This is a genomic window from Duganella sacchari, assembly GCF_900143065.1.
GTDB classification, from domain to species: domain Bacteria; phylum Pseudomonadota; class Gammaproteobacteria; order Burkholderiales; family Burkholderiaceae_D; genus Rugamonas; species Rugamonas sacchari.
On sequence record NZ_FRCX01000003.1, the window covers coordinates 517,371 to 575,041 of the forward strand.

Sequence of the window (57,671 nt, forward strand, 5' to 3'; positions counted from 1 at the left end):
ACGGTCCAGCTGCTCTGGGTTGTCCAGGTCGCCGGTGGGGATGAGGATGCTGACCAGCGGCAGACTGACGTCCGGCTGGCTGGCCGCCGCATCGCGCTGCAATGTGCCGCGCGCGACTTGCAGGTAGAGCTGTTCCAGGTGGCGCACCAGTGCTGGCGTATCGAACAGCGGCGTACGGTCGCGGTTCTTGGCCAGACGGCGGCGCAGGCGCGCGAGTTCCTGCGGCTTGCCGGCCAGGCGCACCGCCTTGTCTTCGTAGGCGCGGGCGCTGCGCGTGACCAGCTCCGGCAGGCCGATGGCGTGCAGCAGGCTGCCGCCGAGGCGGGCGGCGTAGCTGTGGCCGGCATGGGTCAGCACTGGCACGCCGGCCCACAGCGCATCGGCTGCCGCTTCGCCGCCGCTCAAGGGCAGGGTATCGAGGCACAGGTCGGCCAGTTGCAGGCGCGCGAGGTACGCGCTGTGCGGCGTGCGTGGCGCGAACACCAGCCGCTCGCTGGCGATGCCGTGGCGTAGTGCGGCCACGCGCAGGTTGTCGCGCACCGGTTCGGTATCGGTGCACAGCCACAACACGCTGTCCGGCACGCGCCGCAGAATGCGCATCCAGGCGGCGAACTGCGCTGGCGTCAGCTTGCGTGCGCTGTTAAAGCTGCAAAACACAAACGCCGCATCCGGCAGGCCGCAGCTGGCGCGCGTGGGCGCCGGGCCGACGGCGCGGCGGCGGTCGTGGATCTGCACGCAATCCGGCAAATAAAGCGGCTGCTCGGTCAACGACGGGGTCAGCGCGGGCGGGGCGACAAATGAGTCTGCCAGCAGGTAATCGACGGCGGGCATGGCGCTGGTGCCGGGATGGCCCAGCCAGGCGATCTGCACCGGGGCCGGGCGGTGCGCCAGGATGCCGGGACGGCCATCGGCGCCGAGGCCGTGCAGGTCGACCAGGATGTCGATTTCGTGCGCGCGGATGGTCTGGGCGGCTTGCAGGTCGCTCATCACCGTCAGGCGGATATGGTGATCCAGCTGCAGCGCGATGCGGGCGCGCAGGCCGCTGCGGTCTTCCTCGTTCCAGCTGAAGCCGTAGATCTCAAACTGCGCGCGCTGGTGCAGGCCGTACAGCTCGGCCGTCAGACGGGCGGCGGCGTGGTCGCTGAAATCGGCGGACAGATAGCCGATGCGCAGCTTGCGGTGCAGATAACCTTGCTCATCCGCCAACGGCGCGGGCGGCGCAGCGCGGTTGACGGGATGGCGGGTGGCGGTGGCCAGCTGCCCGGCCGGATCGTCGCTGATGCACAGCATGGAGGCGGCCGAGGCGCTATGGTCCAGGTCCGCCTCGGCCAGCCCCGGCAGCGGCGCGCAGATCGGCCAGGCGCATTGCTGCTGGCGCAGGCTGATCCACTGGGCGACAATTTCAGGCTGCTTGGGATCGAGCAGCAGGCTGCGCGCGCAGGCATCTTCGGCTTCCGGATAGTGCTTGCGCAGCGCCGCCACGCGCGCCACGCTGTTGAGCGCCTGGATCTGTTGCGGCCGGCTGGCGGGATGGTCGGGGTCGATCTGGGCCAGCGCGGCGCGCCAGGTGGCAAGGGCGGCCTCGTGCTGGCGCAGGCGCTCCTGCAGCGTGCCCAGCGTCATGCGGGCGTCGATGAAATCGGGTTTGATGGCCAGCGCGGCGCGCAGCGACTGCTCCGCTTCCTGCTGCTCGTCCGCCTGAATCTGCAGCACGCCCAGGTTGTACCAGGCGGCAAACAGCAGCGGCGATTCGGTACAGTGCAGCCACAGATGATACAGCTCGGCAGCGCGCTGGGTCTGGCCGGCGTGGCCCATGAGTCCGGCCAGTCCGATCAGCTGCATGATGGGCAGGGCGCCGCGCCTGGCCAGCACAAACGCCACCGTGGCCGCCTGCGAGAGTTCGTTGGCGGCGATGGCGCGGTTCAGTTCCTGCAGTTGCGATTCATCGCTGGGGCGGCTGGCAGTCATACTGGTATTGTCGGCTGAATCCGTCTAGGATTCAATCTTCGCATACCAAAGTGAGACAGTATTGATGAGCAGACCGTTTGAAATTCTGGGCTTGCAGCAGATTGCCGTCGGTGCGGCGTCCAAGGAACCGCTGCGCAAGCTGTGGGTGGACATGCTGGGGCTGGCGCCATCCGGCCATTTCGTCAGCGAAAAAGAGAACGTGGACGAGGACATCGTGCTGCTTGGCAGCGGGCCATTCCAGGTCGAGGTCGACCTGATGCAGCCGCTCGACCCGGCGCGTTCGCCGCGCGTGGACCAGCCGGCGCTGAACCATGTCGGCCTGTGGGTGGACAATCTGGCGCTGGCGGTGGAATGGCTGACGGCGCAAGGCGTACGGTTTGCACCGGGTGGCATCCGCAAGGGCGCGTCGGGCCACGACATCGCGTTTTTGCACCCCAAGGCCAATGAGGCATTTCCCATTGCCGGGGCCGGGGTACTGATCGAGCTGGTGCAAGCGCCGCCAGAGGTGATTGCCGCATACCGCCGGGGAGTGTGAGATGAAGATCAAAGACATCATGAGCCGCAACGTAGTCACGGTGGGGCTGGACGATACGCTGGGGCTGGTCAAGGAGATATTCGACCACAGCAAATTCCACCATCTGCTGGCGATGGAAGGTGGCGAGCTGCTGGGTGTGGTATCGGACCGCGACCTGTTCAAGGCGCTGAGCCCGAACATCGGCACCAACGTCGAGACCTATAAAGACGCGGCCACGCTCAACAAGCGCGTGCACCAGATCATGTCGCGCAAGCCGAAAATCCTGCGCGAGGACGCGACCATCGACATGGCCATTGATCTGTTCAATGAGCATGCCATCTCCTGCATTCCCATTTTGAGCCACGACGACCGCCTGGTCGGCATCCTCAGCTGGCGCGACATCCTGCGCAGCCTGCGCGGCCACTCCGACGAGGTGTCATAGCCAGTTCGGGGTCAGTGCCGACATTCAGACATTTCGTGAGCGAAATGTCCGAATGTCGGCACTGACCCCGAACTTGTTTAGTGGCCTTCGGCGGCGTTGAACATGGTTTTGGCGTAGATCAGGCCGAGGCCGTAGCCGCCGCCGTGGGCGATGGAGGTGGCGACGGTTTCGTCGTAGGTTTCGCCGCGCGCCCAGTCGCGTTGCAGTTCCAGCAGGTATTGCAGCGAGGTCATCGGACGGGCGCCAGCCTGGACCATGCGTTCGACGGCGCGCTGGTGGGCTTCGTCGGAGACGTCGCCGCTGGCGTCGGTGATCACATACACTTCAAAGCCCTGGTCCAGCGCTGACAGTGCCGGACCAACGATGCATACCGAAGTCCACAGGCCGGCCAGCACGATTTTGTCTTTGCCGATGGCGTTCACGCGCTCGGCGATGCGTGGGTCTTCCCAGGTGTTCATGGTGGTGCGGTCGATTGCCACTTCGTTCGGGAATACGTCTTTGATCTCGTTGAAGATCGGGCCGGAGAACGATTTTTCTGCCACGGTGGTCAGGATGGTCGGGACCTTGAATTCCTTGGCGGCCTTGGCGACCAGCGCCACGTTGTTGCGCAGCTGGACCGGATCGATCGACTTGGTGGCAAACGCCATTTGCGACTGGTGATCAATCATGATCAGTGCGTGGTTGCTTGGGCTCAGCAGAGTTTGACCTGGTTTTGCGATTGCGGTTGGCATGGTAGTGCTCCTTAGTTTCAATAATTTCGATTTGTATTTCGCGGTGCTCTGCGCTGTTGGAATGAAGTATGCGCGGCGAAAGACAAAACAAAAAGCGGAAAATTTTCCGCTTTATTATCGAAATTTTCGAATATGGAGATTTACTGCTGTGCCAACATCAGCAAGCCGACGAAGTCGAGATGTCGGCCAGCGGCCTGGGGCAGGCCGGGGGCGTAGCAGTCGAAACCGCTCTGGGCGCCGCCAGCGTCTGCCGGCACCGACACGCCCAGCTTGCTGCCGCCGTAGTGCATCAGCAGGCTGTGGCTCCACAGCAGCGGCAGCGGGATGCTGGAGTAGATGAACGGTAGCGTCTCGGTGTCCGCATGGCGCGTGGCGACGCGGGTGTTGATGTTGAGGCCTTCCGGTGTGCTCAGTTCCAGCTGCAAGGCGTCGTGCTGCGGGTCGGATTTGAGGAACAGGGCTAGCGGGAACATGGCGCTGTGCAGGTCGAAGCGGCTGCCCGGCAGCATGCGCAGGTAGTCCAGCTGCATCAGGCGGTTGGCGATGTGGCCCGGTTCTACCGGGCCGCTGACAAACTGCTGCAGGTTCATGGCCGGAATGTACATCACTTCCATCTTCGCAAACGGCGACAGGTTTTGCAGCCGCGCGGCGGTGCTGGCCAGTGGCTCGGCGTTCTGCGCCTTCAGCGTCAGCAGGCGTTGCGCGACCAGGGCGCCGATGATGGAGGTGGCGTGCGGCGTGTCGTAGTGGGCTGGATCGCGGTACATCCATTCCGGCGCGCGGCCGAGGAACAGAGACGACATCCATGCTCGCACGTCGATGTAGGGCAGCGCCAGTTCCTGGTAGGCGCGGATCTGCGCGTCGTAGATCGGATTCTGTACGCTCATGGAGAAGTGCTGCTGCTGCGCCAGCACCAGCGGCACAAACACGGCCGATGGATACAGGCGCGCTGCCACTTTCAGCAGCAGATGGAAGCACATCAGCCACGAATCCGCACCGCCGGGACGCGGCGCGAAGTGGCCGGCGTCGTTGATGCCGTATTCGTACAGGATCACATCGGCAGGCTGGCCGTTGAAGGTTTCGTGCAGGCGGCCGATCGCCGACAGCGAGGTGGTGGCGCCCACGGAGATCTGCACGATCTCCGCTTCGGCATAGCCTTGCAGCGATTGCGCCAGTCCTTGCACATAGCCGCCCTTGAGCAGCGAATTGGACCCGCCGATGATGAGGATACGCATGGTCGTTATGCCAGTACGGCAGTGATGATGTAGCGTTGCGCCAGCGCGTCCTGCACCGACAGTTCGGGATCGCTGCCACTGGCCAGCGCGATCTGGCGCAGCAGCGGCAGGAAGGCGTCGCGGCCAGGTTCATTCAGGATCACGGGCGAGCCGCCGGTCAGGCGGAAGCCGCATTGCTGCACCAGTTCCAGCAGCGTACCGCGCGTGAACTGGCGCAGTTCGTCCTGCTGCATCACGCCATCGGGACGATAGCGGAAGTCGCCCATGTTCAGGCGCACCTGCGCGCCCCAGTGCTGGGCGTTGCGCACCGAGAGCACCAGCGTGCCGTCGGCAGCCATGCTGCTGCGGATATGCGCTAGCAGCGCCCACGGGTCGCGCGAGCGTTCCAGCGCGCCATCCAGTACCCAGCAATTGGCCTGTGCCAGCTGGCGGTCGCGCTGCTCGTCCGGCGTTTCGAAGTCCTGGTTGTAGACGAAGTCGCAGTGCGCGCGTGCCTGCTCGGCGACGATGGCGTCGCGCTCGATGCCGGTGTAATTGCACACGGGGTTTTTCTGTTTGTAGGCTTTGGCAAACGCGCCATCGCCACAGCCCAGTTGCACCACCTTGATCGCGGCCGGCGGCATGAAGGCCATCAGCTCCTGGTTGATCTGCGTGGTGATCGGCTTGTCGTAGTGGTAGCCGCCGGTGCGGCGTACGGTGCCCTGCCAGTCGTGACGGATAAAGATGCGCTGTGCCGGGTTGTCGCTGAAATCGTTGTTGACCCATTCGACGTTGCGCAGCAGGTCGCTCTTGCCGGCACGGGCCAGCGCGATCATCGGCGGCAGCATCGGGGCACCGTGCTTGACCGGCAGCGGCCACTGGCGCACCACCTCGATGTTGGTCAGCATGCAGGCCGGGTGCAGGTAGGGCATGCTGTTCGGCCCATTCGGCTGGCCATGTTCGTCTACCGGCGTGACGTTGCCGACACCGTACATCTGCGGTTGCAGGTGCTCGTCCAGCGATTCCAGGAAACCGCGCTTGAGGATTTCCACGTCGGAGTCGAGGAACAGCACGCGGCCCGACAGTTCGAGGTTTTCAATCGCCCACGCCATGCCCGGGCCGTGGTGGATGTTGTAGCCGAACGGGATGAATTTCACGCCCTGGTATTGCGCGCAGACCGGCGCGATTTGCGCCGCGATCTCCGGCGCCGAGCCGTCGATGATGGTGACCGGGTTGTGCGGGTAGTGCTGGCGGAAGGTGCTCAACAGCGAGGCAATCAGGTCGGGTGCGTTGTACGACACCGCGATCATGGGGATCTGGTCGATGGGATTCATGGTCTGGCTCTTGGAAGTAGGGGCGGCGACGCGCTTCATGGCCGCCTCCAGGTTGCGCACCAGGCGCGGCGTGTCAAACAGGGCACAGCTCATGCGGTTGTCATTGAGCTGCTGCTTCATGGCGGCGATGCGGGCCGGATCGTTGGCCAGTGCGACCGCCTTCTCTTCGTAATCTTCGAAGGTGGTGGTGATCAGTTCGGGCAGGTTCACAGCGTGCAGCAGGCTGCCCGCCATGCGCGAGGCGAAGGTCGGACCGGAGCAGGTCAGCACCGGCAGGCCCGCCCACAGCGCATCGCTCGCGGTGGTGCCGCCGTTGAACGGGTAGGTGTCCAGGAACAGGTCGGCGATGCGGTAGCGTGCCAGATAGTCGGCTGGCAGCGCGCGGGTGGCGAAGATCAGGCGCTCTGGATCGATGCCGGCTGCTTTGGCGTGGTGCTTGAGGTTCTCGCCGACCAGCGGCGTATCGGCCACCAGCCACAGGACGGAATTGGGCACGCGGCGCAGGAGGTTCATCCAGTGCGCAAACAGCTCCGGCTTGTATTTGTAGCTGTTGCTGAAGGAGCAGAAGACAAACGCGTCTTCCGGCAGGTTGACCGAGGCGCGCGTTGGCGTGTTGCCGATCAGGCGCTGGCGGTCGTTGATCTGGAAGGTGTCGGGCAGGTGCAGCGGCTTCTCGGTGAAGTCTTTTTCCATCTCCGGCGTGATCAGGTATTCGTCGGAGATCACGTAGTCCACGCCAGGCAGGCCGGTGGTGCCGGGGAAGCCCAGCCATGTCATCTGCACTGGCGCCGGACGGTAGGCGAGGATCTGCGGACGCGCGCCGGAGGTCAGGCCGTGCAGGTCCACCAGGATGTCGATTTCGTTGGCGCGGATCAGCTGTGCGGCCTGTTCGTCGCTCAGCGTGTGGATCGGGATGTAGTGGTCCATGCCGGCGACCACGCGCGCGCGCAATGGCGAGCCGTCGTCACGGCTCCAGCTGAACGCGTAGACTTCAAACTGGCTGCGGTCATGCATGCCGTACAGCTCCGCCGTCAGGATCGATACGGCGTGCGAGCACAGGTCGGACGACAGATAGCCGATGCGCAGGCGCTGGTGGCCGTAGCTCTGGCCTGGCTGCGTCAGTGGCGCTACGCTGGCATCGAGCTTGTCGCTGACGAAGCGTTTGGCGGCGGCCATTTGCAGGTCCGGGTTGTCGGTGAGGCTCAGCATCGCCAGCGCCGAGGCGCCGTCTTCCATCTGCTGGCGGCTGATGTGCTCCAGGCCCGCCCAGGTCGGCCAGTGACACTGCTTCTGGCGCAGGTGGACCCAGTGCGTCATGACGTTGGTCTGGCTGGCATCCATGCGCAGGCTTTGCGCCAGCATCTCTTCCGCTTCCGGATACTGCTTCTGGATTTCCAGCAGGCGTCCCAGATTGTTCAGGGTCTGGATGTACAGCGCGCGCTGTTTGACCTTGTCGATCTTGACGGCGGGCGTCAGGATGGTGCGCCACATGTCCAGTGCGTCCTGCGGCTTGCCCATGCGTTCCAGCAGCGTGCCCAGATTCAGGCGGCCTTCAATGAAACGTGCCTGCAGCGCGATGCATTTGCGGTAGGCCGCTTCGGCGCCGGCATCGTCGTTGGTAGCGGCCAGCAGCGCGCCGAGGTTGAACCAGGCGGCATATGCCAGCGGCGAGCGGCTGGTGTGTTCTATCCAGGTGCGATACAGGTCGATGGCCAATTGGGGCTGGCCTTGTTGCGTCAGTGTGGCGGCGGCATCGAACAATTCGGGGATCGTCATGTTGCCGCGTGCGGCCAGTTTCAGCCATTGCGCGTGGGAGGATGCAGTCATTGAGGCGTAGTGTATTGATCGGTTGATCGGTAGGGCTGGTCTATCATACCCGCTTCCCCTCAGGGGCGAAAGGCGTCCAGCAGCAGGGTGGCCACCGTGGCGGGACTGGCGTGGCCGTCGGCGACCTGCTGCAAGGCTTGCGGCAGCGCGGCGCGGACGGCGGCGTGGCTGCGGAAGCGTTCCTGCAGACCGGCTTCCACCAGGTGCCACATCCATGCTTCGGCTTGATGCTTGCGGCGCTCGTCGAAGGCGCCGGCTTGCTGCATGGTGTCGCGGTAGCTCTGCAGCATGGCCCAGACTTCCGGGATGCCTTCGCCGGTGCTGGCGCTGGCTTGCAGGACCTGCATCTGCCAGTGCGGCGATGCTGGACGCAGCATGTGCAGTGCGGCTTTCATCTGGCCAGCGGCGACGGCGGTGGCGCGCGGGTCGAGGTCGGCCTTGTTGTAGACGACGATGTCGGCCAGCTCCAGTATGCCCTTCTTGATGCCCTGCAGTTCGTCGCCGGCGTTCGGCAGTTGCAGCAGCAGGAAAACGTCGCACATGCTGGCGACGGCGGTTTCACTCTGGCCGACGCCCACGGTTTCTACGATGATGACATCAAAACCGGCCGCTTCGCAGACCAGCATGGCCTCGCGGCTCTGGTGGCCCACACCGCCCAAGGCGCCGCGCGCGGGAGAGGGACGGATATAGGCGTTCTCCTGCTGCGACAGGCGCTCCATGCGGGTTTTGTCGCCAAGGATGGAGCCGCCGGTCAGTGGCGATGAGGGATCGACTGCGAGGACGGCCACGCGCAGGCCCTGCGCCAGCAGGTACATGCCAAAAGCTTCAATGAAAGTGGACTTGCCGACGCCCGGTACGCCGCTGATGCCGATGCGGAGCGCTTTGCCGGTGTGCGGTAAAAGACGGTCCAGCAAGGATTGCGCACGTAGCCGGTGGTCCGGCCGCGAGGATTCAACCAGGGTGATGGCTTTTGCGAGTGCGCGCCTTTGCCGCGCCAGCAGTGCGGTGGCGAGGACCTCGTCGTCCGGTTCAAGCGCCATCAGACGCGGGCCGCGTTTGAAGTGTTTGCGGCGGAGGCGGTGAAGGCCGCGTGGTTCGCGGCGACGGGAGCAGCCAGCGATTCGCGGATTTGCTCCAGCACTTCGGCGGCGCACAGGGGAATCGGCGTGCCAGGGCCGAAGATGCCTTTGACGCCTGCCTGGTACAGGAAGCCATGGTCCTGGGTCGGCACCACGCCGCCGACGAAGACGATGATGTCTTCCGCACCCTGTTCGCGTAGGGCCTCGATCAATTCCGGCACCAGCGTCTTGTGGCCGGCGGCCAGCGTGGAGACGCCGACCGCATGCACGTCATTTTCAATCGCCTGCCGCGCGGCTTCCTGCGGCGTCTGGAACAGCGGGCCGAGATCAACGTCGAAGCCCAGATCTGCAAATGCGGAGCCCACCACGCGCGCGCCGCGGTCATGGCCGTCCTGTCCGAGCTTGGCGACCATGATGCGGGGACGGCGGCCTTGCTCTACCGAGAACTGCGCCACTTCCGCGCGCAGGCGCGACCAGTTTTCATCATCGGCCAGGCCGGCCGAATACACGCCGGAGACGGTCTGGCTGGCGGCGCGGTGCCGTCCCCATGCCTGTTCCAGCGCGTCGGAAATCTCGCCCACGGTGGCGCGCAGGCGGGTGGCGCGGACTGCCAGTTCCAGCAGGTTGCCGTGGCCTTCGTAGGCCGCCACGCCCAGTTCCGCCAGCGCTGCGCCCACCGCCTCCTGATCGCGTGACGCACGGATCTCGGCCAGCCGCGCAATCTGCTGCTCGCGCACGGCCGTGTTGTCGATCTCGCGCGCTTCAACCTGGTCCTCAATGCCGCTCTGGTATTTGTTGACGCCCACGATGACATCCTTTCCTGCATCGATGCGTGCCTGCTTCACCGCAGCTGCCGCTTCGATCTTCAGTTTGGCCCAGCCGGAACCCACGGCCTGCGTCATGCCGCCCATCTGCTCTACCTCCTCGATGATGGCCCAGGCCTGATCGGCCACGTCCTGCGTCAGTTTTTCCATCATGTAGGAACCGGCCCATGGATCGATGACGCTGGTGATCTGCGTCTCTTCCTGCAAAATCAGCTGCGTGTTGCGGGCGATGCGGGCGGCGAATTCGGACGGCAGCGCGATCGCCTCGTCCAGCGAATTGGTGTGCAGCGACTGGGTGCCGCCAAACACCGCCGCCATGGCTTCCACCGTGGTGCGTACCACGTTGTTATAGGGGTCTTGCACGGTGAGCGACCAGCCGGACGTCTGGCAGTGCGTGCGCAGCATCAGCGACTTTTGCGACCTGGCGCCAAACGCTTTCATGATGCGGCACCACAGCAGGCGCGCGGCGCGCAGCTTGGCTACTTCCATGTAGAAGTTCATGCCGACGCCAAAGAAGAATGACAGGCGTCCTGCAAAATCGTCAACATCCATGCCCTTGTTGATGGCGGTGCGCACGTACTCCATGCCATCGGCCAGCGTCAGGCCCAGTTCCAGCGCGGGCGTGGCGCCGGCTTCCTGCATGTGGTAACCGGAAATCGATACCGAATTGAACTTCGGCATATGCTGCGCCGTGTAGGCAATGATGTCGGCGACCACGCGCATCGACGGTTCGGGCGGATAAATATAGGTATTCCGCACCATGAATTCTTTGAGAATGTCGTTCTGTATGGTACCGGACAGTTGTTCCGGCGCCACACCTGCCTCCTCTGCCGCGACGATATATCCGGCCAAAACCGGCAGCACCGCACCGTTCATGGTCATCGACACGGACACTTTATCGAGCGCGATGCCGTCAAAAAGGATCTTCATGTCCTCCACCGAATCGACCGCCACGCCAGCTTTGCCGACGTCGCCTTTCACGCGCGGATGGTCGGAATCATAACCCCGATGGGTGGCCAGATCGAAGGCCACGGACACGCCCTGGCCACCGCCGGCCAGCGTGCGGCGGTAGAAGGCGTTGGATTCGCTGGCAGTGGAAAAGCCGGCGTACTGGCGGATGGTCCACGGGCGTGCAGCGTACATGGTGGCTTGCGGGCCGCGCACAAAGGGCTCAAAGCCGGGCAGGGTGTCGGTGTGCGGCAGGCCGTCCAGATCCGCTGCCGTGTACAGCGCCTTCATGGTGATGCCATCTGCCTGCTGAGTATTGAGCCGGGCCGCGTCGCCGCCGGGTGCGGAACGTGCCGCCGCCGCATGCCAGTCCGCCAGCGTGGCAGCAGGGGCGGGAGGAACTGGGCGGCGTTCGGTCATATCTGGCTTTCGGCGGGCTGACGGTTGTGTGCCGATTGTACCTTGCAGTGACGGGCTTTCCTACCCATTGCACAGATGCTGAAAAGGGTGGTTTTTCCGTGGCTGTTTGGCATACCCAAAACCGGGATGGGTATGCTAGAGTGCAGCCTTCTGCCGGACGCTCGGCCGGTTTCTGATGTTTTAGCCAAACGCGATATTCATGCCTGAAAACCATCCCTTCCAGCTCGACCGGGTACGTTACCCGGGGCTGACCCGCATGGCCGACATCCTGCGTGCCAAACACCGTTTTGCCGCTGACATCATCGACCGTGGCGCCGCCCTGTTTGGCGCCGAATGGGCCGATGCATTCGAGCCGGTGCTCAACGCGCTGTTCCCGACCGAGGAGGCAGTAACGGCAGCTGCCAAGGGCTATTCGGTTTTCGCCATGCAGTCCATGCGCTTGCAGGCCGTGTTCGAGCGCGAACGCCAGTACAAGGCCAAGACCCACGAGCAGGCCTCCAGCGAGGTGTATTTCAACGAACAGCACATGATGCAGGAATACCTGCCAGGCCTGCTGCTGTCGCACTTCCTGTGGCCACACCATTACCGCCAGATCCAGTTCTTCAACAGCGCCTTTGTGCAGGCGATGCGTGTGGCGGGCGCCACTTCGTTCATGGAAGTCGGTATCGGCACCGGCTTGTATTCAGGCCTGCTGCTGCGCGCCTTGCCGCAGGTGCGTGGCGTGGGGCTGGACATCAGCCCGTCGTCGCAGCGCTTTACTGAAACACAACTGGCGGCGCTGGGCGTGGCGGACCGTTATCGCACCGAGCTGCGCGACGTTACCGCAGAGCCGCTGGAGCCGAAAGCCGACTGGCTGGTGTGCGTGGAAGTGCTGGAGCATCTGGATGATCCCGTTGCATTCCTGCGCGGCCTGCGCCGCAATATGGCGCCGGGCGCCAAGGCCTTCATCACGGCGGCGCTGAATGCGGCGCATGCCGACCATATTTACCTGTACCGCAACGGCGGCGAAGTGCTGGCGCATCTGATCGAAGCTGGCTTCACGCTCGAGCAATCGTTCATTGGCATGGCTTACAAGCCATCCGCACCGGGTGTGCCGGTGCCGGAAGCTGCCGCCTTCATCGTCTACTAGGAAGCCTTATGTCCCAAGCTGCCGTACCGAACACCGAAGTGCTGAGCGGTGAATTCGTCAACCTGCGTCCACTGCGTCCGGAAGACGCCGCGCTGACGCTGGACTGGCGTACCGCCCAGCGTGCGCGCTTCCTCAACGCTGGTGCTGCCAGTGTCGAACAGCAGGCCGCATGGATCGCCAGCCGTCCTGCATCCGAGTACAACTACATCATCGAACTGAAAAACGGCCACCCGGTCGGCATGCTGTCGCTGGTCGGCATCGACCGCGCCAATCGCCACGGCGAACCGGGCCGCTTCCTGATCGGCGACGAAGCCGCGACGCAGGGTGTACCCGCTGCGGTGGAAGCCATGAAGCTGCTGTATGAACTGGCGTTTGACCGCCTGGGCCTGCTGCGCGTGTGCGGCATCATCGCCGCCAACAACACGCTGATGATCAAGTGGCAGAAATACCTGGGTATGAAGGAAGAGGGCCGTCTGCGCAAGCACCTGTGCCAGAAGGATGGCTCGTTTGAAGATGCCGTGTACCTGGGCATGCTGGATGACGAATACCGCAAGAACGCGCTGCCGCGCATGAAGGTGCTGATCGCCGCCGCGCGCCAGGCCGCCAAATAATTCATTACAAGGACTACCCATGCTGAACCAAGACGCTATCCACGCCATCATCCTGCAGGCACTGAACAACATCAACGACGAGCGCGGCCCGGATGAACAGCTGACCGTCGGCCTGGACACCCGCCTGTTCGGCGCCGATGCGGTGCTTGATTCGCTGTCGCTGGTATCGGTGATCGTTGACGTTGAAGGCGCTGTATCCGAACAGGCCGGCCGCGACATCAGCCTGACCGACGACCGCGCCATGAGCCAGGACGTTTCACCGTTCACCGACGTGAACTCGCTGACCGCCTACATCGAGCTGCTGCTGTCGGAAAAGGCATGAACCCAACCGGCGCCACCTATGCTGGCAAGCTGGCGCTGATTACCGGCAGCCGGCGTGGCGTTGGACGCCTGGTCGCTGAGCACATCCTGCGCAACGGCGGCCGCGTGGCCGGCTTTGCGCGCGGCGAGTCAACGATCGACCATCCCGGCTACCATCACTTCCAGGTCGATATCGGTGATCCGGCTTCGGTGCAGCAGGGCTTTGCGGCGCTGAAGAAGGTGAGCGATGCGGTGCATATCGTGATCAACAACGCTGCCGTGCTGACCTCGCAGTACGCGATGATCATGCCGCCCGCGCAGGCACAAGCCATGATTAACACGAACCTGATGGGCGCCTTTATGGTGTCGCGCGAAGCCTCAAAGCTGATGCGCAAGGGGAAGTGGGGCCGCATCATCAATATCGGTTCGATGGCGGTGAGCCTGGAGCCGATTGGCGATTCCGTCTACGCTGCCTGCAAGGCCGGCCTGACGACGCTGGCCAATGTGATGGCCAAGGAACTGGCGCCGCTGAACATCACCTGCAATACGCTGTCCATCACCGCGATCAAGACCGACATGCTGGCGCAGCTGCCGGGCGATAAGATCGATGCCGTGATTGCCGGCTTGCCGATTCCGCGCTATGCGGAGCCGGACGACATCTTCAATATCATCGACTTCCTGGCGTCGGAACGCAGCGCGTACATCACCGCACAGACCATCTACATGGGCGGAGTGAACTGACATGGCGAGCGTGGTTGGCAATTGGGGCGGCGGGAATGTCTGGCGCGTCACCAGCGGCGAGTTTTCGTCGAATGCCTACTTCTGCGAAGCGCAGGTGGAGGGCGGCGGCATCCTGATTGATGCCGGGCTGGATGGCGAGACCATCGATGCTGAACTGAGCGAGCATGGCCTCCGTCCGCACGCGGTCTACTGCACCCACGGCCATTTCGACCACACTGGCAGCGCATCGCATTTCCAGAAAAAATACGGCAGTGCGGTGTTCGTGCCCAAGGCAGACCTGAAGCTGATGAAGGCCTCCAATTTCCTGCTGATGGCCATGAAGCTCAAGCACAAGGTGATGCTGCCTGAGGCGACACTGGTGGAGCCGGGCCATGTGGCCGACATTGCCGGCACGCCGCTGCGCTATCTGCCGGCGCCTGGCCACACGCCGGGTTCCTGCATCATCGAATTCGGCAATGCCTGGTTCACGGGCGACACGCTGTATGCGCGCGGTGTAGGCTTGTCGCATCTGCCGGGCGAGGACCATGCGGTGTTGAAGCAGACCATACTCGGCTACTGGCAGGATCTGACGCCGGAGCGCACCATCTATCCCGGCCACGGCAACGCGGCCGACGGCGAGTCGGTCCGTACCGGCAACGCCGCTTTGTTAAACTTTTTAGGGCTGGCTGCATCGTGAGCATTTCTCCATTCCCAGGTATTACCATCTCCGGCGTCGGCCATCATCTGCCCGAGCACGCGGAGGACAATGCGACCCTGTGCCGCAACCTGGATGTGACGCCAGAGTGGATCGTTGAGAAAACGGGCATCGAACAGCGCTACATTGCGGGGCCGGATGAATCGGCATCGCAGTATGCAGTGCTGGCGGCGCAGCGTGCGATTGAAATGGGGGGCATCAGCGTTGAGGAAGTGGACCTGATCATCGCCTGCACCTTCTCGGGTGATTACATTTATCCGCCGCTGTCGGCCAAGGTGCAGATGGAGCTGAAGGCCAGCAATGCGCAGATCTTCGATTTGCAGGCCAACTGCACCGGCTTTGTGACTGGCCTGACGGTGGCGTCGGACCGTATGCGGGTTGATCCCTCGGTGCGCAATGCTGTGGTGATTGGCGTGGAGTTCCTGTCGCGTTACATCGACCGCTCGGACGTCAACACGGCGATTTACCTGAGCGATGGCGCGGGTGCTGCGGTGCTGAGCCGCAGCGACGATCCGAAGGACGGCATTATTTCATCGGCCTTCCATACCGATAGTTCGAACTATGAGTCGGTGCGTATGCGTGGCGGTGGTTCCAGCCATCCACTGATCGGCCGCGCGTTTGATCCGGCGGTGGATTACATGGAGATGAATGGCATCGCGACGTGGAAGCAGGCGATTACCCATCTGCCGCGTGTGATCCGCAAGGCGTGCGAGAAGAGCGGAGTAGCGCCGGCGGATGTGGACTTCATGCTGTTTCATCAGGCGAACCTGCGCATGATCGAATACATCGTGCGCAAGATGGGCTATAAGCTGGAGCAGACCTACACCAACGTCGCCCGCGTGGGCAATACGGGGGCGGCGTCGCTGGCGATTGCCATGAGCGAGGCGGTGCAGAATAAGCTGGTCAAGGATGGCGATACGGTGGTGCTGGCTGCTGTGGGCGCCGGTTTCAACTTCGGCGCTTCGGTGTGGCGCTGGAAGATGGCCAAGAAGGAAGCGTAAATGTTTAAAGATTTCGATGCGATCCAGGTTGGCGAAACGCAGACGCTGACCAAGCACATTACCGAAGCGGACGTGCGCAAGTTCGTCGAGATGACGGGTGACGATAATCCGCTGCACGTGGACCGCGCGTACGCGGAGACGACGGCGTTCAAGGATATCGTGGTGCACGGCATGCTGGGTGCGTCGTTTATCTCGACGGTGATCGGGACCAAGCTGCCGGGCACCGGTGCGCTGTGGGTGTCGCAGAATATGGAGTTCCTGCTGCCGGTGCGCCTGGGCGATGTGCTGACGATCAGCGCGACGGTGTTGAAGAAGCATGAGCGTGAGCGTTTGCTGGAGCTGGATACGAAGATCGTCAATCAGAACCAGCAGCTGATTTTGACTGGTGTCGGCAAGGTGAAAGTGCTGGTGACGGCGGAGCCGGAGGCCAGGCCGGCTGCGGATGCGCGTCCACGTGTGGCGATTGTGACGGGTGGCGCTGGCGGCATCGGCAAGGCGATTTGCCAGCGTCTGGCGGCGGATGGCTTTGACGTGGTGGTGAACTATCGCGGCCAGGCGGATCGCGCGGCGCAGATTGTGGCGGAGATCAATGCTGCCGCTGGCGACGGTAAAGGTCGTGCGCTGGCAGTGCAGGCCGACATCGCGACCGAAGCAGGCGCGCAGGCCCTGTATCAGGCGGCGGTGAAGGTGTTTGGCGCTGTGAGTGTGCTGGTGAATAACGCTTCGCCGCGCATCAATCCAAAACCGTTCGGCGCGACGGCATGGGACGATGTGCAGCAGCAGATGGATGTGCAGGTCAAAGGCGCATTCCTGATGACCGGTGCGGTGGTGCCGGAGATGGGTGCGCGCAAGTGGGGCCGCATCGTGAATATTACGTCGCAGGTGCTGGATGGTTCGCCATCCGTTACATGGACTGGCTACGCAATGGCCAAGGGCGCGTTGCAGGTGTTCTCCAACTATATGGCCGCTGAACTGGGGCCGCAGGGCATTACGGTGAACTGCGTGTCGCCAGGCATGTGCGAGACCACGCTGATTGGCGATATTCCTGAGAAGGCGCAGCTCATGATCGCGCGTCAGACGCCATTGCGCCGCCTGGCCAAGCCGTCCGACGTGGCGGCGGCAGTGGCTTACCTGGTGTCGGATGACGCTGGCTTTATCACCGGTGACACCGTGGCCGTCAACGGCGGGATGGCGATGCGATGAGAGAGGTTCCTGTCGACCCTCGTGCTGCGGCGCTGGCGGTGCTGGCCAAAGCCGACAGCACCATGATGCAGCTCACGCAAGCCGTGAATACGCTGGAAAAGGAAGCGCAGCCGCGCACGGTGAAGATCGGCGTGTCGTCTTCCGCGACGGTGGACCTGCTGAATGTCTACCTGCGCAAACATGGCCTGCTGCATGGTGCGCGCATCGATCTGGTGGCGGGTAATTATGACGATCCTATCGGCGACATCGATCTGTTCACGCAAGCTGGCGTGGAGCAGATCGTGCTGCTGCCGTTCTTTGACAACCTGCTGCCATCGTTTGAAGCGCAGCTGGGAAATCTCGACCCATCCATCATCGATGCGAAGGAAGCGGAGCTGCGCCAGCGCTACCGCATGGTGTTCGACAAGGCGCGTGCTGTGCCGGCCATCTATCTTGGCACCTTCCACCGCATGGGCAGCCCGGCTGACGCAGCAGGGCAGGATGCGGTGGCGATTGTGCTGGCGCGCTTCAATGCCGCGCTGCGCGATGAAGCCGCCGCCTACGCGAATGTCCGCATCATCGATACGGAAGACATCGTGCGCGCAGTCGGCCAGGGCGCTGCGTTTGATACGCGTTTCTACTTCCGCAGCAAAGCACCCTACACCGGCGTCTACATGAATGAGCTTGCGCGGCGCATTGCCGCCGCTGCACGCGGCTTCGGCGCCCACTTCTACAAAGTACTGGCGGTGGATTGCGACAACACCTTGTGGGCCGGCGTGATTGGCGAAGACCTGCTGAACGGTATCAAGCTTGGTCCTTACGATTATCCGGGCAATATCTTCTGGCGTATGCAGCAGGAATTCGCGGCGCTGGAACGCCAGGGGATTCTGCTTGCACTGGTCACCAAGAACAATCCGGCGGATGTCGATGAAGTGCTGCACAAGCATCCGGACATGGTGCTCAAGGAATCGCAGCTGGTGGCCAAAAAAGTCAACTGGGAAGACAAGCCATCCAACCTGCGCGCGCTGGCCAAGGAGCTCAACGTCGGCCTGGATAGCATCGTCTTCCTGGATGATTCCTCGTTTGAATGCGAGGCCGTGCGCCAGCAGCTGCCGATGGTGAAGACCGTGCAGGTGCCGACTACGTTGTCCGACTATCCGCGCGTGGTGGCGGAAATCAAATCACTGTTCCTGGCTGGCGGCATCGCAGCCGACAGCAAAGACAAAACCGAACAATACCGCCAGCGTGCCGGCGCCGAAGAACTCAAAGCGCAATTCGACACGCAGGAAGACTATCTGGCCTCGCTGGAGCTCAAGGTCGAATTGACCCGCAACGCCCGCGCCAGCGCCGCCCGTATCAGCGAACTGTCGCAGAAGTCCAACCAGTTCAACCTCACCACCAGGCGCTACAGCGTGGCCGAGATTGAGCAGATGATGGAAGGCGCTAGCCATGCCGTCTACTCGCTGGTGGTCAGCGACAAATTCGGGAATGCCGGTCTGACCGGCGTGGCCGTGATGCGCTACGAAGGTCAGGCAGCCATCATTGAAAACTTCTTCATGAGCTGCCGCGTGATTGGCCGTGGCGTTGAAACGGGCATCTGGCCCCGCATCGTCGCCGATGCCATGCAGCGTGGCTGTACTGAACTACGTGCGGAATACGTCCCAAGCGCCAAGAACGCCCAGGTGGCAGACTTCTACAACCGCCTTGGCATGCCCGCACAAGAAGAAACCAGCGAAGGTGTGCGAAGATACACCATCGCCGCAGCGGATTTCGCTGCGCCCCCTAACCCATGGATAGAGATGACTTATGTTGAATGAAGACGCACTGAAACAAGTAATGGCCACCATGCTGAACGTGGATGCTGCCACGATCAACGAAGACTCCAGCATGGACAACGTGCCTAACTGGGACTCGCTGCGCCATATGAATCTGGTGCTGGCGCTGGAAGAGGAATTCAAGGTGAGCATTCCTGACGAAGACGCGGGCAATATCACTTCCTATAAACTGATCAAGCTGGTGCTGAACGATCTGGGAGTGTAAGCATGGAATGGCTGATCGAACGGTTCCAGAGCGCGCCGGAGCGCATCGCTTTCATCCACGAAGACCGTGAGGTCAGCTATGGCGGCGTCGTCTCGTCGATAGATGTTTTCTACCAGCGTGTGCAGGCAGCAGTCATCCAGCGGGGCCAGACCGTGGTGGTGCTGGGCGACTACTCGCCGGAAGTGTTCTGCATGATCATGGCGCTGTGCCGCAACGGCAGCATCGTGATTCCGTTGACCCGCAGCTCGGTGGTGGAAGAGTCGGTGGCGCTGGCCGTTTCGGGCTGTGAATGGTATGTGGAGTTCGACGCGGCTGGCCGCGACGCCACCATTACCCATCGTGGTCTGAAAAGCGATAACGCGCTGCTCAACGAATTCCGCCAGCGCGGCACGCCGGGCATGGTGCTGTTCTCGTCCGGTTCGACCGGCAAGCCAAAAGGCATCCTGCACGACTTTAACCAGGTCACGGAGAAGTTCCGCAAGCAGCGTAACCCGGTTGTGGCCATACCGTTCCTGATGATCGACCACTTCGGCGGCATCAACACCATCCTGGCGATTACGTCCAGCCTGGGCACGGTGGTGACGGTGGCAGACCGCTCGGTGCCGAACATCTGCGCTGCGATCGAGAAGTACAAGGTGGAGCTGCTGCCCGCCACGCCGTCCTTCCTGACGTTGATGATGGCGTCTAATTTGCAGAACCAGTACGACCTGTCATCGTTGAAGCGTATTACCTACGGTACGGAAGTGATGCCGCAATCGACGCTGGACCGCGTACGCGCGCAGTTCCCCGGTGTGGATCTGCTGCAGACCTATGGCCTGTCGGAAGTCGGCGTGCTGCGTTCGCAGTCGCGCGAGGATGGTTCGTTGTGGGTGCGTGTGGGCGGTGAAGGCTTCCAGACCAAGGTGGTGGATGGCGTGCTGTGGATTAAATCGCAGTATGCGATGGTCGGCTACCTGAATGCGCCTTCCGAGTTTGATGCGGATGGCTGGTTCAATACGCAGGATCAGGTGGAGGTGGATGGCGATTACTTCCGCATCCTGGGCCGCGTGACGGACCTGATCAACGTGGCGGGCCAGAAGGTATATCCGTCGGAAGTGGAGAGCGTGATTCTGGAGATGGACAACGTGCAGGACGTGGCGGTGTTCGGCGAGAAGCACGCCATGCTGGGTAACATCGTGGTCGCCAAGGTGGTGGTGGATACGCCGGAAACTGCGGACAGCCTGAAGAAGCGTATCCGCCAGGAGTGCCTGGCACACCTGGCGCCGTTCAAGGTGCCGGCCAAAGTCATTCTGGCAGAAGGTCCGCTGCACAGCACGCGGCAGAAAAAAATCCGCCGCGCCTGAATTAAAACTCGACCGTCGCGCCGTCCGGTAGGTATTTACGATACTGGGCGAGCGCGCCTTTGATGGCGGCATTGCTCATCTCGAAGAAGTAATCATCCTCGCTCTCATCCACCTTCACGGCGCCAAAGCGTTCGTGGAACTGGATGACGGAGGCGTTCCCCTTGCGCACATCGAAGTGCGCGCGCTGGAAGCCGATCTGCAGCGCGAAGTCGTAAATCATCAGTGCCGACTCGACACCAAACCCACTCGGCGCCTGGTCGCTCTTGATCCATGATCCCCAGCAGAATGAATCGCCACGCTGGTCATACAGCCGCACGGTGCCGCACGGCGTGCCATCGAGCTTGCAGATGATGAAGTAGACCTGCGTATCATCTGCGGCATAACGTGTCAGCCAGTCACGCTGCGCTTGCACGTCTGGCGTGGTGGCGGACAGGAATTCACCCTTCTTCTCGTCGGTGCGCAAGGCCAGGATGAATTCTGCATCGGCGACCGTGGCATCACGGAACATCAACTGCCTGCCGCGCACGGAGCGCGGCTTACGAAACTGCGGCGTACTCATCTCAACCTGCAATCTCCGCCAGTGCGGCTTTGACGCCAGCCACCACTTCCGCTGCATCGTCCAGCGTCATGGTCGGCGACACGGGCAGGCTCAGAACTTCGCGGTGGATCACTTCCGCAATCGGGAAGTCGCCTTCCTTGTAGCCCAGGTCTGCGTAGGCCGGCTGCAGATGCGGCGGCACGGGATAGTGCACGATGGTGCCGATCTGTTTTTCCGCCAGTTTCTTGGCCAGACGGTCGCGCTGCGCGTGACGCACCACGTACAGATGCCATACCGGCTCTGCCCATGCTGGAATCTCCGGCAGGATCAGGCCATCGATGCCAGCCAGGTGCTGTTGATAGTAGGCGGCGACGGCGCGGCGTTGCTGGTTGCCCGCATCCAGTGCTGGCAGCTTTACTGCCAGCAGGGCGGCCTGCAATTCGTCCAGCCGCGAGTTGTAGCCGGGGACGTCGTTGTAGTACTTGATCTTGGAGCCGTAATTGCGATAGGTGCGGATGCGTTCCGCCAGTGCGTCGTCGCTGGTGGTGACTGCGCCGCCGTCGCCCAGTGCGCCCAGGTTTTTACCCGGGTAGAAGCTGAAGGCTGCCGCATCGCCCAGCTGGCCCGTGACGCCACCTTGATAGCGCGCACCGTGTGCCTGCGCAGCGTCTTCGATCAGCTTCAGGCCACGGCGTTTGGCGATGTCTTTCAACGGCCCCATATCGGCCGGCTGGCCGTACAGGTGCACGGCGATGATGGCCTTGGTCTTGGCGGTGACGGCCGCTTCGACTTTCGATGGATCGATATTGTAGGTGCCTTCCACCGGCTCCACGGGCACCGGCTTGGCGCCGCAATGGCTCACTGCCAGCCAGGTGGCGATGAAGGTGTTGGATGGGACGATGACTTCGTCGCCAGGGCCGATGCCGTAGCCTTTCAAAATCAGGAAGATGGCATCGAGGCCGTTGGCCACGCCGATACCGTGGGCGCTGTTGCAGTACTCAGCAAAGCTGGCTTCAAAGGCGGCCGTTTCGGAGCCCAGAATGTACCAGCCGGAGTTCAGCACGCGCTTGAACGCAGCTTCCAGCTCGGCGGCTTGCGCCAGGTTGATTGCTTTCAGGTCGAGGAAGGGGACGCTCATGATAATTCCAATCTGTGTTTAAAACACCGTATTCACCAGACGCAGCAGGTCTGGCATGTACAGGTCGGGCACCCGCTTCAAGGTGAAACGGCGGGTGCCGAGGATTTCCAGGAAGCTGGCGCCGTTCAGCCAGTCGGACGAGGCGACCTTGTCCAGCTTGAAGTGGTGATAAGGACGGCCTTCGGTGAACTGGTCAACCACGCGGGCCTGGTAGGTCAGGCAGTCGATTTCGACGCGCACCTTGTCGCCGCGGTAGTCCATGTCCATGCGGACGATGTTGTCGATCGGCGCGCCGCAGTCTTGCAGCCGCGCGTTCAGTTTAGCGAGGAACTGCTGCATGTCGACGGCGGGGCCGTCCACGCTGGCGGTCTTCTGCGGGCGCGAGGCGAGGAATTCCTGCGCGTCGTCACGGTAGCTTTCCGCTTCGTAGGTCTGGGCGATGGTCAGCTCGGGGCCATTCGGGCCGATGCCGTAGTAATCGCCGGCCAGCATGGGCTGGACGCGCCTGGCGGTTTCCGGCCGCACCTTGTGGGCGTAGTCGGTCAGCTCCACCGGCGTCTGCACTGCCATGTTGATGTCCGAGCGCATATTGCCATCGTCGATGAGCAGATTGGCGCCGAATGGAATCGCCACATCCGGATTCAGGATTTCCACATTGTTGAGGAAATCGTCCATGTAGTGGTTGACCAGGCGCGCGCGCTCGCGTTCCTTGTGCGCCTTGCCTTCGATATCGTCGTCGTACTCCATCAGGAATGGGTACCAGTGGATGTAGGCATACGGCACGCAGGCAACGTTGATGTGCGGATTAATCTGCGTGAACTTGCGCATCGACGCCGGCTGCAGGTAGTTGTCGTTGCCGTGGTAGACGCAGAAGCGGTCGTTGTAGACGATGGCCGAGGAGTCGATGCCATTGCTCTCGTGGTTGATCGCGTACAGCTTCACGCCGGGGAAGATCTCGTTGACGGTTTCCGGCGGCACCACGGTGACTTCGCGGCCAACCTTCTCCTTGATGTCGGACTCGAAGCCGGGACGGTCGCCAACGATGATGAGCTTCACTTCCGGCTTCAACTTGCTCAGGAAGGGCACATCGTAGTGGTCCTGGTGGATGTGCGACACCACCACTGCATCCACCTCGTACCAGCGCGGATCAACCACCTGCGGCGGGTAGAACACCCAGGCGTTATCGTAAGGCTGCGACAGCACGATCGGGTCGAACAGAATCTTTTTGCCGCCCAAAACCACCAGCGCCGAGGCGTGGCCTGGGTAGAACAAGCCGTTGCCGGCGCCGAAGCGTTGGTAGAAGCTGGTCAGTTGTGGATTCGTCATGATGCGTTATGTGGGATGATGTTTGTGTGCGGCCTGCACGAATTCGTCGTAGTCGAAATAGTAGTCGGATGGATCGTAGTGGGTCGACGCCAGCACCAGGCAAACGCCGCCCGACGAGAAGTTCTCCACCTCGCGCCACATCATGCCCGGTACATACAGGCCATAGTAGGAGCGGTTCAGGTGCACACGCTTGCGGTTGTAGCCGTCGTCGACAATCACGTCGAAGCTGCCCGACATGGCGATGAAAAACTGCTGCAGTTCCAGGTGGCCGTGGCCGGCGCGCGAAGAGCCGCCTGGCACGTCGTACAGGTAGTACACACGCTTGATATCGAACGGGACGTGCTGTCCGCTTTCGATCACGGACAGGTTGCCGCGCGGGTCGTGGTATTTGGGCAGGTCGATCAGCCGGCTTTTATCAAGGTGTGACATGCATTAGCTCCTTACTGATACAGTTTGGCCAGTTTGGCCAGATAGCGTTCGCGCGCTTCACCGACTTGCGGGAAGATGTTATTCAGACGCAGGAACACGGCGTCCACCTGTGGATTCATGGAGCGGTATTCGTCGCGGTTGATCGTGTCGGCGTCCAACGAGACGCGCAGCAGGTCGATGTAGTCCGAGAAGCAGTTGCCGAAGAACGGATTGGAGGCCGGGTTGGAATTCGACTGCAGGCGCAGGTCCTTGCGGAAGTAGGTCAGCTCTTCGTCGATGTAGAACATGCTGGCGTTTTTGGTCAGATTCAGATACGCGATCAGGTCGGCCAGGCCGGTGAGGAAGTCATGGTCGCCCATCTTGTACAGATTGTGCAGGCCGACGTTCCACATGGTCTGACGGCGGAACATCACGGTGGTGAATTCGCCGATGAAGTTCTCCATGCCCAGCGTAACGCGGCGTTGCACGTCCAGGCCGGACAGGGTGCCGCTGGCCTCATACGGACGGCGGGTTTCAACGCGCTCGTTGTCGGAGTTGATGACCTGCGAGGCCGAGAAAACCAGCTCCACTTCAGGGCGCGGCTGCATCGCCGCCACCATGCGTTCGATGCAGAACGGATGCAGCAGGTCATCGTCAAACAGCGGCTTGACGTATTCGCCCTTGGCGCCGGCCAGTGCCGCGTTGACGTTCTGTTCGCGATACACGCTGGAGCGCTGGTAGATCACGCCATTGTGGGCGTAGCGTGCGCAGATGTCGCGGATCTCTTCGGTCGGGCAGTTGTCGCTGACCAGGATTTCGGTGTTCTGATAGGTCTGGCCGACGGCCGAACGCAAACACATTTCGAAATGCTGCGGCTTGTAAGACGGGATGATGATGCTGACTTTTGGATAGCTCATGTAAGGGTCCGTGTAAGTCGGTAGTTATGCGGTGACCGCGACCATGATGTACTGCCATGGCAGCGCATCTTCCACTGCCATCACCGGATCGACGCCGCTGGCGCCGGCCATCATGCGGATCGCCGGCAGGTATTTCTCGCGCGCCGGTTCATCGGTAATGCGCGCGCTGCCGCCGCTGATCTGGAAGCCGGACTGCTGCAGCATCTCCAGCATGACGCCGCGCGTGAACATGCGCTTGCGCGATTTTTCGATGCCGCCGGCGCCATAGCGCATATCGCCCGCGTTCAGGCGCGCCTGCATGCTCCAGTGCTGGAAATTGCGCAGCGCGATCACGATCTTGCCGCCCGGAGCGATATTGGTGCGGATCTTGTGCAGCAGGCTCCATGGATCGTCCACCTTTTCCAGCGCCTCATCCAGTACCCAGCAATCGGCGCCGCGTACGTGGTCCCACAGCTCCGCGCCGGCATGCTCGATATGATCGTTGAAGACGAAATCGCAATGCGGACGCGCTGCCTGCGCCAGCGCCGGATCGGCTTCGATGCCGGTGTAGTTGGCCAGCGGATTGCGGGCGCGGTAAGCCTTGGCGAAGGAGCCGTCGCGGCAGCCCAGTTCCACCACCTTGCGGGCAGTGACCGGCACAAGGTTCAGCAGGTCCGCATTGATCTCGGCACTGGCGCTCGGCAGGTCGTAGTGGTAGCCGCCGGTGCGGATCACGGTGCCCTGCCAGTCATGCTTGATGTAGTGGCGCTGCGGCTCGCGGCTGAAATCATCGCGCACCCAGTCCACGCCCAGCAGCAGATTGCTGGCGCCGGCCTGGTGCAGCGCGATCATCGCCGGCAGCAGCGGGGCGCCGTGCTTGATCGGCATTGGCCACTGGCGCATCACCTCCACGTTGACCAGCATGCAGGCCGGGTGCAGGTAAGGGATGCCGTCCACATCGCGGCTGTGGCCTGATTCGTTGACCCACTGGACGTTGCCGACGCCGTACATCTGCGGTTTCAGATGGCTGTGCAGCGATTCAAGGAAGCCCGACTTGAGGATCTCCACATCCGAATCGAGGAACAGCACCTCGCCCGACAGGCCCAGATGATTGATGGCCCACGACATGCCGGGACCATGGTGGATGTTGTAGCCGAACGGGATGAACTCGACGTTGTCGTAGCCATCGGTGATGGCGCGGATCTGCTCCGCCACATCCGGATTCGAGCCGTCGATCACGTAGACGCGGTTGGTGTAGTGCTGGCGCAGGGTGCGCAGCAGCGCCTCGATCAGGTCCGGTGCGTTGTAGGACACCGTGACAATCGGGATCTGGTCGATACGCACCGGCGCAGGCGAAGCTTCTTCCGACGGATGCACGGCATGCGCTGGTGCGGCCAGGCGCGGTGCGGCCGGCTTGGCGACCTTGAGCAGCGCCGCTTCCATATTGCGCACGAAGCGCGGGCTGTCGAACAGCGCACAGCTCAGGCGGTTGGCCTGCAGCTGACGCTTCATCGCGGCGATACGCTGCGGGTTGTTGGCCAGTTCCACGGCCTTCTCTTCGTAGTCGGCGAAGTTATGGGTAATCAGCTGCGACAGGTCGACCGCGCGCAGCAGGCTGCCCGCCATGCGCGACGAGAAGGTCTGGCCGGCGCAGGTCAGCAGCGGCAGGCCGGCCCACAGCGCATCGCTGGCGGTGGTGCCGGCGTTGAACGGGAAAGTGTCCAGGAACAGGTCGGCCAACTGGTAGCGCGCCAGGTATTCGGCCGGCACGGCCCGCGTGTTGAATATCAGGCGGTTGCGGTCGATGCCGGCCGCTTCGGCGTTGCGGTACAGGTTCTCGCGCACTTCCGGATAATCGGCCACCAGCCACAGGACCGAATTCGGCACGCGGCGCAGAATGTTCATCCACACCTCGAACAGGTCGGGCGTGAACTTGAAGTTGTTGTTGAACGAGCAGAAGACAAACGCGTCTTCCGGCAGGTTGACCGAGGAGCGCGTCGGCTTTGGTGCGATGGCGCGCTGGCGGTCGTTGATCTGGAAGCAGTCCGGCAGATACAGCGGCTTCTCGGTGAAGTGCGCGGTCATCTCCGGCGTAATCAGGAACTCGTCGGCGATCACGTAATCGATGCCGGGCAGGCCGGTGCTGCCGGGGAAGCCGAGATAGGTCAGCTGCACAGGGGCCGGGCGGTAGGCCAGGATCTGCGGGCGTGCGCCCAGCGTCAGGCCGTGCAGGTCGACCAGGATATCGATTTCGTGGGCGCGGATGGTGCGCGCGGCCTGCTCGTCACTGAGCTTATCGATGCGGATGTAATGGTCCATGGCCTTGACCACGCGGGCGCGGATCGGCGAACCGTCTTCGCGGCTCCAGCTGAAGGCGTAGACCTCGAACTTGTTACGGTCATGCAGCTCATACAGCTCGGCGGTCAGGATGGACACTGCGTGCGAGCAGAAGTCCGACGACAGGTAGCCGATGCGCAGGCGGTTGTGGCCATAGCCATGGGCGCCCGTCAGCGGCGCGACGGCGGCGTTGATCTTCTCGTTGACGAAGCGCTTGGCGGCGGCCAGCTGCATGGCCGGATCGGCGGAGGCGCTGAGCATGGCCAGCGCCGAGGTGCCCTCCATCATGGTGGCCAGCGAGATGTGCTCAAGGCCCGAGTAGACCGGCCATTCGCACTGCTTCTGGCGCAGGTGCACCCAGTGGGTCATCACATTGGCCTGTTGCGGATCGACGCCGAGGCTCACGGCCAGCATGGCTTCCGCTTCCGGATAGCGTTTTTGAATTTCCAGCAGACGGCCCAGATTGTTCAGGGTCTGGATGTACAGCGTGGTGTTGGTCTTGATGTCCGGTTCGATCGGATCGGACAGGATGGACTGCCACATCGCCAGCGCGTCGTTGGGGCGGCCGGTGCGTTCCAGCAGCGTACCGAGATTGAGGCGGGCCTCGACGAAATGCGGATTCAGCGCCATCGCCTTGCGCAGCACCACCTCGGCGCCCGCGTCATCGCCCGAGCTGGACAGCACCACCGCCAGATTGAAGCAGGCAGCGTACGCCAGTGGCGAAGGGGTGTAATCGATCCAGGTACGGTACAGGGCGATAGCGGCTTGCAACTGACCGCTTTCCTGGAGCACCGCCGCCGCACCGAACAGGTCGCCGATGGAGAGGACGCCTTTGACGGCCATACCCATGACAGTGCCCAGCGGGCTGTTATCGACGGGGACAGGTGCAGCAGGTACTTGTACGGTCATAGCTGAGCTTCAAATAGAACCACAAAAGGTAAGCCCTATCATACCTTTTTGTAGCTAGGTAAGGGGCAACTTTTGGCTCTGGAGCAAGACTGTAAAACGCCCGCTGCTCAACCATTCAGCACTCCGGGGTCAGTTCTTGCAATCCAACACGAGCTCAGCCGTAAGATGACTTACGGCTGAGCTCGTGTTGGATTGCAAGAACTGACCCCGGAGTGGCCGCGGGTTTTTAGCGGTTGGGGACGGTGAACCAGCTGGTGGCGTGTTCGGTCGCCGGGGTTTTTCCGGTGACGGCGGCAGTGAAGCCTTGCAGGCCTTGGGCGGCGCGGTATTGCTTGAGGGCGTCGCTCAGGGCCTGGCTGCCGTCGGCCAGGGCGGCTGCCGAGGCTGCCGGTTTGGCGGTCTCCAGCTGTGGCGCGGAGGACGCCGGCGCGGCCGCAGTGCTGGCGTAGCCGGCGATGGCGTTGCTCAGGCCGCTCACTTGCTGTTGCAGGGAGGCAGATGGTGTTGCTGTCTGGTTCTGCGCCAGGAACCAGACGTCCGCGCTCTGGTGCACGCTGCCGTCGTTGCTGGTGTAGCTCGAGGTCAGGCCGACGAGGTTGCCGTTCTGCTGGGTCAGGGTGTGGTTGGCCTTGACGCTGATCGATGCAATCTTGAGCTGGGCCAGGGTCTTCAGTTCATCGGCCTGGCTGATGCCGTCGGAGTTGCCGTCGATCCAGACGCGCAGTTCGCCGTAGGCGCTGTCGGCGCTGGTGATCTGGCCGTCGCCGTTGCTGTCCAGCGCTTGCAGGGCGCTGTAGCCGTCCCTGGCCTTGCTGCCGCCGGCCAGCGTGGTGCCGCTGCCGAACAGTTCGCTGCCGTCGTTGATGATGCCGTCGCCATTGCGGTCCAAGGCCAGCAGGCCGTCGTGGGCGTCGACCCAGCCGGTGCTGACTTTCTGGCCGGCGCCGCGGATGTCGAACTGGACGCCGGCGGCAATGCTCTGCGTTTGTACGCCGTTGCCGTCAAGGTCGAGGATCAGCGGCGTTGCGTAATTCACCGAGGAGGCGTTCAGCGACATGGTCTGGGTGACGGACATCGCTGCCACCTGGCTGCCGGTGAAGGCGTTGGCCTGGGACAGGCTCAGCGCGGCCAGTCCGGCGGTCGCCAGCGATGGCATCTGGCCGGCGGTGAAGGCTTGCAGCTGGGTGTTGCTGAAGACGATGAGCTGGCTGGTTTTCAGGCCGGCGACCTGGGCGTTGGTCAGGCCGGCGATCTGGTCGGTGGACAGGTAGCCGATCTGGCTGGCGGTCAGCGCGCCCAGCTGGACCGTGGTCCAGGCCGCCAGCTGGGTGGTGGTGAAGCCGGAGATCTGGTCCACGCTCAATGCGGCGATCTGGGCGTTTTTGAGCGCGGCCATCTGGGTGGTGGTCAGCGCACCTGCCTGGGTGCCGGTCAGGGCGTTGAGCTGGGTGCTGCTCAAGGCCTGGATCTGCGCGGTGGTCATGGCGCGCAGCTGGTCGGAGCCGAGTGCGCCCACCTGGTCGACGGTCAGCGCCGGGATCTGGCTCAGCTTGATCGCGGCAACCTGGTCGGTGGTCAGCGACTGGACTTGCGGATCGGACAGCGCGGCCAGCTGCGCGGTGGTCAGGTAGCCGATCTGGGCGGTGCGCAGCGCGGTAATCTGCGTGGTGCTCAGGGCGTACATCTGGTCGGCGGTCATGGCGCCCAGCTGGACACTGGTGAGCGCCTGGATCTGGCTGGTGTTGAGGCCGACCAGTTTGCTCGTGTCCAGGCTGGACAGTTGCGAGGTGCCGATGGCGGCCACGTCCTGCGTGGTCAGCGCGCCCAGTTGGTCGGTGGACAGGCCGGTGAAGGCGTCGACGCTCAGCGCGGCTGCTTGTTGCGTGCTCAGCGCTTGCAGCTGGTCGGTGCTGAAGGCGGCGATCTGGCTGGCGTCCACGGCGTTGACCTGGGCGGTTTTCAGGCCGCGTACCTGGCTGGTGGTCAGCGCGGACGTTTGCGCGGTGCTGAGGCCGGCGAACTGGCCGGCGCTCAATGCTGCCACGTCCTGGGTGTCGAGCGCGGCCACTTGCGCCGTGCTCAGCGCAGCCAGCTGGTCGGCTGTCAGCGTTGGCATCTGGGCGGTGGACAGGCCGGTCATCTGGTCGCTGCGCAGTGCGGCGATCTGGGCCGTGCTGAGGCTGCTGATCTGCGCGGTGGTCATGGTGGCGATCTGCACCGTGCGCAGCGACTGGATCTGGTCGCTGCCGAGCGCGGCCAGGCTGTCGACGGTAAAGCCGTACGCCAGCTGGGCGGTGGTCAGCGCCGTGATGTGGTCGGTGTCGAGCGCTGCGGCCTGGGCCGTGGTGAGGCCATTGCTGAGCTGGCTCGTGCCAAGTGCTGCCAGTTGCGCAGTGCTCAGGGCGTTGAGCTGGAGCGCAGCCATGGCGCCCAGTTGCTGGGCGTTCAGGGCGGCGATCTGGCGCGTGGTCAGGACGCCGACGTCCGCCGTTTCCAGCGCGGCCACCTGGTCGCTGCCCAGGGCGGCGATTTGCTGGGTGGTCAGTGTGGTGGTCTGGGCGGTGGTCAGGGCGACGATCTGTTCGGTGGTCAGCAGGCTGATCTGGGCCGTGCTCAGCGTCGCGGTTTGCGCGGTGCGCAGTGCGGCCAGCTGGTCGGTGGTCAGCGCGGCAATCGCGGCCGCGCCCACGCCCCAGGTCAGCTGGCTGGTGCTCAGCGCGCTGATGTGGTTGGTGTCCAGTGCGGCCAGCTGCGCTGTGCTGAGACCGGCACTGATCTGGGCCGTGGTCAGCGCGGCCAGCTCGGTGCTGGTCAGGCTGTTGAGCTGGTCGGTGCTCAGCGTGTTCAGCTGGTCGCTGGTCAGGGCCTGCATCTGGCGCGTGCTGAACGAGGACAGGTCGGCGGTTTCCAGGGCGGCGATCTGGTCGGTGGTCAGGGCGGCCACCTGCCTGGTGGCCAGCGCGGCGGCTTGCGCGGTGGTCAGCGCGACGATTTGCGCGGTGGTCAGGCCGCTGCTGACCTGGTCGGTGCTCAAGGTGCTGATCTGCGCGGTCGACAGCGAGGCCAGCTGGTCGGTCAGCAGCGCTTGCAGCTGATCGGTGTTCAGCAGGCCCAGCTGTGCCGTGCCCAGTGCGGCCAGGTCGACGGTTTCCAGTGCGGCCACCTGGGCGCTGGTCAGGGCGCCCAGCTGCATGCTGTTGAGCGCGCGCACTTGCTGCGTGGTCAGCGCGACGATCTGGTCGGTGGTCAGCGCGCCAAACTGGCCCGATTGCAGGTTGCGGATGGCGGCGGTGCTGATGACGGCGAACTGGTCGGTGCTCAAGGTGCTGAGCTGTCCGGTACTCAGTGCACCGGCCTGGGTCGAGGTCAGGGCGCCGATCTGGGCCGTGGTCAGCTGGCTGAACTGGCTGGTGGTCAGCGATTCCAGCATGGCCGTGGTCAGCGCGGTGAAGGCGCTGGTGGACAGGGCGTTGAGCTGGTCGCTGGTCAGCGCGGCAAATTGCGTGGTGCTCAGTGCGGCCAGCTGGTTGCTGCGCAGCGCAACAAAGTCGGCCGTGCTCAGCGCACCGATCTGGCTGGTGCTGAAGGCGGCAATCTGGGCCGAGTTGAGCGCGGTGGCTTGCGTGCTGTTCAGCGCGGCAACCTGGTCGGTGTTGAGGGCCTTGATCTGATCGCTGCTGATGCCGGTCATTTGCGCGGTGGTCAGCACGCTGACCAGGTCGGTGGTCAGCGCGGCGATGTTGGCGGTGGTGATGGCGGCAATCTGCGTGCTCTTGAGCGCGATGAAGTCGGCGCTTTCCAGCGCGTCAAGCTGGTCGCTGCTGAGTGCGGCGACCTGGGCGGTGCCCAGCGAGGCGGCCTGCATGCTGCTCAGTGCCACCATCTGGTCGGTGGTGATGGCGCCGAACTGGGCGGCGTTGAGCGCGGCGATCTGGCTGCTGGACAGGGTGGCGAAGTTGTCGGTGCTGAGGGCGGCGATCTGGCTGCTGCTCAGTGCGTTCAACTGGCGCGTGCCCAGGTTGTCCACCTGCAGTGTGGTCAGCGCGGCGACCTGGTCGGTAGTCAGCGCGCGTGCCTGCGACGAGGTCAGTGCGTCGATCTGGTCGGTGGTCAGGTGCTGCAACTGGTCGATGGTCAGCGAGATCAGCTGGTTGGTGCTGAGGCCGGCAACTTGCGCGGTTTTCAGCGCCGACACGGCGTCCGTGCCCAGGGCCTGGAACTGGTCGGTGCTCAGCGCGCCAAGCTGGGCACCGCTGAGGCCGGCGGCCTGCTGGGTGCTGAAGCCGGCAATGTGGGCCAGGTCCAGCTGGCTCATCTGCAAGGTGCTCAGCGCGGCGATCTGGTTGCTGCTCAGGACGGCCAGGTCTTCCAGCTCCAGCGCGGCCAGCTGGGACGAGTTCAGCGAGGCGATCTGCGCGGTCGCCAGCATGCCGGCCTGGTCGGTGGTCAGCAGGATGATCTGGTCGCTGCTCAGTGCGCGGAATTGCGTGGTGGTCAGCGCGTTGAGCTGGGCGGTGCCGAGGTTTTGCCACTGGACGCCGTACAGGCTGTTGAGCTGGTCGCTGCTCAGCGCCTGCAACTGCGCGGCCTTGAGGACGGCCAGGTCTTCAGTTTCGACGGCCTGGATCTGGCTTGTGGTCAGTGCGGCCACCTGCGCCGTGCCCAGCGCCTGCACCTGCTGGGTGGTCAGGGCAATGATGCGGTCGTTGGTCAGCGCTTGCAGCTGGGTGCTGCTGAGGGCCTGGATCTGGCTGGTCTTGAGCGCGGCCAGGTCTTCCAGCTCGATCGCGCCGAGCTGGGCGGTGGTCAGCAGCGCCACTTGCGCCGTGCTCAGGAAGCCGAATTGCTGGGTGGTCAGGCCGACGATCTGGTCACTGCTGAGTGCCTGCAGCTGCGCGCTGCTGAGCGCGGTCAGCTGGACCAGGCCCAGGCTTTGCAGCTGGCCCGGTTGCAGCGTGTTCAGCTGGTCGCTCGACAGCGCCTGGATCTGCGCGGATTTCAGCGCGAACAGGTCGTCGGTGCTCAGGGCTTGTACTTGCGCCGAGGTCAGCGCGCGCAACTGGCCGCTGCTCAGCGCCTGGGCCTGGGAGGTGGTCAGGGCGCCGACCTGGTCGGAGGTCAGCAGCTGCACCTGGTCGCTGCTCAGCGCCAGGATCTGCGCGGTTTTCATGGCGGCCAGGTCGACCAGTTCCACGGCACGCAGCTGGTCGCTGCTCAGCGAGGCGACACCGGCGGTGCTCAGTGCGCCGATCTGGCGCGTGGTCAGGGCCACGATCTGGGCGGTGTTGAAGCCCGCGATCTGGGCCGTGGTGAGGCCGGCGATCTGGTTGGTGGTCAGGCCCTGGATCTGGTCAGTGCTGAGGTTGTTCAAGCCGCCCAGCGCTGCCAGCTGGGCGGCGCTCAAGGCGGCGAAGTCGTCGGTGCTCAGCGCGCCGATCTGGTCGGAGTTCAGCGCCGTCAGCTGGGTGGTCGACATGGCGGCCACCTGGTTGCTCTTGAGCGCGACAATCTGGTCGGTGCTCAACAGCGCCACTTGCGCGGTGCGCAGGGCGCCGATCTGGGCCGATTTGAGCGCGCCGATGTCATCCGTGTTCAGCGCGGCCAGCTGGTTGTTGCCCAGCGCGGCGATCTGGGCCGTGATGAGGGCGCCGATCTGCTGGGTGCTGAGGGCGGCAATCTGCGAGGTCAGCAGCGATTGCAGCTGCGCCGTGCTCAGCGCGGCCAGCTGGGCCAGCGTGACGGCTTGCAGCTGGTCGGTGCTGATGGCGTCCAGCTGGTCGCTGGACAGGGCCAGCACTTGCTGGGTCTTGAGCGCGGCCAGGTCTTGCGATTCCAGCGCCACGATCTGGTCGGTGTTCAGCGCGGACAGTTGCGCGGTGCTCAGGTTGGCCACTTGCAGCGTGCTGAGGCCGGCGATCTGACTGCTGTTCAGCAGCACCAGTTGCGCCGTTTTCAGCGCGTTGATCTGGGCCGTTTTCATGGCGGCCAGGTCCTGGGTTTCCAGCGCGGCCAGCTGGCTGGCGCTCAGCGACTGGATCTGGGTGCTGTTCAGGCTGGACGCTTGCAGCGTGCTCAGCGCCACGATCTGGTCGGTGCTCAGCGACTGGAACTGGGCGGTGGTCAGTGCGGCGATCTGGGCGGTGTTGAGGACGCGGAACTGGTCGCTCAGCAGTGCGCTGAGCTGGTCCGTGCTCAGCACCGCCATTTGCGCGGTGCGCAGCGCGGCAATCGCGGCGGTGGACAGGCCTTGCAGCTGGCTGGCGTCAAGCGCATTGAGCTGGGCCGAGGTTAGGCCGGTGATTTGCTGGGTGGTCAGCGCGCCGGTCTGGCGACTGCTCAGGCCGGCCACCTGGGCGGTGCCCAGGGCGGCGATCTGCTGGGTGCGCAGCGATGCGAGGTCTTGCGTTTCCATCGCATTCAGCTGGTCGCTGCCCAGCGCGGCCACTTGCTGGCTGCTCAGGTTGCTGACTTGCTGGGTGGTCAGTGCAATGATCTGGTCGCTATTGAGCGTGGCCACCTGGGCCGTGCGCAGCGCGGTGATCTGCTGGGTCTTGAGGCGCGACAGGCCATCCGTGCCCAAGGCCACCAGCTGGTCGCTGCTCAGCAGGCTGATGTGCGTGCTGGTCAGGCCGGCAACCTGGCCGGTAGTCAGTTCGGCGACTTGCGTGGTGTTCAGTGCTTGCAGCTGGCTGCTGCTCAGGGCGCCGATCTGGGCCGTGGTCAGCGCTTGCACCTGGGCGCTGGTGAGGGCATTCAGATTGTCGCTGCCGAGGCCGGCGATCTGCTGGGTTTTCAGCGCAGCCAGGTCGCGCGTTTCCAGCGCGATGACCTGGTCGGTGGACAGCACGGACAGCTGGCGCGTGCTCAGGTTGCTGACCTGCAGCGTCGACAGCGCCACGATCTGGTCGCTATTGAGCGCGGCGATCTGGCTGGTGCTGAAGGCGGCTACCTGCTGGGTTTTCAGGGCGGCCAGGTCCTGGGTTTCGATGGCTTGCACCTGGTTGCTGTCAAGGGCGGCAACTTGCGCGGTGTTGAGGCTGCTGATTTGTGCGGTGCTCAGCGCGGCCACCTGTGCCGTGCCCAGCGCCTGGACCTGGTTAGAGGTCAGCGCGGCGGCTTGCTGGGTTTTCAGCGCGGCCAGCAGCGACAGGCTCAGCGCGGCAATTGCGCCGGTGCCCAGGCTGGCGATCTGGTTGCTGGTTAGCGCGCCCAGGTCCTGGCTTTCCATGGCGTTGAGCTGGTCGGTCGACAGCGCACCCAGCTGACGCGTGCTGAGCTGGCTGGCTTGCTGCGTGGTCAGCGCAACGATCTGGTCGCTGGTGACGGCGGCGATCTGTTTGCTGCTCAGTGCGTTGAGCTGGCTGGACTTGAGGGCGGCCCAGTCGGCGGTGGTCAAGACGGCCACCTGCTCGGTCAGCAGGTAGCTGATCTGGGCGCTGGTCAGGGCGCCGATCTGCAAGGTGCTCAGCACGGCCAGCTGGCTGCTGCTCAGGACCTGCACCTGGTCCGAGGTCAGCTGGATCAGCTGCTCGGTCTTCAGCGCGGCCACCTGGCCCGGCGTCAGCGTGGCGATGGCCTTGGTGCCCAGGCCCAGCAGCTGGCTGGTCTTCAGCGCGGCGAAGTCCTGGGTTTCCATGGCGTTCATCTGGTCGCTGGTCAGCGCCACCAGTTGCACCGGCGTCAGTGCGCCGGCCTGGGCGGTGGTGAGGGCGACGATGAGGTCGGTATTCAGTGCGGCCACCTGGCCGGCGGTCAGCGCGGCAATCTGGTTGGTCTTGAGTGCGGCAAAGTCGCGCGTTTCCAGCGCGTTCAGCTGGTTGGTCGACAGCGCGGCCAGGCTGCGCGTGTTGAGGCTGGCGACTTGCTGGGTGCTCAGCGCAACGATCTGGTCGGTGGTCAGCGCCGCCAGCTGGTCGCTGGTGAGCGCGTTCAGCGCGGCCGTGCCCAGCACGGACAACTGGTCGGTGGTGATGGCGGCAATCGCGTCGCTGATGAGGGCGACGACCTGGCGGGTTTGCAGCGCGTTGAGATCGGCTGTCTGCATGACGGCCACTTGCGCGGTGCTCAACGCGGCCACCTGCTTGCTGGTCAGCGCAGTATATTGCTGGGTGCTGAGACCGATGATCTGGTCGCTGTCGAGCGCGGCGATCTGGCCATTGGTCAGTGCGGCGATCTGGTTGGTCTTGAGCGCGGCCAGGTCACGGGTTTCCATGACGGCGACCTGCTCGGTGCCCATGGCGGCGACTTGCTGCGTCGTCAGCGCGCCGGCCTGGGCCGTGGTGAGGCTGACGATCTGATCGCTGCTGAGCACGCTCAACTGGCGGCTGCTCAGTGCTGCCACCTGGGCCGTGCTCAAGGCCGCGAACTGGTCGGTGGTCAGCAGGCTGACGTTGCTGGTGCTCAGGCCGGCCAGCTGCTGGGTGCGGATCGCAGCGAGGTCGGCGGTCGACAGCGCGGCCAGCTGGTCGCTCGAGAAGGCTGACAGTTGCAGCGAGGTCAGGGCGTTGGCCTGCGCGGTTTTCAGCGCGGCGATCTGGGCGGTGCTCAGGGCGGCAATCAGGCTGGTGCTCAGGGCGGCGAATTGCTGCGTCTTGAGGCTGCCAAATACGGTGTCGCCCAGCGCTGCCACCTGCGACGACGACAGCGCGGCAATCTGCTGGGTGGTGAAGCCGCCGACCTGCACGGATGTCAGCACGGCGATATTGTCGGTGCTGAGCGCGGCCAGCTGCTTGCTTTGCAGCGCGCTCAGTTGCGCCGAATTCAGCGCGGCCACTTGCGCGCTCGACAGGATAGACATGGCGGCGGTGGAGATGGCAGCGACCTGCTGGGTGCGCAGCGCGGCCACGTCTTGCGTGTCCAGCGCGGCCAGCTGGGTGGTCGACAGCGTGCCGATCTGCGCGGTGCCCAGCGCGGCGGCCTGGGCGGTGCTCAGGCTGACGATCTGATCGGTGCCCAGTGCGTTGAGCTGGTTGGAGGTCAGCACCGCCACCTGCTGGGTGCGCAGCGCGGCGATGTCGCGGGTTTCAATCGCGGCCAGCTGATTGCTGTTCAGTGCTTGCAGCTGCGCGCTTTGCAGCGCGGTGAACTGGCCGGTGGTCAGCGCGACGATCTGGTCGGTGGTCAGTGCACGGATCTGGCCCAGCGACATGGCGGCCACCTGGGCCGTGGTCAGTGCGGCGATCTGGTCCGTGCCCAGCAGCGCGGTGGTGGCGCTGCCCAGTGCGGCCAGCTGGTTGCTGCGCAGCGCGGCGAAGTCCTGGGTTTCCATCGCGGCCAGCTGGGTGCTGGACAGCTGGCTCAGCTGCAGCGTGGTCAGCGCCACGGTTTGCGCCGTGGTCAGCGCGACGATCTGGTCGGTGCTGAGGGCGGCAAACTGTTTGGTGGTCAGCGCGGCGATCTGCGCGGTTTTGAGGGCAGCAAAGCCGTCCGTGCCCAGCGCGGCCAGCTGCTCGGTGCCGAGCGCGGCAATCAGCGTGGTCGACAGGTTGCTGGACTGGGCGGTGCGCAGCGCGCCGATCTGGTCGCTGTTGAGCGTGGTGATCTGGCTGGTGCCCAGCGCATTCAGCTGCTGGCTGCCGAGTACATTGATGTCGGCCGTCTCGATGCCGGCCAGTTGCGCGCTGGTCAGGGCAGCGATCTGGCGGGTGGACAGGGCGACAGCCTGGCTGGTGGTCAGCGCGGCAATCTGGCTGCTGCCCAGCGTGCGCAGTTGGGTGGTGCTCAGCGACGCCAGCTGCGCGGTCTTGAGCGCAGCGATGTCGTTGGTCGGGATCAGGGAGAATTGCGTTGTCGTCAGCGAGCCCAGCTGTGCCGTCGATAGCGCGGCAAACTGGTCGGTCGTCAGGCCGGCGGTCAGCTGGTCGGTGGTCAGGTTCACCAGCTGGCCCGTGGTCAGGGCGGCAATTTGCTTGGTCGTCAGACCCTGGCCCAGTTGCTGGGTGGTCAGCGCGGCCAAGGTGCGCGTCGTCATTGCACGCAGCTGGGCGGTGCCGATCACGGCCAGATTCTGGAGGCTCAAGGCTTGCACCTGCGCGGTCGACAGCAAGCTGATGTCCTCCGTGCTCATCTGGATGACTTGGCTGGTCTGCAAGCTGGCGATTTGGTCGGTGTTAAAACCTGGTATTAAAGATGGCATGGTCGATATTCTCCTGACGATAGAATATAGTACCGCCAAACGGCCTTATCCAGAGAGAAGAGCGCTAAAAATCCTTTAAATCTTGGTCTGAAAACAATGACTTAGCGTTGATTTTTCCGCCAAGAAAGTCGCCGATTTTTGCGCGCAAAATAGGTAATCAGGAAACACTGTAAGATGCTGTTCCGTGTCCATCTTCTATTTTCCCGGCTATGCTGCAAACTCCCGCCACATTTACCCCGCTGATACGGCCGCAGGAGCATGACAGGCCGCTAACATTCGTGTTCCATCGCGGTGAGTTGCTTCTGCGCAACACTGTGCTGGGCTTGCCGGAGCTGGCGGACCTGGCCGGTGTGGCCTTGCCTGCCGAGCGTGTGCATCCGCTGGGCGAGATGGCGGGGCGCTACTACCAGGCCGTATGGCTGGATGAGCCATTGCTGCCGGGGCCGGAATTCAGCTATCACAGCCTGCGCTCGCTGTTCAGCGTGGTGGATGACGGCTTCCTGGGCATCGCCGGCCGTGCTTACCAGATCCTTGAATGGGCGCGCACCCACCGCTATTGCGGCGCCTGCGCCACGCCGCTGCAATTGCTCGAGGGCGAGCGCTGCCTGCGCTGCCCGCAGTGCGGCCACAGCGCCTATCCGCGCATCTCGCCGGCCATGATGGTGCTGGTGCGCAAGGGCGACCAGGTGCTGCTGGCGATGCACACCAATTCGCCTTACAAGCGCTACACGGCGCTGGCCGGCTTTCTGGAAGCGGGCGAATCGGTCGAGGAGGCCATCCACCGCGAGGTGTATGAAGAGGTCGGCCTGCGCGTGCACAACCTCCAGTATTTCGGCAGCCAGTCGTGGCCGTTCCCGCATTCGCTGATGATTGCCTACACGGCCGATTACCTGGACGGCGAGATTCGCGTCGACGCGACCGAGATCGCCGAAGCGCGCTGGTTCGGGCCCGGCGACGAATGGCCGGAGACGCCGGTCAAAGTCTCGATTGCCGCCAAGCTCATCGACGCCCACCGGCCCGGCTGAGCGCGGGTGAAGTCCCGGCGTTTTCTATATACTGTCGGGCAAATTTGAAAAAAGGTGTTTCATCATGTCTCAAGAAGAATTCTCGGAAAACGACTGGCGCCGCCTGCTTGCCAGTTTTGGTGAAGATCCGGACCGTCCCGGCCTGCAGGAAACCCCGGCGCGCGTGGCGAAAGCCTGGAAGCACTGGACCTCGGGCTACGAGCAGGACCCGGTCAAACTGCTGAAAGCGTTTGAAGATGGCGCGGAGCAGTACAACGAATTCATCATCGTCCGCAATATCCCGGTGTACAGCCATTGCGAGCACCACCTGGCGCCGTTCTTCGGCAAGGCCACCGTGGGCTACATCCCGAACGGCAAGATCGTCGGCCTGTCCAAGCTGACCCGCCTGGTGGACTGCTTCTCCAAGCGCCTGCAGGTGCAGGAACGCATGACCATGCAGATCGCCAACGCGCTGATGGACGTGCTGGAGCCGAAAGCGGTGGGCGTGATCATCAAATGCCGCCACCTGTGCATGGAAAGCCGCGGCATCCGCACGCCGGGCGAAGAGACGGTGACCTCCGCGATGCTGGGTGAACTGCAGCCTAACCTGGCGATGCGGACCGAATTCCTGGCGCTGGCCAAGGATTAAGCCCGATGGCAGCCATCAAATGGCTGGGCGGCAGCCTGGCGGACGCGTTTGCGCTGGCCGCGGCGCAGCAGCGGCCCCTGTTCCTGTACTGGGGCGCCGTCTGGTGCCCGCCGTGCAACCGCGTCAAATCGGAGATCTTCGCGCGCGACGAGCTGGTGCAGCGGAGCGCGGCCGTGCTGTGCTATTACCTCGACGGCGACAGCGCAGGCGCCCAGGCGCTGGCCGCGCAGTACGCGCTGCGCAGCTATCCGACGCTGGTGCTGTTCGCGCCTGACGGCAGCGAAATCACGCGCCTGCCGTGCGAGCTCGATGGCGAGCTGTTCGTTGCCGCATTCGATACTGCCTTGACCGTCCATGCGGCCGGCTCATCGGCCGCCGCCGCGCTGGAGGCCGCCTTGACAGGCACGCGCGCCTTGAGCGGCCACGAGTGGACCTTGCTGGCCCACTACTCCTGGGATACCGACGAGGGCAAACTGCTGGGTACGCGCGCGCTGGCGCCGACGCTGGCAACGCTGGCGGCTGCCAGCACCGATCCTGACGCCGCCGCCCGCCTGCGCCTGCATGCCCAACTGGCGGCCGGCGCAGCCGATGCCGCGGACTTGCTGGCGCTGCTGGCCGATGCCCGGCTGGCGCGCGTCAACATGGACATCTTCAACAACAGCGGCGTCAACCTGATCAAAATTGCCAGCCGCCGCGAAGAACTGGCGGCAGCGCTGGGCGGTGTCGCTGCGCAGTGGGCCGACGACTTCTGGCTCAGCGCACCGGACCGCCTGATGGCCGTGCGCCTGCAAATGCGCCTGGCCCGCCTGCTGGCGCCGGCACACGGCTTGCAAGATCTGGTGCGCGAGAAGGTGGAAGAAGCGCTGGCCGCATCCACCGATCCCTACGAACGCCACACACTGGTGAACACCGCCGTCAGTGCGCTCAACGACGCCGGCCTGAGCGCGCAAGCGGAACAAGTGCTGCTGGCCGAACTGCCGCGTTCGCATTCACCGTACTACTTCATGCTGAGCCTGGCTGCGAACGCCAAGCGCCGTAGCGACATCGCGGGCGTGCTGGCATGGTATGGCAAGGCGTGGCAAGCCGCGACGGGTCCTGCGACGCGCCTGCAATGGGGCGTGACCTATCTGAACAGCGTGATTGACCTGGCGCCGCAGGACAGCGCGCGCATTGAGCAAGCGGCGCAAGGCGTACTGGCCGACATCCGGATCGCCGGCGCCGACGCCTTCCAGCAACGCAACCTCGCGCAGCTCCAAAAGCTGGGCCCCAAACTGGCGACGCTCGCCGCCGGCCCCCACACCGCTGCCCTTATCGCCCGCCTTTAATTACTGCCCGGATCAGTGGCGCTGGAATTCGGCGCTGTCTTTCCACTTGGGCTGGTCTTTGGCTTGCGCGGCCTGATAGCCGGCCTGGAACAGCAGGCTCAGGTCTTCAACCGCGCCGCTGGTGTTCCAGTTGGCTTGTACGGTGTCGCTGACGGTGTGGTAGTGCTGCGCGGTGTAGTTCAGCAGCTTGCCGGCGCTGCTGCGCAGGTAGATGGTCGGAATGCCGACACGCGCAAATTCCAGCTGGTCGCCGCGGTAGTAGCTGCCGTAGCTGACGTTGCTGTCGGGCTTGACCACGCGCCCCTGCCTGGCGGCGATGGCGGCCACGATGTCGTCCGCCGACGATTTTCCCATGCCGCTCAGCTCGACATCGCGCGTGCGGCCCCACAGGTTCAGGCCGTCAATATTGATGTTGAGGATGGTCTTGCTGATCGGGTACAGCGGATGGCGCACATAGTATTGCGCACCGAGCAGGCCGCGTTCTTCCGCCGTGGTTGCCACAAACAGGATGCTGCGCTTGGGCGGTGTCGGCATCGCTTTGTAGGCTTTGGCAATTTGCAGCAGACCGGCGACGCCGCTCGCATTGTCCACCGCACCGTGGAAGATTTGCTGCGTGCGCGGGCCTGGAAGCGTTTCATCAATACCGAAATGGTCCCAGTGCGCCGTGTACACCACCACTTCGTTCTTGAGTTGCGGATCGGAACCGGCAATCCGCGCGACCACGTTGTGCGACGCCACTTCCCGCACCGCGTTCACGGTCGCCAGGTTGATTTTGATGCCCAGCGGGATAGGCTTGAAGTTGCGCGACAGCGCCTGTTGCTTGAGCTCTGCAAAATCCTTGCCGGCGGCCTTGAACAGATCGCAGGCGCGCTCGTTTTGCAGCCAGCCGGCGATGGCGGGCATGTAGCCGTCCGGCTTGCTGCTTTTCAGCGCGAAGTTTTCGCGGCCCCAGCCATTGACCACGACTTCATACGGATAGCCGGCCGTTTTGGTTTCGTGCACGATCAGCGCCGCTGCCGCGCCCATCTTCGCGGCCATTTCGAATTTGTAGTTCCAGCGGCCGTACCACGTCACCGCATGGCCGCCGAACACGGCCGGGTCCAGCATTTTCGGCTTTTTCGGGTCGGGCACCGGCGGGTCGTTGATGAGCATGACCAGCGTCTTGCCTTTCAGGTCCACGCCTTTGTAGTCGTCCCACTTGAACTCCGGCGCCTGCACGCCGTAGCCGACAAACACCAGCTCGGAATCGGCTACCTCGATCTGCTTGTCGGCGCGCGCGGTCCAGGCCACGTAGTCTTCGCCGAACTTCAGCTGGGTGCTGCCATAGCGCAGCGTGGGATGGCTGGAGATGCCGGCCAGCGGCACCGTCTGCAGATAGGTGCCATCCGGATTGCCCGGCTCCAGCCCCAGTTTCTTGAACTGTTGTTGCAGATATTCGATGGTCTGGGTTTCGCCATTGGTGCCGGGCGCACGGCCTTCGAACTCATCCGAGGCCAGCGTACTGATCTGCTCCACCAGCGCCGCCCCGTCGAACTTGGGCACGGCCGGTGCGGCGTGGACTACGCACGCGCTAGAGGCCAGCAGCAGGATCGACAAAGGGAATTTCATGGGGGCGCAGAATTGTTAAGAAGGAAATCATTATTCTGACACATTTCGTTGCTCAAGAACACTACCTAGCTCGTCACAACCACGATCATGCGGCTTTATCATCGGATAAACGGATGAATTTGAGTGGAATTTTGCGCTATTTAATCAGAATTTTTAATACTAAGATGACTCCATCGAATTCCTCTTCAGGAGCATGAACATGAAAGCCCAATCTATCCTCGCCGCTGTCACCCTGCTGGTTGCCGCCGGCACCACGTTTGCCGCTGACACCAACGAAGCCGCCGTCGACCAGGCCTTCCGCAACACCGGCAGCAGCACGCTGACCCGTGCACAAGTCAAGGCGGACACCATTGCCGCCCGCAAGGCCGGCCTGCTCGACACCAATGAAGCATATCAGGACCCGGCCTACATGGCGCCACGCGCAAAAAACGCCGAGGTCAAGGCGCAACTGGCCGCCAAGCAAGTGAAAGACAAAACTGCGCAATAAAAAATGCACAATAATCAGGCGACAACGTTGCTCTAGACGGGCGCTGCGATCAGATCGCAGCGCCCGTTTTGCTTTATTGCGCATAAACCACAGCATTAAATTTCTTGCACCATGCGTGACACATTTGGGGGTATGCTCATTTCCACAGAACAATAGGAGACAAACTAAATGAACAAGTTATCGTTCCAGCAGAAGCTGTGGGTGCCCTTGCTTTGCAGTCTGCTGTGCATCACCGCAATTTTCTTGTTTGAAACTATTCAGACCCGCAATGTCCGCATGGAAGAGCGGCAGAACGACCTGCGCAGCCTGGATGATCTGGCGCTGAATATCGTCAAGCAGTATGGTGACAAGGCTGCGGCCGGCACCCTGAGCAAAGAAGATGCGCAGAAACAGGCGATGGACCTCATCCGCGGCCTGCGCTACGCCAAGGATGGCTACTTCACCATCAGCAGCGGCACCAAGTCGCTGATGCACCCGATCAAGCCGGAAAACAATGGCAAGGATCTGGTCGACCTGAAAGATCCGAAAGGCACCTACGTCTACCGCGCGATTGCCGCGACCGGCGCCATGCCCGAGGGCGGCGGCTTTGTCAGCTATTACTGGTCGCGCCCCGGTTCCAACGAGCCCGTGCCCAAGATGAGCCGCGTGGTGCACTACGAGCCATGGGGCTGGGACCTGGTGACCGGCGTGTACACCGATGACATCGACACCGCGTTCCGCGAATCGCTGCTGGTGTCGGCCGGCTGGCTGGCGCTGGTGTGCGTGCTGCTGTGGGTGGTGGTGAGCCTCGTCAACAAGAGCCTGCGCCACACCATCGGCGGCGATCCCGAGTATGTGGGTGAAGTCACGCGCACCATTGCCGAGGGCGACCTCAGCGTGGACGTCAAGGTGCACGAGTCGGACCAGGGCAGCATCCTGCACTCGGTGAAGGCGATGCAGCAGCGCCTGGCCGAAACCATCCGCGAAATCCGCCACAGCGCCGACACCATCGCCACCGCGTCGGGCGAAATTGCCAGCGGCAATATGGACTTGTCGGCGCGCACCGAATCGCAGGCCAGCTCGCTGGAGGAAACGGCGGCGTCGATGGAAGAGCTGACCTCCACCGTGACCCAGAATGCGGACAACGCCGTGCAGGCCAACCAGCTGGTGCAATCGGCCTCGGAAGTGGCGGAGCGTGGCGGCAAGGTGGTGTCGCAAGTGGTGCAGACCATGGAGACCATCAATGCTTCGGCCACGCGCATTGTCGACATCATCAGCGTGATTGACGGCATCGCCTTCCAGACCAACATCCTGGCCCTGAATGCGGCGGTGGAAGCGGCGCGCGCGGGCGAACAGGGCCGCGGCTTTGCCGTGGTGGCGTCGGAAGTGCGCAACCTGGCCCAGCGTTCGGCGGCGGCGGCCAAGGAAATCAAGGAACTCATCAACGCCTCGGTGGACAGCATCGGCGCCGGCAGCGCGCTCGTGGCAGAGGCGGGCACGACGATGGATCAGGTAGTGACCAGCGTTTCACGCGTCACCCAGATCATGTCGGCGATCACCGACGCCTCAAGCGAGCAAAGCACCGGCATCGGCCACGTCAACATGGCGATCACCGAGATGGATTCCGTCACGCAGCAGAACGCTGCGTTGGTCGAAGAGGCCGCCGCTGCGGCCGGCAGCATGCAGGAACAGGCCGCCACACTGGCCGCCCTGGTCGCGCGCTTCAAACTGAGTGGCGATACGCATGCGCCCGCCGCACCACGCGCCCGCGCCGCCACCCGCCGCACCGCCACCTCCACCTCGCGCCAGATCGCCCTGGCCCGCTGATAAAAACGGGGTCAGGTCCGCCATTTCTACATGAGTTCGTGTAGAAATGACGGACCTGACCCCGGATTATTTGGCGGGGGCGTCGGCGGGGACGGTTTCGACGACGGCGGCTTCGTAGACGAATTTGTCGCCGTCGGCGCGGAATACGCCCATCAGCTCGCCACCATCGCCTTTGACGTCGGGATACTGGGTGCAGGTCTGCGTTTCGACCTGCCACATTTCCTGGCCGGCGCGCAGCGTCCAGACGTTGTCGCCGCCCGACAGCAGTTCGATTTCCACATCTTCCGCCGGCATCTCGGTCAGTTCGATGCGCCGCAGGCAGTCGGGCAGGCGCTGCATGATGAGCTCGACGCGGCTGGCGCTGCTCCAGAAGTGTTTCTGCGCGCGATGAATGGTCAGCGCATGATTGCCCACCGGGCCGTCCGCATAGTAGGACGCGGTATCGTCTACGCAGGCGGTCAGCAGCAGTGGCATCAGGACTATCAGACTCTTGCGCATGGGGCTTTCCATTTCGTTGCTATCGATCTGGAAATATTATAGCGCCCCATGCGTGGGGTGGTGCTGCTTAGAAACGGTAGCCGATGCCGACGCCGATCATCAGCGGGTCGATCTTCACACGGCTGGCCTTGGCGCCACCGATCAGCACGTCGCTGCGGATCTGCGCTTTTTTCACGTCGAAGTTGATCGACCAGTTCTTGTCGATGGCAACGTCGGCGCCCGCCTGCAGTGCCAGGCCGAAGCTGTCATGCTCGAGGCTGGCCGCGCCGTTCAGCAGTTCGTTCTTGGAGAACGTGGTGTAGTTGACGCCCGCGCCGACGTACGGACGGAACTGGGCGTCCGGCAGGAAGTGGTACTGCACCAGCAGCGTCGGCGGCAGGTGCTTGACGGTGCCGATCTTGGCGCCATCCAGTGTGACATCGTGCTTTTGCGGATAGGTCAGGATCAGCTCGGCCGCGATGTTTTTGGTGAAGAAATAGGAGATGTCCACTTCCGGGATGGTTTTGCTGCTGACGCCGATACGGTCGGTTTTGCCGACGCCGCCCAGCGCGTCGGATTTGTCCGCCGGGTCCAGATGCACCGCGCGTGCGCGCACCAGCCATGGGCTCTCTTCTGCAAAGGCATTACCGCTCATCAGGGTCAGGGCTGCCAGTACTGCTGCTAGAGACTTACTCATTTCACTTCCTCTTTGTCGTCGTTAAGTAACGTGACAAAGTCTATTGATGCAGTGCAGTAAAAACATTGATCCAAGTCAAAATTTTCTTAAAGCGAAATTTGGCCTGCAGCGCAGCACGGTGATTATTAGAGAGGTTTATTGAGGGGAAATATTGTTAAAATAGGTAAAGAATATTTTACTTGTGAATTAATCATGGCCGACGACTATAGCTCTGACATCAAGACCACTGGCCGCCTGAGCGTGGGCGACAGTAGCACTGGCAGTATTGACATCAATTACGACTCGGACTGGTTCAAGATTTCATTGAAGGCCGGTGTCACTTATTTGTTCTCGGTCACCGGCGCACCGACCGGCGATGGCAGCCTGGCCAGCCTGGCGAATGTGTCTCTCGGCGTGGCGGACGGCACGGGCTATGGCGCGCCGGGCGCTCCCTACGGCACTTACGCCACCAGCGATGGCGCTGCCTTGCAGTTCACTGCACAGCGCAGCGGTGACTTCTTTGTCAGCGTCAATGGCGGCTATAGCAATCTCGGCAGCTATACACTGAAGGCCAGCCTGCCGGTGGCCGATGATTACAGTGCCAACCGTAACACCACGGGCCAGCTTGAAAACGGCGTCGCCACCGCCGCGACGTTTGAGCGCGCGGATGATGTCGACTGGTTCAAATTCCATGCGGAAGTCGGGCAGATCATCAACTTCTCTTCGACCGGTGCGGCAGAACTGCCCAGCACCACCAACCGCCAGGTCATGGACGCGGACGGGTTCACCCAGGCTTATGTCACGCAGTCGCCGTTCATCGCCAGCAAGACCGGCGACTACTACCTGGCGGTTTCCGCCAGTTCCCGGATCGGCGCCTACACGCAGACCATGCAAGTGGTCACCGATGATTACTCGAGCGACAACTCGAGCGCCGGCCAGCTGACGCCCGGCTCGCAGGCCTATGGCACGGTGGACTACTACGGCGACAGCGACCGCTTCCAGATCAGCCTGGAAGCGGGCCAGACCTATACGCTGACTTTGCGCAGTCAAAGCGGTGCCCTCAGCAACTACACCACCTCGCTGCAGGTCAGCGACGCCCGCGGCAGTAACGTCTATGCGGGCAGCAACGTCGCCGCGGACGGCAGCATCACCTTGCGCTACCTGGCCGAGAGCAGCGGCGTCTACAGCGTCAATGTGAGCGCCTCCGTGACCGGCCGGCCTGCTTACATACTGACGGCCTCGTATGGCGAGGGCGACGATTTCGGCGGGACCCGCGCCACCGCCGGCGCATTGCAGCTGGACACGCCGGTGACTGGCGTGGTGCAGACGGCGCGCGATGTCGACATGTTCAAGATCGACCTCAAAGCTGGCGTCACCTACCGCTTTGACACCAGCGGAGACAGCACATCACTCAATTTTGCGCTGCTTGATGACAGCAGGACGGTGGCAACTCCCAGTTCCAGCAAGCAGTACCTGACGTACACGCCGGACAAGGACGGCACTTACTACGTGTCGGAGTCCTCGTATTCCGTCAACAGCAGCGGCATCAACTACACGCTGACTGCCAGTCTGGCCGCAGATGACTACGGTGCCAGCGCCGGCACTGCCGGCCGCCTGATGGTGGGCGCCTTCGCCAAGGGCGAGCTGAACGACGGCGGTGGCGACCGCGACTGGTTTGCGGTCTCGCTCAATGCCGGCGACTATTACTGGTTCTCGCTGGACGGCGCCAAGGAGGGCGGCGGTACGCTGGGCAATGGCTATTCCAATACGCAATTCCGTCTGCTGGACGGCAAGGGCAATGTGGCGGCTACCGCACCATATTCCTACGATGGGACAGCCGGCGTGATCGCCTTCAAGGCGGCGGCTGCGGGGACCTATTTCGTTGAAGTGGGCTCGGCGGGCGCCACCGGCACCTATACTGTCCGCGCCCAGCTCGGCAAAGTCGACGACTATGGTAACGACCGCGCCCATGCCGCCACGATACCGACCAGTGTGCCGGTTACCGGCCAGATAGAGCTGAAGAACGACATCGATGTGTTCAAGTTTACGGCAGTGGCCGGCATGACCTATGCGGTGGAACTCACGGTAGACAAAGCGCCCAGCTATTTTGGCAGTTACGCCGATGTCGGCATTTCAGATGGGACTTCGAGCTATTATCCGGTGCGGACCATCCAGGAAGGCAAAAAAACCATCCAGCTGTTCGAAGCCAGCAAGGCGGGCGACTACTATGTCAGCGTGGCCTCGACGGTGTACAACGGCTTCACCGGCGGCTACACGCTGGCGGCCAATGCAGTTGGCATCGATGATTTCTCCGCCAGTACCAGCACCACGGGGCGCATCAGCCACGGCATGCCACTGCAAGGCGTGATCGGCGTGCGCGATGACCGTGACTGGATCAAGGTGCACCTGGATGCCGGCCGTACCTACGTGTTCGATTTGCAAGGTGCGCAGAGTGGTGGCGGCACGCTGGACATCCGTCAGGCCGGTCTGTCGCTGCTGGATGAGCGCGGCGGCACGATTGCTTATGGCCGGATTCCTGGCGGCGCTACTGGCAGCGATCCACGCGTGCAATACGTGGCCAGCAGCACTGGGGACTACTATCTGGAAGTGCGCGGCAGCGGTGCTGCCGACAATATCGGCAGCTACACCGTGCAGGAAGTGCAGACCAATCTCGACACGACCGGCCCCCAGCTCCTGTCCAGCAATATCGCGGCCGGCAGCACTGGCGCCAGCGTTGCGTCCATCATCAAGCTCAGCTTCGATGAAACCGTGATGACGGGCAAAGGTCTGACACTGACCGACAGCAATGGCGTGGTGGTGGCGGGCAACAGCGGTGCGGCGCAAGTCAGCGTTGTCGGCCATACGCTGACCTTTGACCCGCATGCCTATCTGACGCCAGGCATGACCTATACCCTCAACCTGCCCCAAGGCAGCGTGCTGGACCTGGCCGGCAACCAGGCCGCCGCGCAGACCATCTCGTTCACCGTGACCCAGCCGGTCGGCACCGGTACCGCTGGCGATGATTTCCTGCTCGGCAGCGGGGGCGGGAGGACGTTGGATGGCGGTGCCGGCACCGACACCGTGTTTTACGAAAAAACCCTGTACAACTACTACATCGCGCGCAATACCGATGGCACGCTCTCGGTGCGTGACTACGCCGCGTTTGGCAGCAATGGCGATACGCTGCTCAACGTCGAGCGCCTGTTGTTCAAGGATAGCGCCTATGCGCTGGACATTGACGGCGTCGCCGGCCAGGTCTACCGCCTGTACCAGGGCGCTTTCAACCGTACGCCGGATTCGGCCGGCCTGGGCCACTGGATCGCACTCATGGACAAGGGCACGAGCTTGCACGATGTGGCCAGCCAGTTCATCGGCAGCCAGGAGTTCATCACCACCTATGGCGCGGCGCCCAGCGATGCGGATTTCGTCAAGCTGCTGTACAGGAACGTGCTGCACCGCGACCCCGAGCCGGCCGGCAATACGCACTGGCTCAACGTCCTGCACGATGGCACCAGCCGTACCGACGTCCTGATCGCCTTTAGCGAGAGCGCAGAAAACCACACCAACCTGGCGCAGATCATCGGCAATGGCTTCAGCTATACGCCATACACCTGATCGCCCCGGCTTTGGCGCTAGCGGTAGCGCGCCATGATCTGATCGATGCTGCCATCCTTGATGAGCGCATCGATGGCCTTGGTGGCGTCCTCGAACGGCACGGTGGATTTCTGTGAAAACGCGCAGTGCGCCTTGTAGGCCGAAAACACCAGGTCCGCGCGCACATTGAGCGCGGTGCGTGTGCGGTGCAGATAGTTCAGCGTGGCTTCGCTCATCATGGTGTACGGCAGCTTGCCGGCCACCATCTGCTGGATGTTCTTCTCCATGCTGCCCGCATCGACGCGCCGGAAGCGCTTGCCCAGCACCTGCTCGACGCGCGGATAGCGGTAGTGGATCACCGTACCGACCGGCTTGTCCTTGAGGTCCTTGAGTGAACGCAGGTGCGGCATGTCACTGCGTGCGGCCACCATTTCCGCATCCGGCAGCAGCGGCACGCTCCAGTTGTAGTCGCCATCGATCCAGAACGGCATCACATAGCACATGGCGTCCGCGCGGCCGCTGCTGAGTGCCGGCGTGACCTCGGGCGAATCCGCCGTGATATAGACCGGGCGCCGCCCCAGGCGCAGCGCCAGCAGGTCGCCCACATCCTTGACGATGCCGCCGCTGATGGCGCCGTTCTGAAAGCGCACAATCGGCATCGCCTGGTCCAGCGGCGCCAGCATCACCAGTTCGCCGGGCGCCGCCAGCGCGCAGGCGCCTAGCGTGCAGAAAGCGAGCGGCAGATAACGGAGGGAAAAGTGCATGCGGCCATTATAGCCCGCCTATGTTGGCCCACGCACAGGCAACCGCCCGCGCCTGTGGCACCCTGTGTCCTCATCCAACCATGTTTGGGAGCAGACACCATGAGCAAAGCTCTACAGGACAAACGCGTCGCCGTGCTGATGACCGACGGCGTTGAGCAGGTCGAATACAGCGAACCGCGCCGCTTTCTGGAACAGGAAGGCGCGCGCGTGACGCTGGTCTCGCCCAAGACCCGCGGCGAGCATGTGCAAGGCTTCCAGCATCTGCAGCCCAGCACCCGCTTCATCGTTGAAATGGACGTGCGCGACGCCCGCCCGGCCGACTTCGACGCGCTGGTATTGCCGGGCGGCGTGGCCAATCCCGACCAGCTGCGGCTGCACCCGGAAGCCATCACCTTCATCCGCGAATTCGGCCGCGAGAACAAGCCGATCGCCGCCATCTGCCACGGCCCGTGGACGCTCATCGACGCCGATCTTGTCAAAGGCAAGCAGATCACTAGCTGGCCCAGCCTGCAGGTGGACCTGCGCAACGCCGGCGCCGAATGGCGCGACGAGGAAGTGGTGGTGGACGGCAAGCTCATCACCAGCCGCAAGCCGGACGACATCCCGGCCTTCAATCAGGCGCTGAAACAGGCGCTGGTCGATGCATGAATTGATGCATGAATTTCCAGTCGGCAAACGGGCGCTAGTCTGCACGCGTAAACCGTAGACTGAAACCGATACTCGAACCCATCTGTCGTCAACCAGGAGACCATCATGACCCACACTCTGGCAGCTGTCTTTGAAACCCGGGCCGAGGCCAATCTGGCACGGGACGAACTGGTGCACAACGGCTATGACGCCGACAGCATCGCCATCCACGATTCCGGCAGCGTGGCCGGCACCGCGCGCATCAACGACGACGAATCGATCCTCGGCAATGTGCGCCGTATGTTCAGCGACCTGGTGGGCCGCGAACACGCCGACCGCCACGTCTACGCCGAAGCGCTGAACCGCGGCCACACCGTGCTGGCGCTGGACACCCAAACGCTGGAAGCAGCCGAACGCGCGGCCGACATCATCGAAGACTTCAGCCCGATCGACATTGACGAGCACGAAACCATGTGGCGTGCCAGCGGCTGGGGCGCGGAAGTGCTGCACAGCGGCGCCAGCACGCTGCAAACCGGCATCGGTGCGCAGCAGAGCGCGCCCGAGCAGCACGGCATCCGCCCGCGCGAAGACGCGGTGGTGTTTGCGCGCGCCGAACAGGTGGCCACGCCAGGCTCGCTGCAGCGCGGCGAACTGCAGGCTGTGCCACCAGCCGCCAAGGAAGCCGTGTCTGACATCCAGAACACCGTGCAGCGCAGCGGCATGCGTATCTATCCGCGCGATGACCGCGTCGCGCAAGCGAGCCTGGATATCCTGAAGGGCAACGAAGAGGCCGAGGACGGCCACTTCCGTTCGCACTGGGAGAAAACCTACACCGGCGGCACCTACCAGGAATACGACCCCGCCTACCGTTATGGCGAGTCGATGGCCGGCAACCCTGGCTACAAAGACAGGGAGTGGAACGACGTCGAGCCCGAGCTGCGCGCCACGTGGGAAAGCAAGCAGCCGCAGTCGAGCTGGGATAAGTTCAAGGAGGCGGTCAAAGAGGGCTGGGACCGCATCACGCGCTAGTTGCGTTCCGTCAATAACTGAGCAAACCATCGTGACATCATCGGAAACTTGCGCAGCTTGCCTGGCTGCACAGTTTTCCGGGATGCTACGATGGAAAGATTGCTTCCATATTACGAACGCGAGTTAAGCCTGCTGCGGCGCGCTGGCGCCGAGTTTGCGGGCCGCTATCCCAAGCTCGCCGGGAGTCTGCAACTCCGCAGCGAAACCTGTCCCGATCCGCATGTGGAGCGCTTGATACAGGCATCAGCCTTCCTCAACGCCCGCGTGGCCAAGCTGCTGGACGATGGCTACTCGCGCTTCACCGACGCCTTGCTCGGCATGTTATATCCGCATTACCTGCGGCCTATGCCTTCCTGTTCAATTGCCCGCGTGGACTACAGCAGCGCCCGGGCCAACCAGATTACTACGACCAGTGTGCTGCCACGTGGCGCAGCGTTGAAGGCACTGGGGCAAGGGGCAGTAATCTGCCGCTTTCGTACGGTTTATGACGTCGTGGTGGCACCGATACAGATTAGTGCCGTACATTTTGAACCCTATCCGCAAACCCCTCCTGCGCTTGCTCTACCGCCAGATGCAGGTGCTGCAATCCACATCCGGATTGCCGGCACTGCGTCGATGCGTGATCTGTCAATGCTGGAGTTGACGACGCTGCGAGCTTATATCGATGGCGATGCCACGCTGAGTGCGGCTTTGCGCGATGCATTCTTTATGCATACGGCCTGCGCTTGTGTGGAAGCGGATGGGCAATGGTCCATGCTGGAGAGGCTGCCCTTGTCCCCTGTCGGCTTTGCCACGGACGAAACGTTGTTGCCAGCCGCCCCTTCCGAGCATGCCGCCTACCGGCTGCTGAGCGAGTACTTCGCTTTTTCTGAGAAGTTTGATTTTGTCGATATCAACTTAGCTGCCTTGTTGGCGGTATGCCCTGGTGGCTGCACGCAATTGAATTTGCGTCTTATTCTGCGCGATATACGGCCCGATATGCCACTCGCGCACATTCTGCGGCATCTCTCTTCAGACAACCTGCTCCTGGGCTGCACGCCCGTCGTAAATCTGTTTCCACAACCGGCAACCCCCATCCGTATTACCCGAGCACATAGTAGCTATCCTTTAATGGCAGATGAAATGCCAGGCAAGGCATGCGAAATCTACAGCGTCGATTCAGTGCACACGGTGCGCAAATCTGAGAAGGGAAGCTCGGTGACGGAATTCTTTCCTTACTATTCTCTGCGTCACGGCGAGGCGGACAGCCGTAAAGGCCACTATTGGCTGCTGCATCGGGAAGAATTGATGGCCGCTGGTCATGAATACACGCTCACGCTGGTAGACCGCGACCTTTCGCCGACGCAGGAAGAAATTGGCACGGCATCCGTACGTCTGACGTGTACGAACCGGAATCTGCCACATGGCCTGGAATACGGCCGCGCGAACGGCGACTTGAGTACCGATAGTGCCATTGGCAGCTTCCCCATCCGCATGTTGCGCCGGCCGTCCCTTTCATACCGCCTGGCTGATGACGGGCATCGCCAATGGGGACTGGTGGCGCATCTGGCATTGAATCACCGTTCGTTGACTCAGGAAGGATTACCGGCGTTGACATCCACGCTACGGCTCTATGCGCAACAGGACAACCTGGTATCGCAGCGCATGATCGACGGTGTGACGGCGCTGTCTCATCGTCCCGTGTCGGCGTGGATACGGCAGGGGCAGGGCAACGCCTATCTGCGCGGGGTTGAAGTGCAAATTTCGTTGGATGAAGAGGCTTATACAGGCGTGGGTATCTATGGATTTGCCCAGATGCTGGATCACTTTTTTGCACTACATGTCCACTTGAATAGTTTTACGCGGCTGGTGCTGTTCTCTCATGTCAGCGGAAAGGAGTTGCTGCGATGCCCACCTCGCAACGGCGCGCTGACGCTGGCGTAATTGGCGAGCTTCTGGCTGCGCCACAGCGGTTCGAATTCTTTCAGGCAGTAAGTCTGCTCGATCAATGGCGGCCGGAAAGTGTCCGGTTCCGTAACCGGCTGGCGATGAGTTTTCCGCCCAATCAGATCGAGAACGTAAGTAGCGATGATCGCGGCATACGTGTTACGCCAGCGTTCATTGGCATGCTTGGAAGCCAGGGCGTACTGCCACTGCATTATTCAGAGCGCATAGGCCGGCATGAGCGCGATGGACATGACGGTGGCCCGCGCGCCTTTCTTGATGTGCTGTCGCATCGGCCGGTGGAAATGTTTTATCGGGCCTGGGCACGAGAGCGTATGGATTGCGCCGAGGGGGAATTTCTCGCCATGCTCACTGCGCTGGCCGGTACGCATGGCGACGGCGATCCCATCGATCGCGAGACGCTGGCATGTTACGCAATGCAGATACGTAGCAGATGCGTCTGTGCGCCACAAATAGCAGGGATGTATTCAGAATATTTTGGCGTGCCGGTTGTAGTGGAGCCGTTGATTGGAGAGTGGTACGAGTTTCCGCAGGCCGATCAGGCGCAGTTAGGACGAGCACATGTGAACCTGGACGATGGCGTCATGCTTGGAGCGCGAACGTATGGCTGCGATGCGCGTGTGCGCCTGCGTATCGGTCCGTTGGACAAACAGCACTACGAACGTTTTTTACCGGGCCGCACGAGTGCATACCATCTGGCGGCGATGTTGAAACTGCATTGCGGCGCAAGCTTGACGTGGGAAGTGCATTTGATACAGCAGGCGCAGGACATGCAAGGCGTGTATTTAGATGCAACTAGCAGGCTAGGCGTGAATGCACTTTTACTGGGGCGGCAAGCGACAGAGGATCATGATGAGTTGATGTATCTGCTGCATAGCTAAGGAGCGACGATGGAAAGCGATAGCGATTTTTTCGGTTTCATGTCGATGGCCAAAGAACTGGTCACCAGCAACCGCCCATTGCGATTGCGCCTGGAACTGTCGGGTGGATCGAACGAAGACATGCTGCTGCCACAGCGGGTATTCGGCTCGGAAGCGGTGTGCGGTGGTATTGAATATCGCGTGCTGTGCGTATCCTCCAGCGTTCACCTTCCGTTGAAGCAAATGATCGCAGTGCCGGCGACGCTGGAATTTGTGACGGACCGCGGTGACCTGCGTAGTGTTTGCGGCATCGTCACCGAAGCCAGTTCCGGCGATAGCGATGGCGGCTTGGCCAGCTATCAACTGGTGCTGCGCGACGCGCTGGCCATATTGGAAAAACGCATCAACACGCGCGTGTTCCGCAATATGAACGAGGTGGAAATTGTCCAGCGCATTCTGAACGAATGGCGGCAGAAAAGCGCGGTTCTCGGCACCTGCTTCAATCACGAAGTGGACGAGATCTTCAGCCAGCGCATTTATCCCCAGCGGGAATTCACCATGCAGCACAATGAATCCGATGCGGCATTCATTCGCCGTCTGCTGAAGCGGCGTGGCATTGCCTGGTACATACGCGCGGATGGGGCTGGACATACACTGGTGCTATTCAATAGCGCCGACAGTCTGCGCCAGAACGCGGCCGGAACCATACGCTACCATCGCGACAGCGCCACCGAAGAGCGCGACACGATCACCTCCTGGAGTGCCGCGCGTCGCTTACAGCCAGGCATGGTGACGCAGCACAGCTGGGACTACCTCAATCCGCAAGGCCGTGATTTCATGATGACAGCGGCCAGCAGCAGTGTCGACCAAGGCGGCAGCGGCAATGATCTAGCCGCCAACCTGGATGACTATCAAGTCTTGCCGCCCCATGTCGGCGATGATAACGAAGACCTGTGCCGCCTGGGCCAGTTGCGTATGAACCGGCATGACTACGAGTCGAAGTGCTTTCACGGAGAAGGCAGCGTACGCGACTTGTGTGCAGGAGAGTATTTCACGCTGGCCGAGCATCCCGAAATAGATCTGCATGCGCTTGAAGACCGCGACTTCGTCGTCACGGCTTTGCAGGTGACCGCACAGAATAACCTCCCCCAAGCGTTGGCTTCTCGCGTAGAACAGCTATTCGACCGCAACCGCTGGATGCAAGGAGCGCCGGATCTGCAAGCACTGTGTGGCATACACCATAAAGCCGCGACTGGCCCCATGCGCATGCAACTCCAGTTCACAGCAGTACGCCGCAGCGTAACCATCGTCCCAGCGTACAACGCACGTATCGATGTGCCCCAAGCCCAAATGCAAAGCGCCATCGTTGTCGGCCCAGAAGGAGAGGAAGTCCATTGCGACCAACTCGGCCGCGTAAAAATTCGCTTCCCCGGTACCCGCCCTACAGATCACGAAGAAGCCGCCGGCGCTGGCGCTTCAGACACTGACGCGGATTCCGCCTGGGTACGCGTCGCCTCCAACTGGGCAGGCAATGGTCCAGGCGCATTTCAGCAATGCGGAACGCTCGGTTTGCCGCGAGTTGGTACAGAAGTCTTAATCAACTTCCTTGGCGGCGATCCTGATAAGCCTGTAATTGTCGGGCAGCTTTATAACCAAAATGCTCAACCTGCTTCGCTTATTGGTGAGAGAGGTTTGCCAGATGATCGATATTTGTCTGGACTTAAAAGCCGCGAAATTCAAGGTGTTCGTAGTAATCAGTTGCGCTTTGATGACACTAACGGGCAGATTAATGCACAACTGGCTAGCGATCATGGGCGTAGCGAGCTTAATTTGGGATTTTTAACTACTCTAAAAAGGGATGGACAAGTTGAGTTAAGAGGTCAAGGAGTGGAGCTCGTCACTGACGAGGCAATAGCAATAAGAAGCGCTAAAGGATTGTTATTGAGTGCTTGGGCGCGAATCAATAACACGGATAAGCAATTGGCTCGAGACGATTTTCTTAGCATGCTTGATCAGTGCACTGAGCTTGCACGTTCACTTGGGAAATATGCAGAAGATTACCAAGCACTTCCTACTAATTTGACGGAACTGCAAGCTTTTAGTGACGTATTTTATAAGTGGGATGCCGAAGATAGCCCAGACGGGTCGATGCATAAAGATGCTGCCATTGCGGTCACGGCTCCTAAGGGCATTAGTTTTGCAACTCCTAAAGCCAATGTCATGTATGCAGGAACAAATTTGGAGTTGTTAGCACATCAACATATGCAGATGAGCGCAGCGCAAAAGGTGGTGATTAATGCAGGAGGTGGTATGTCGTTGTTTGCTCAAAATGATGGCTTAAGCGCTATCGCTCACCGCGGGCAGCTATTAATGCAAAGTCAGAATGGAGATGCGTTAATAAATGCTGCAAAAAATATAATTTTTACGGCCAGCGAGGGTAAGTTAATAGGCTTTGCTAAGGAAATTGTTTTGATTGCCGAAGATGGTTCATTTATAAAAATTGGCCAAGGTATAAATATTGGAACCACTGGAGACATCATCCATCATGGAGCAAGGTTTAAATTTTCCGAAGGGCAAACTATGCGTGCTGCGTTTCCTGAATTTTCAGCTTCAGTCTGTGAAGTAAAAAGAAAAATACAAATCGAGTTTATTGATGCAGACGGGAAATCGCCTAAAGATGAGCCTATATCTCTTATTTTTCATATTGGAGATTCTCAACATAATGCAAGAGTCATTAATGGGACTTGTTTATTAAAAGACTTGCCTCAAGGGGGCTTCACTATCTTCCAACC

At 62.5% G+C, this 57,671-nt stretch carries 40 protein-coding genes (2 of these 40 cut by a window edge); 23 read left to right on the forward strand and 17 right to left on the reverse strand.

Translation table 11 applies throughout. The annotated features are described in order from the left end of the window. Nucleotides 1-1,968 carry the 5' portion of an O-linked N-acetylglucosamine transferase family protein gene (locus BUA36_RS08650; protein WP_072783488.1) on the reverse strand. 864 nt of this gene lie to the left of the window's left edge, so the window shows 1,968 of its 2,832 coding nt (coding positions 1-1,968); its start codon is at nt 1,966-1,968; its stop codon lies beyond the left edge, outside the window. A gap of 64 nt (nt 1,969-2,032) precedes the next feature. Between BUA36_RS08650 and BUA36_RS08655 the strand changes: the two genes are divergently transcribed. Together BUA36_RS08655 and BUA36_RS08660 are read left to right on the forward strand one after the other, a co-directional pair. After that, nucleotides 2,033-2,503, forward strand: coding sequence for a VOC family protein (locus BUA36_RS08655; protein ID WP_072783490.1), 471 nt, complete (start codon nt 2,033-2,035; stop codon nt 2,501-2,503). Nucleotide 2,504: 1 nt separating this feature from the next. Further along, nucleotides 2,505-2,924 (forward strand): CBS domain-containing protein, encoded by a 420-nt coding sequence (locus BUA36_RS08660; protein ID WP_072783492.1) that lies wholly within the window; start codon nt 2,505-2,507, stop codon nt 2,922-2,924. A 77-nt stretch (nt 2,925-3,001) separates the two neighbouring features. On the opposite strand, the gene BUA36_RS08665 is transcribed toward BUA36_RS08660, so the two are convergent. From BUA36_RS08665 to scpA, 5 genes are all read right to left on the reverse strand, one after another. Continuing rightward, nucleotides 3,002-3,655 carry a hydrolase gene (locus BUA36_RS08665; RefSeq protein WP_072783495.1) on the reverse strand — a complete coding sequence of 218 codons (654 nt, stop codon included), beginning with the start codon at nt 3,653-3,655 and terminating at the stop codon, nt 3,002-3,004. Nucleotides 3,656-3,795: 140 nt separating this feature from the next. Further along, nucleotides 3,796-4,890 carry an SGNH/GDSL hydrolase family protein gene (locus BUA36_RS08670; RefSeq protein WP_072783497.1) on the reverse strand — a complete coding sequence of 365 codons (1,095 nt, stop codon included), beginning with the start codon at nt 4,888-4,890 and terminating at the stop codon, nt 3,796-3,798. 5 nt (nt 4,891-4,895) lie between these two features. Next, nucleotides 4,896-8,030, reverse strand: coding sequence for an O-linked N-acetylglucosamine transferase family protein (locus BUA36_RS08675; protein WP_072783499.1), 3,135 nt, complete (start codon nt 8,028-8,030; stop codon nt 4,896-4,898). Between the two features lie 59 nt (nt 8,031-8,089). Next, nucleotides 8,090-9,070 (reverse strand): methylmalonyl Co-A mutase-associated GTPase MeaB, encoded by a 981-nt coding sequence (gene meaB, locus BUA36_RS08680; RefSeq protein ID WP_072783501.1) that lies wholly within the window; start codon nt 9,068-9,070, stop codon nt 8,090-8,092. Continuing rightward, nucleotides 9,070-11,301: a methylmalonyl-CoA mutase gene (gene scpA, locus BUA36_RS08685; protein ID WP_084560060.1), complete on the reverse strand. Its 2,232-nt coding sequence runs from the start codon at nt 11,299-11,301 to the stop codon at nt 9,070-9,072. Before scpA ends, meaB begins: the two co-directional genes overlap by 1 nt. A gap of 199 nt (nt 11,302-11,500) precedes the next feature. On the opposite strand from scpA, the gene BUA36_RS08690 reads away from it, so the two are divergent. The 10 genes from BUA36_RS08690 to BUA36_RS08735 are packed head-to-tail and all read left to right on the forward strand — an operon-like array spanning nt 11,501 to nt 20,342. Beyond that, entirely contained in the window at nt 11,501-12,430 is a 930-nt protein-coding gene (locus tag BUA36_RS08690) for an SAM-dependent methyltransferase (RefSeq protein ID WP_084560061.1), read from the forward strand. An 8-nt stretch (nt 12,431-12,438) separates the two neighbouring features. Further along, entirely contained in the window at nt 12,439-13,041 is a 603-nt protein-coding gene (locus tag BUA36_RS08695) for a GNAT family N-acetyltransferase (protein ID WP_072783506.1), read from the forward strand. A gap of 19 nt (nt 13,042-13,060) precedes the next feature. Further along, nucleotides 13,061-13,363 (forward strand): hypothetical protein, encoded by a 303-nt coding sequence (locus BUA36_RS08700; RefSeq protein WP_072783508.1) that lies wholly within the window; start codon nt 13,061-13,063, stop codon nt 13,361-13,363. After that, nucleotides 13,360-14,082: an SDR family NAD(P)-dependent oxidoreductase gene (locus tag BUA36_RS08705; RefSeq protein ID WP_072783510.1), complete on the forward strand. Its 723-nt coding sequence runs from the start codon at nt 13,360-13,362 to the stop codon at nt 14,080-14,082. Before BUA36_RS08700 ends, BUA36_RS08705 begins: the two co-directional genes overlap by 4 nt. 1 nt (nt 14,083) lies before the next feature. Then, nucleotides 14,084-14,758: an MBL fold metallo-hydrolase gene (locus BUA36_RS08710; protein ID WP_072783512.1), complete on the forward strand. Its 675-nt coding sequence runs from the start codon at nt 14,084-14,086 to the stop codon at nt 14,756-14,758. Then, nucleotides 14,755-15,777 carry a 3-oxoacyl-ACP synthase III family protein gene (locus tag BUA36_RS08715; RefSeq protein ID WP_229255646.1) on the forward strand — a complete coding sequence of 341 codons (1,023 nt, stop codon included), beginning with the start codon at nt 14,755-14,757 and terminating at the stop codon, nt 15,775-15,777. The genes BUA36_RS08710 and BUA36_RS08715 overlap by 4 nt, the downstream gene beginning before the upstream one ends. Next, nucleotides 15,778-16,980: an SDR family oxidoreductase gene (locus tag BUA36_RS08720; RefSeq protein ID WP_072783514.1), complete on the forward strand. Its 1,203-nt coding sequence runs from the start codon at nt 15,778-15,780 to the stop codon at nt 16,978-16,980. Then, a complete protein-coding gene (locus BUA36_RS08725) occupies nt 16,977-18,776 on the forward strand; it encodes an HAD-IIIC family phosphatase (RefSeq protein WP_072783516.1) in 1,800 nt (599 codons plus the stop codon). The genes BUA36_RS08720 and BUA36_RS08725 overlap by 4 nt, the downstream gene beginning before the upstream one ends. Continuing rightward, nucleotides 18,766-18,999: an acyl carrier protein gene (locus BUA36_RS08730; RefSeq protein WP_072783518.1), complete on the forward strand. Its 234-nt coding sequence runs from the start codon at nt 18,766-18,768 to the stop codon at nt 18,997-18,999. Before BUA36_RS08725 ends, BUA36_RS08730 begins: the two co-directional genes overlap by 11 nt. A gap of 2 nt (nt 19,000-19,001) precedes the next feature. Further along, entirely contained in the window at nt 19,002-20,342 is a 1,341-nt protein-coding gene (locus BUA36_RS08735) for a long-chain fatty acid--CoA ligase (RefSeq protein ID WP_072783520.1), read from the forward strand. A 1-nt stretch (nt 20,343) separates the two neighbouring features. Here BUA36_RS08735 and BUA36_RS08740 read toward each other — a convergent pair whose 3' ends face one another. From BUA36_RS08740 to BUA36_RS08770, 7 genes are all read right to left on the reverse strand, one after another. Then, the gene (locus tag BUA36_RS08740; RefSeq protein ID WP_084560062.1) at nt 20,344-20,901 is read right to left on the reverse strand and encodes a GNAT family N-acetyltransferase; all 558 of its coding nucleotides are present in this window, start codon (nt 20,899-20,901) and stop codon (nt 20,344-20,346) included. 1 nt (nt 20,902) lies between these two features. Continuing rightward, nucleotides 20,903-22,018, reverse strand: coding sequence for a DegT/DnrJ/EryC1/StrS family aminotransferase (locus BUA36_RS08745; RefSeq protein ID WP_072783523.1), 1,116 nt, complete (start codon nt 22,016-22,018; stop codon nt 20,903-20,905). A gap of 18 nt (nt 22,019-22,036) precedes the next feature. Next, a complete protein-coding gene (locus BUA36_RS08750; RefSeq protein WP_072783525.1) occupies nt 22,037-23,344 on the reverse strand; it encodes an MBL fold metallo-hydrolase in 1,308 nt (435 codons plus the stop codon). A 6-nt stretch (nt 23,345-23,350) separates the two neighbouring features. Next, nucleotides 23,351-23,773: a sugar 3,4-ketoisomerase gene (locus BUA36_RS08755; RefSeq protein ID WP_072783527.1), complete on the reverse strand. Its 423-nt coding sequence runs from the start codon at nt 23,771-23,773 to the stop codon at nt 23,351-23,353. Between the two features lie 11 nt (nt 23,774-23,784). Then, nucleotides 23,785-24,669, reverse strand: a complete 885-nt coding sequence (locus BUA36_RS08760; RefSeq protein ID WP_072783529.1) for a glycosyltransferase family 2 protein — start codon at nt 24,667-24,669, stop codon at nt 23,785-23,787. 24 nt (nt 24,670-24,693) lie between these two features. Continuing rightward, the gene (locus tag BUA36_RS08765; protein WP_072783531.1) at nt 24,694-27,894 is read right to left on the reverse strand and encodes an O-linked N-acetylglucosamine transferase family protein; all 3,201 of its coding nucleotides are present in this window, start codon (nt 27,892-27,894) and stop codon (nt 24,694-24,696) included. Between the two features lie 226 nt (nt 27,895-28,120). Next, on the reverse strand, nt 28,121-38,029 hold the full coding sequence (locus tag BUA36_RS08770) for an SPM autocatalytic domain-containing protein (RefSeq protein WP_072783533.1): 9,909 nt from the start codon (nt 38,027-38,029) through the stop codon (nt 28,121-28,123). Between the two features lie 209 nt (nt 38,030-38,238). On the opposite strand from BUA36_RS08770, the gene nudC reads away from it, so the two are divergent. The 3 genes from nudC (at nt 38,239) to BUA36_RS08785 (ending at nt 41,007) form a co-directional block, all read left to right on the forward strand. Next, nucleotides 38,239-39,054 carry an NAD(+) diphosphatase gene (nudC, locus tag BUA36_RS08775; RefSeq protein WP_072783535.1) on the forward strand — a complete coding sequence of 272 codons (816 nt, stop codon included), beginning with the start codon at nt 38,239-38,241 and terminating at the stop codon, nt 39,052-39,054. 64 nt (nt 39,055-39,118) lie between these two features. Further along, the gene (gene folE, locus BUA36_RS08780; protein ID WP_072783537.1) at nt 39,119-39,682 is read left to right on the forward strand and encodes a GTP cyclohydrolase I FolE; all 564 of its coding nucleotides are present in this window, start codon (nt 39,119-39,121) and stop codon (nt 39,680-39,682) included. 5 nt (nt 39,683-39,687) lie between these two features. Then, nucleotides 39,688-41,007, forward strand: coding sequence for a thioredoxin family protein (locus BUA36_RS08785; protein WP_084560063.1), 1,320 nt, complete (start codon nt 39,688-39,690; stop codon nt 41,005-41,007). A 12-nt stretch (nt 41,008-41,019) separates the two neighbouring features. Here the strand turns inward: BUA36_RS08785 and BUA36_RS08790 are convergent, their stop codons facing one another. Next, entirely contained in the window at nt 41,020-42,615 is a 1,596-nt protein-coding gene (locus BUA36_RS08790) for a M20/M25/M40 family metallo-hydrolase (protein WP_072783540.1), read from the reverse strand. A 199-nt stretch (nt 42,616-42,814) separates the two neighbouring features. Between BUA36_RS08790 and BUA36_RS08795 the strand changes: the two genes are divergently transcribed. Continuing rightward, nucleotides 42,815-43,102, forward strand: coding sequence for a DUF4148 domain-containing protein (locus BUA36_RS08795; RefSeq protein ID WP_072783543.1), 288 nt, complete (start codon nt 42,815-42,817; stop codon nt 43,100-43,102). 168 nt (nt 43,103-43,270) lie between these two features. Beyond that, complete coding sequence (locus BUA36_RS08800; RefSeq protein ID WP_072783545.1) at nt 43,271-44,908, forward strand: methyl-accepting chemotaxis protein; 1,638 nt, start codon at nt 43,271-43,273, stop codon at nt 44,906-44,908. 66 nt (nt 44,909-44,974) lie between these two features. Here BUA36_RS08800 and BUA36_RS08805 read toward each other — a convergent pair whose 3' ends face one another. Together BUA36_RS08805 and BUA36_RS08810 are read right to left on the reverse strand one after the other, a co-directional pair. Continuing rightward, nucleotides 44,975-45,406 carry a hypothetical protein gene (locus BUA36_RS08805; protein ID WP_072783548.1) on the reverse strand — a complete coding sequence of 144 codons (432 nt, stop codon included), beginning with the start codon at nt 45,404-45,406 and terminating at the stop codon, nt 44,975-44,977. A gap of 67 nt (nt 45,407-45,473) precedes the next feature. Further along, nucleotides 45,474-46,082 carry an OmpW/AlkL family protein gene (locus tag BUA36_RS08810; protein ID WP_072783551.1) on the reverse strand — a complete coding sequence of 203 codons (609 nt, stop codon included), beginning with the start codon at nt 46,080-46,082 and terminating at the stop codon, nt 45,474-45,476. 192 nt (nt 46,083-46,274) lie between these two features. Here BUA36_RS08810 and BUA36_RS08815 point away from each other — a divergent pair, with 192 nt between their 5' ends. After that, nucleotides 46,275-49,676, forward strand: coding sequence for a DUF4214 domain-containing protein (locus BUA36_RS08815; protein ID WP_072783553.1), 3,402 nt, complete (start codon nt 46,275-46,277; stop codon nt 49,674-49,676). 17 nt (nt 49,677-49,693) lie between these two features. Here the strand turns inward: BUA36_RS08815 and BUA36_RS08820 are convergent, their stop codons facing one another. After that, nucleotides 49,694-50,419 (reverse strand): substrate-binding periplasmic protein, encoded by a 726-nt coding sequence (locus BUA36_RS08820; RefSeq protein WP_072783555.1) that lies wholly within the window; start codon nt 50,417-50,419, stop codon nt 49,694-49,696. 99 nt (nt 50,420-50,518) lie between these two features. Here BUA36_RS08820 and BUA36_RS08825 point away from each other — a divergent pair, with 99 nt between their 5' ends. The 5 genes from BUA36_RS08825 to BUA36_RS08845 all read left to right on the forward strand — a co-directional run. Further along, nucleotides 50,519-51,067, forward strand: coding sequence for a type 1 glutamine amidotransferase domain-containing protein (locus BUA36_RS08825; RefSeq protein ID WP_072783557.1), 549 nt, complete (start codon nt 50,519-50,521; stop codon nt 51,065-51,067). A 105-nt stretch (nt 51,068-51,172) separates the two neighbouring features. Further along, nucleotides 51,173-52,075 (forward strand): hypothetical protein, encoded by a 903-nt coding sequence (locus BUA36_RS08830; RefSeq protein WP_072783560.1) that lies wholly within the window; start codon nt 51,173-51,175, stop codon nt 52,073-52,075. Between the two features lie 90 nt (nt 52,076-52,165). After that, nucleotides 52,166-53,998, forward strand: coding sequence for a type VI secretion system baseplate subunit TssF (gene tssF / locus BUA36_RS08835; protein ID WP_072783562.1), 1,833 nt, complete (start codon nt 52,166-52,168; stop codon nt 53,996-53,998). Continuing rightward, entirely contained in the window at nt 53,962-54,900 is a 939-nt protein-coding gene (gene tssG / locus BUA36_RS08840; protein ID WP_072783565.1) for a type VI secretion system baseplate subunit TssG, read from the forward strand. The genes tssF and tssG overlap by 37 nt, the downstream gene beginning before the upstream one ends. 9 nt (nt 54,901-54,909) lie before the next feature. Further along, a protein-coding gene (locus BUA36_RS08845; RefSeq protein ID WP_072783567.1) for a type VI secretion system Vgr family protein crosses the window boundary here: on the forward strand, nt 54,910-57,671 show its 5' portion. The gene runs 16 nt beyond the window's last position; 2,762 of the gene's 2,778 nt are visible here — the first part of the coding sequence; its start codon is at nt 54,910-54,912; its stop codon lies off the right edge, out of view.

Coding starts and splice junctions, on each gene's coding strand:
- BUA36_RS08655 (WP_072783490.1), top strand. CDS start 2,033: ATGAGCAGACCGTTTGAAATTCTGGGCTTGCAGCAGATTGCCGTCGGT.
- BUA36_RS08660 (WP_072783492.1), top strand. CDS start 2,505: ATGAAGATCAAAGACATCATGAGCCGCAACGTAGTCACGGTGGGGCTG.
- BUA36_RS08665 (WP_072783495.1), bottom strand. CDS start 3,655: ATGCCAACCGCAATCGCAAAACCAGGTCAAACTCTGCTGAGCCCAAGC.
- BUA36_RS08670 (WP_072783497.1), bottom strand. CDS start 4,890: ATGCGTATCCTCATCATCGGCGGGTCCAATTCGCTGCTCAAGGGCGGC.
- BUA36_RS08675 (WP_072783499.1), bottom strand. CDS start 8,030: ATGACTGCATCCTCCCACGCGCAATGGCTGAAACTGGCCGCACGCGGC.
- meaB (WP_072783501.1), bottom strand. CDS start 9,070: ATGGCGCTTGAACCGGACGACGAGGTCCTCGCCACCGCACTGCTGGCG.
- scpA (WP_084560060.1), bottom strand. CDS start 11,301: ATGACCGAACGCCGCCCAGTTCCTCCCGCCCCTGCTGCCACGCTGGCG.
- BUA36_RS08690 (WP_084560061.1), top strand. CDS start 11,501: ATGCCTGAAAACCATCCCTTCCAGCTCGACCGGGTACGTTACCCGGGG.
- BUA36_RS08695 (WP_072783506.1), top strand. CDS start 12,439: ATGTCCCAAGCTGCCGTACCGAACACCGAAGTGCTGAGCGGTGAATTC.
- BUA36_RS08700 (WP_072783508.1), top strand. CDS start 13,061: ATGCTGAACCAAGACGCTATCCACGCCATCATCCTGCAGGCACTGAAC.
- BUA36_RS08705 (WP_072783510.1), top strand. CDS start 13,360: ATGAACCCAACCGGCGCCACCTATGCTGGCAAGCTGGCGCTGATTACC.
- BUA36_RS08710 (WP_072783512.1), top strand. CDS start 14,084: ATGGCGAGCGTGGTTGGCAATTGGGGCGGCGGGAATGTCTGGCGCGTC.
- BUA36_RS08720 (WP_072783514.1), top strand. CDS start 15,778: ATGTTTAAAGATTTCGATGCGATCCAGGTTGGCGAAACGCAGACGCTG.
- BUA36_RS08725 (WP_072783516.1), top strand. CDS start 16,977: ATGAGAGAGGTTCCTGTCGACCCTCGTGCTGCGGCGCTGGCGGTGCTG.
- BUA36_RS08730 (WP_072783518.1), top strand. CDS start 18,766: ATGTTGAATGAAGACGCACTGAAACAAGTAATGGCCACCATGCTGAAC.
- BUA36_RS08735 (WP_072783520.1), top strand. CDS start 19,002: ATGGAATGGCTGATCGAACGGTTCCAGAGCGCGCCGGAGCGCATCGCT.
- BUA36_RS08740 (WP_084560062.1), bottom strand. CDS start 20,901: ATGAGTACGCCGCAGTTTCGTAAGCCGCGCTCCGTGCGCGGCAGGCAG.
- BUA36_RS08745 (WP_072783523.1), bottom strand. CDS start 22,018: ATGAGCGTCCCCTTCCTCGACCTGAAAGCAATCAACCTGGCGCAAGCC.
- BUA36_RS08750 (WP_072783525.1), bottom strand. CDS start 23,344: ATGACGAATCCACAACTGACCAGCTTCTACCAACGCTTCGGCGCCGGC.
- BUA36_RS08755 (WP_072783527.1), bottom strand. CDS start 23,773: ATGTCACACCTTGATAAAAGCCGGCTGATCGACCTGCCCAAATACCAC.
- BUA36_RS08760 (WP_072783529.1), bottom strand. CDS start 24,669: ATGAGCTATCCAAAAGTCAGCATCATCATCCCGTCTTACAAGCCGCAG.
- BUA36_RS08765 (WP_072783531.1), bottom strand. CDS start 27,894: ATGACCGTACAAGTACCTGCTGCACCTGTCCCCGTCGATAACAGCCCG.
- BUA36_RS08770 (WP_072783533.1), bottom strand. CDS start 38,029: ATGCCATCTTTAATACCAGGTTTTAACACCGACCAAATCGCCAGCTTG.
- nudC (WP_072783535.1), top strand. CDS start 38,239: ATGCTGCAAACTCCCGCCACATTTACCCCGCTGATACGGCCGCAGGAG.
- folE (WP_072783537.1), top strand. CDS start 39,119: ATGTCTCAAGAAGAATTCTCGGAAAACGACTGGCGCCGCCTGCTTGCC.
- BUA36_RS08785 (WP_084560063.1), top strand. CDS start 39,688: ATGGCAGCCATCAAATGGCTGGGCGGCAGCCTGGCGGACGCGTTTGCG.
- BUA36_RS08790 (WP_072783540.1), bottom strand. CDS start 42,615: ATGAAATTCCCTTTGTCGATCCTGCTGCTGGCCTCTAGCGCGTGCGTA.
- BUA36_RS08795 (WP_072783543.1), top strand. CDS start 42,815: ATGAAAGCCCAATCTATCCTCGCCGCTGTCACCCTGCTGGTTGCCGCC.
- BUA36_RS08800 (WP_072783545.1), top strand. CDS start 43,271: ATGAACAAGTTATCGTTCCAGCAGAAGCTGTGGGTGCCCTTGCTTTGC.
- BUA36_RS08805 (WP_072783548.1), bottom strand. CDS start 45,406: ATGCGCAAGAGTCTGATAGTCCTGATGCCACTGCTGCTGACCGCCTGC.
- BUA36_RS08810 (WP_072783551.1), bottom strand. CDS start 46,082: ATGAGTAAGTCTCTAGCAGCAGTACTGGCAGCCCTGACCCTGATGAGC.
- BUA36_RS08815 (WP_072783553.1), top strand. CDS start 46,275: ATGGCCGACGACTATAGCTCTGACATCAAGACCACTGGCCGCCTGAGC.
- BUA36_RS08820 (WP_072783555.1), bottom strand. CDS start 50,419: ATGCACTTTTCCCTCCGTTATCTGCCGCTCGCTTTCTGCACGCTAGGC.
- BUA36_RS08825 (WP_072783557.1), top strand. CDS start 50,519: ATGAGCAAAGCTCTACAGGACAAACGCGTCGCCGTGCTGATGACCGAC.
- BUA36_RS08830 (WP_072783560.1), top strand. CDS start 51,173: ATGACCCACACTCTGGCAGCTGTCTTTGAAACCCGGGCCGAGGCCAAT.
- tssF (WP_072783562.1), top strand. CDS start 52,166: ATGGAAAGATTGCTTCCATATTACGAACGCGAGTTAAGCCTGCTGCGG.
- tssG (WP_072783565.1), top strand. CDS start 53,962: ATGCCCACCTCGCAACGGCGCGCTGACGCTGGCGTAATTGGCGAGCTT.